Annotated in this window: 47 protein-coding genes and 1 pseudogene (1 of these 48 running past the window's edge); 17 read left to right on the forward strand and 31 right to left on the reverse strand. The window is 71.0% G+C overall.

The window, feature by feature from the left end:
* Positions 1-172: 172 nt before the first annotated feature.
* Positions 173-523, forward strand: a complete 351-nt coding sequence (locus tag ADK67_RS30870; protein WP_063797778.1) for a hypothetical protein — start codon at positions 173-175, stop codon at positions 521-523.
* Between the two features lie 11 nt (positions 524-534).
* On the opposite strand, the gene ADK67_RS51385 is transcribed toward ADK67_RS30870, so the two are convergent.
* The 18 genes and pseudogenes from ADK67_RS51385 to ADK67_RS30955 all read right to left on the reverse strand — a co-directional run bounded on the left by ADK67_RS51385 (position 535) and on the right by ADK67_RS30955 (position 22,544).
* Entirely contained in the window at positions 535-687 is a 153-nt protein-coding gene (locus ADK67_RS51385; RefSeq protein ID WP_157620950.1) for a hypothetical protein, read from the reverse strand.
* Positions 688-912: 225 nt separating this feature from the next.
* Positions 913-2,103 (reverse strand): MBL fold metallo-hydrolase, encoded by a 1,191-nt coding sequence (locus tag ADK67_RS30875; RefSeq protein ID WP_053720070.1) that lies wholly within the window; start codon positions 2,101-2,103, stop codon positions 913-915.
* Between the two features lie 466 nt (positions 2,104-2,569).
* The gene (locus ADK67_RS30880; protein WP_053720071.1) at positions 2,570-2,890 is read right to left on the reverse strand and encodes an STAS domain-containing protein; all 321 of its coding nucleotides are present in this window, start codon (positions 2,888-2,890) and stop codon (positions 2,570-2,572) included.
* Positions 2,887-4,890 (reverse strand): glycogen debranching protein, encoded by a 2,004-nt coding sequence (locus ADK67_RS30885; RefSeq protein ID WP_197289695.1) that lies wholly within the window; start codon positions 4,888-4,890, stop codon positions 2,887-2,889. Before ADK67_RS30885 ends, ADK67_RS30880 begins: the two co-directional genes overlap by 4 nt.
* 46 nt (positions 4,891-4,936) lie before the next feature.
* Positions 4,937-6,754, reverse strand: a complete 1,818-nt coding sequence (locus ADK67_RS30890; protein ID WP_053720073.1) for an AGE family epimerase/isomerase — start codon at positions 6,752-6,754, stop codon at positions 4,937-4,939.
* Positions 6,744-7,409, reverse strand: a complete 666-nt coding sequence (locus ADK67_RS30895) for a DJ-1/PfpI family protein (protein ID WP_053720074.1) — start codon at positions 7,407-7,409, stop codon at positions 6,744-6,746. The genes ADK67_RS30890 and ADK67_RS30895 overlap by 11 nt, the downstream gene beginning before the upstream one ends.
* 11 nt (positions 7,410-7,420) lie before the next feature.
* On the reverse strand, positions 7,421-9,019 hold the full coding sequence (locus tag ADK67_RS30900) for a thiamine pyrophosphate-binding protein (protein ID WP_053720075.1): 1,599 nt from the start codon (positions 9,017-9,019) through the stop codon (positions 7,421-7,423).
* 28 nt (positions 9,020-9,047) lie between these two features.
* Positions 9,048-9,872, reverse strand: a complete 825-nt coding sequence (locus tag ADK67_RS30905; protein WP_053720076.1) for a type 1 glutamine amidotransferase domain-containing protein — start codon at positions 9,870-9,872, stop codon at positions 9,048-9,050.
* A gap of 99 nt (positions 9,873-9,971) precedes the next feature.
* The gene (gene glgB, locus ADK67_RS30910) at positions 9,972-11,804 is read right to left on the reverse strand and encodes a 1,4-alpha-glucan branching protein GlgB (RefSeq protein WP_197289714.1); all 1,833 of its coding nucleotides are present in this window, start codon (positions 11,802-11,804) and stop codon (positions 9,972-9,974) included.
* Between the two features lie 5 nt (positions 11,805-11,809).
* Positions 11,810-13,063: a maltokinase N-terminal cap-like domain-containing protein gene (locus ADK67_RS30915; protein WP_053720078.1), complete on the reverse strand. Its 1,254-nt coding sequence runs from the start codon at positions 13,061-13,063 to the stop codon at positions 11,810-11,812.
* A pseudogene (gene treS, locus ADK67_RS30920) lies at positions 13,060-14,711 on the reverse strand (maltose alpha-D-glucosyltransferase). The gene ADK67_RS30915 and the pseudogene treS overlap by 4 nt, the downstream one beginning before the upstream one ends.
* Positions 14,708-16,753, reverse strand: a complete 2,046-nt coding sequence (locus tag ADK67_RS30925; protein WP_053720079.1) for an alpha-1,4-glucan--maltose-1-phosphate maltosyltransferase — start codon at positions 16,751-16,753, stop codon at positions 14,708-14,710. The pseudogene treS and the gene ADK67_RS30925 overlap by 4 nt, the downstream one beginning before the upstream one ends.
* A 36-nt stretch (positions 16,754-16,789) precedes the next feature.
* The gene (locus ADK67_RS54825; protein ID WP_053720080.1) at positions 16,790-17,470 is read right to left on the reverse strand and encodes an EthD domain-containing protein; all 681 of its coding nucleotides are present in this window, start codon (positions 17,468-17,470) and stop codon (positions 16,790-16,792) included.
* A gap of 17 nt (positions 17,471-17,487) precedes the next feature.
* Positions 17,488-17,796 carry a muconolactone Delta-isomerase gene (locus tag ADK67_RS30935; protein WP_053720081.1) on the reverse strand — a complete coding sequence of 103 codons (309 nt, stop codon included), beginning with the start codon at positions 17,794-17,796 and terminating at the stop codon, positions 17,488-17,490.
* Positions 17,797-17,816: 20 nt separating this feature from the next.
* On the reverse strand, positions 17,817-19,259 hold the full coding sequence (locus tag ADK67_RS30940; RefSeq protein ID WP_053720082.1) for an ankyrin repeat domain-containing protein: 1,443 nt from the start codon (positions 19,257-19,259) through the stop codon (positions 17,817-17,819).
* A 199-nt stretch (positions 19,260-19,458) separates the two neighbouring features.
* Positions 19,459-20,541, reverse strand: a complete 1,083-nt coding sequence (locus ADK67_RS30945) for an aldo/keto reductase (protein ID WP_053720083.1) — start codon at positions 20,539-20,541, stop codon at positions 19,459-19,461.
* A 28-nt stretch (positions 20,542-20,569) separates the two neighbouring features.
* The gene (locus ADK67_RS30950; RefSeq protein ID WP_053720084.1) at positions 20,570-21,055 is read right to left on the reverse strand and encodes a VOC family protein; all 486 of its coding nucleotides are present in this window, start codon (positions 21,053-21,055) and stop codon (positions 20,570-20,572) included.
* A 16-nt stretch (positions 21,056-21,071) separates the two neighbouring features.
* Positions 21,072-22,544 carry an FAD-dependent monooxygenase gene (locus tag ADK67_RS30955; protein ID WP_053720085.1) on the reverse strand — a complete coding sequence of 491 codons (1,473 nt, stop codon included), beginning with the start codon at positions 22,542-22,544 and terminating at the stop codon, positions 21,072-21,074.
* Between the two features lie 249 nt (positions 22,545-22,793).
* On the opposite strand from ADK67_RS30955, the gene ADK67_RS30960 reads away from it, so the two are divergent.
* Positions 22,794-23,237, forward strand: coding sequence for a nuclear transport factor 2 family protein (locus tag ADK67_RS30960; RefSeq protein WP_053720086.1), 444 nt, complete (start codon positions 22,794-22,796; stop codon positions 23,235-23,237).
* A complete protein-coding gene (locus ADK67_RS30965; protein ID WP_053720087.1) occupies positions 23,234-23,644 on the forward strand; it encodes a nuclear transport factor 2 family protein in 411 nt (136 codons plus the stop codon). The genes ADK67_RS30960 and ADK67_RS30965 overlap by 4 nt, the downstream gene beginning before the upstream one ends.
* Positions 23,645-23,716: 72 nt before the next feature.
* Here the strand turns inward: ADK67_RS30965 and ADK67_RS30970 are convergent, their stop codons facing one another.
* On the reverse strand, positions 23,717-25,204 hold the full coding sequence (locus ADK67_RS30970) for an MFS transporter (RefSeq protein WP_053720088.1): 1,488 nt from the start codon (positions 25,202-25,204) through the stop codon (positions 23,717-23,719).
* A gap of 164 nt (positions 25,205-25,368) precedes the next feature.
* Here ADK67_RS30970 and ADK67_RS30975 point away from each other — a divergent pair, with 164 nt between their 5' ends.
* Positions 25,369-26,292 (forward strand): helix-turn-helix transcriptional regulator, encoded by a 924-nt coding sequence (locus ADK67_RS30975; protein ID WP_053720089.1) that lies wholly within the window; start codon positions 25,369-25,371, stop codon positions 26,290-26,292.
* Positions 26,293-26,333: 41 nt separating this feature from the next.
* On the forward strand, positions 26,334-27,074 hold the full coding sequence (locus ADK67_RS30980) for an aldo/keto reductase (RefSeq protein WP_082404075.1): 741 nt from the start codon (positions 26,334-26,336) through the stop codon (positions 27,072-27,074).
* 29 nt (positions 27,075-27,103) lie between these two features.
* Here ADK67_RS30980 and ADK67_RS30985 read toward each other — a convergent pair whose 3' ends face one another.
* Positions 27,104-28,051, reverse strand: a complete 948-nt coding sequence (locus ADK67_RS30985) for an NADP-dependent oxidoreductase (protein ID WP_197289696.1) — start codon at positions 28,049-28,051, stop codon at positions 27,104-27,106.
* A gap of 117 nt (positions 28,052-28,168) precedes the next feature.
* Here ADK67_RS30985 and ADK67_RS30990 point away from each other — a divergent pair, with 117 nt between their 5' ends.
* On the forward strand, positions 28,169-29,050 hold the full coding sequence (locus ADK67_RS30990) for a helix-turn-helix domain-containing protein (RefSeq protein WP_053720092.1): 882 nt from the start codon (positions 28,169-28,171) through the stop codon (positions 29,048-29,050).
* Between the two features lie 187 nt (positions 29,051-29,237).
* Here ADK67_RS30990 and ADK67_RS30995 read toward each other — a convergent pair whose 3' ends face one another.
* Positions 29,238-30,401 carry an IS701 family transposase gene (locus ADK67_RS30995; RefSeq protein ID WP_082404077.1) on the reverse strand — a complete coding sequence of 388 codons (1,164 nt, stop codon included), beginning with the start codon at positions 30,399-30,401 and terminating at the stop codon, positions 29,238-29,240.
* Between the two features lie 103 nt (positions 30,402-30,504).
* The gene (locus ADK67_RS31000) at positions 30,505-31,416 is read right to left on the reverse strand and encodes a hypothetical protein (RefSeq protein ID WP_053720094.1); all 912 of its coding nucleotides are present in this window, start codon (positions 31,414-31,416) and stop codon (positions 30,505-30,507) included.
* A 329-nt stretch (positions 31,417-31,745) separates the two neighbouring features.
* Between ADK67_RS31000 and ADK67_RS31005 the strand changes: the two genes are divergently transcribed.
* The 6 genes from ADK67_RS31005 to ADK67_RS31030 all read left to right on the forward strand — a co-directional run bounded on the left by ADK67_RS31005 (position 31,746) and on the right by ADK67_RS31030 (position 39,728).
* Complete coding sequence (locus ADK67_RS31005) at positions 31,746-33,140, forward strand: ATP-binding protein (RefSeq protein WP_053720095.1); 1,395 nt, start codon at positions 31,746-31,748, stop codon at positions 33,138-33,140.
* A 104-nt stretch (positions 33,141-33,244) separates the two neighbouring features.
* Positions 33,245-34,036, forward strand: a complete 792-nt coding sequence (locus ADK67_RS31010) for a helix-turn-helix transcriptional regulator (protein WP_053720096.1) — start codon at positions 33,245-33,247, stop codon at positions 34,034-34,036.
* Positions 34,037-34,228: 192 nt separating this feature from the next.
* Positions 34,229-37,585, forward strand: a complete 3,357-nt coding sequence (locus ADK67_RS31015) for a type I polyketide synthase (RefSeq protein WP_053720097.1) — start codon at positions 34,229-34,231, stop codon at positions 37,583-37,585.
* A 644-nt stretch (positions 37,586-38,229) separates the two neighbouring features.
* On the forward strand, positions 38,230-38,613 hold the full coding sequence (locus ADK67_RS31020; RefSeq protein WP_157620952.1) for a hypothetical protein: 384 nt from the start codon (positions 38,230-38,232) through the stop codon (positions 38,611-38,613).
* Between the two features lie 419 nt (positions 38,614-39,032).
* Positions 39,033-39,368, forward strand: a complete 336-nt coding sequence (locus ADK67_RS31025) for a DUF6355 family natural product biosynthesis protein (protein ID WP_053720099.1) — start codon at positions 39,033-39,035, stop codon at positions 39,366-39,368.
* A 60-nt stretch (positions 39,369-39,428) separates the two neighbouring features.
* Positions 39,429-39,728 carry a DUF6355 family natural product biosynthesis protein gene (locus ADK67_RS31030; protein ID WP_053720100.1) on the forward strand — a complete coding sequence of 100 codons (300 nt, stop codon included), beginning with the start codon at positions 39,429-39,431 and terminating at the stop codon, positions 39,726-39,728.
* Between the two features lie 126 nt (positions 39,729-39,854).
* Here ADK67_RS31030 and carB read toward each other — a convergent pair whose 3' ends face one another.
* The 9 genes from carB to ADK67_RS31075 all read right to left on the reverse strand — a co-directional run bounded on the left by carB (position 39,855) and on the right by ADK67_RS31075 (position 52,070).
* Complete coding sequence (carB, locus tag ADK67_RS31035) at positions 39,855-42,995, reverse strand: carbamoyl-phosphate synthase large subunit (RefSeq protein WP_053720101.1); 3,141 nt, start codon at positions 42,993-42,995, stop codon at positions 39,855-39,857.
* A gap of 85 nt (positions 42,996-43,080) precedes the next feature.
* Positions 43,081-44,394, reverse strand: a complete 1,314-nt coding sequence (locus ADK67_RS31040; protein WP_053720102.1) for an MFS transporter — start codon at positions 44,392-44,394, stop codon at positions 43,081-43,083.
* A gap of 5 nt (positions 44,395-44,399) precedes the next feature.
* Positions 44,400-45,230, reverse strand: coding sequence for an inositol monophosphatase family protein (locus ADK67_RS31045; RefSeq protein WP_053720103.1), 831 nt, complete (start codon positions 45,228-45,230; stop codon positions 44,400-44,402).
* Entirely contained in the window at positions 45,227-45,685 is a 459-nt protein-coding gene (locus ADK67_RS31050; RefSeq protein WP_053720104.1) for an NUDIX hydrolase, read from the reverse strand. Before ADK67_RS31050 ends, ADK67_RS31045 begins: the two co-directional genes overlap by 4 nt.
* A gap of 32 nt (positions 45,686-45,717) precedes the next feature.
* Positions 45,718-46,869 carry a DegT/DnrJ/EryC1/StrS family aminotransferase gene (locus ADK67_RS31055; RefSeq protein WP_053720105.1) on the reverse strand — a complete coding sequence of 384 codons (1,152 nt, stop codon included), beginning with the start codon at positions 46,867-46,869 and terminating at the stop codon, positions 45,718-45,720.
* 64 nt (positions 46,870-46,933) lie between these two features.
* On the reverse strand, positions 46,934-47,926 hold the full coding sequence (locus ADK67_RS31060) for an NAD-dependent epimerase/dehydratase family protein (RefSeq protein WP_053720106.1): 993 nt from the start codon (positions 47,924-47,926) through the stop codon (positions 46,934-46,936).
* Positions 47,927-48,002: 76 nt separating this feature from the next.
* Positions 48,003-50,348, reverse strand: a complete 2,346-nt coding sequence (gene hypF, locus ADK67_RS31065; protein ID WP_082404107.1) for a carbamoyltransferase HypF — start codon at positions 50,346-50,348, stop codon at positions 48,003-48,005.
* 17 nt (positions 50,349-50,365) lie between these two features.
* Complete coding sequence (hypE, locus tag ADK67_RS31070; RefSeq protein ID WP_053720107.1) at positions 50,366-51,391, reverse strand: hydrogenase expression/formation protein HypE; 1,026 nt, start codon at positions 51,389-51,391, stop codon at positions 50,366-50,368.
* 88 nt (positions 51,392-51,479) lie between these two features.
* The gene (locus ADK67_RS31075; RefSeq protein ID WP_053720108.1) at positions 51,480-52,070 is read right to left on the reverse strand and encodes a cysteine hydrolase; all 591 of its coding nucleotides are present in this window, start codon (positions 52,068-52,070) and stop codon (positions 51,480-51,482) included.
* A gap of 277 nt (positions 52,071-52,347) precedes the next feature.
* Here ADK67_RS31075 and ADK67_RS31080 point away from each other — a divergent pair, with 277 nt between their 5' ends.
* The 5 genes from ADK67_RS31080 to ADK67_RS31100 all read left to right on the forward strand — a co-directional run.
* Complete coding sequence (locus tag ADK67_RS31080; protein ID WP_053720109.1) at positions 52,348-53,316, forward strand: XRE family transcriptional regulator; 969 nt, start codon at positions 52,348-52,350, stop codon at positions 53,314-53,316.
* 792 nt (positions 53,317-54,108) lie between these two features.
* Positions 54,109-55,449 (forward strand): aminotransferase-like domain-containing protein, encoded by a 1,341-nt coding sequence (locus ADK67_RS31085; protein ID WP_053720110.1) that lies wholly within the window; start codon positions 54,109-54,111, stop codon positions 55,447-55,449.
* A complete protein-coding gene (locus ADK67_RS31090) occupies positions 55,446-56,120 on the forward strand; it encodes a DUF2848 domain-containing protein (RefSeq protein WP_053720111.1) in 675 nt (224 codons plus the stop codon). The genes ADK67_RS31085 and ADK67_RS31090 overlap by 4 nt, the downstream gene beginning before the upstream one ends.
* 4 nt (positions 56,121-56,124) lie before the next feature.
* Positions 56,125-56,541 (forward strand): cupin, encoded by a 417-nt coding sequence (locus ADK67_RS31095; protein ID WP_053720112.1) that lies wholly within the window; start codon positions 56,125-56,127, stop codon positions 56,539-56,541.
* Positions 56,534-57,671: the 5' portion of an MFS transporter gene (locus ADK67_RS31100; protein WP_063797782.1), read on the forward strand. The gene runs 164 nt beyond the window's last position; the window shows 1,138 of its 1,302 coding nt (coding positions 1-1,138); the start codon lies at positions 56,534-56,536; its stop codon lies off the right edge, out of view. The genes ADK67_RS31095 and ADK67_RS31100 overlap by 8 nt, the downstream gene beginning before the upstream one ends.

Raw genomic sequence — 57,671 nt, forward strand, 5'->3', positions numbered from 1 at the left:
ACGAAGACCCCAAGCCCTTCGTCTGGACCAAGGACGCGGACGAGATCCTCGAACGCCTCGCCTCATATCTTGATCGAATTCCTGGCGCAGGACACTAGCGGATCGGAAATGGCGCGTACGCGGCAACGAATGAGCCTTGCGGCGCAGCGGATGCACGCCACATGCTGGCACCATGTCCGAACAGGTGAATGTCCTGGCACGTGTGGTCAGGTGGCGGCGTACTGGGGCCCGCACGTTCGCCTTCGCCGCCCGGGTGGACGGCACGTGGTGGGTGCTGAGGCTCAACGACTTCCCTCACCACCCGCTGTACACGCTGTTCGTCGACCGGCACGTGGTCGGCGATGTGGAGGACGTCTCGTCCAGGGCACCGGCCTGGGACCTCGACGCCGCCGAGCGGCCGAGCCTGACCGACGAGCAGCGCGACGAGGTGCTCGCGTTGACGCGCGGGCTCGAACCGTACGGCAGCGAGGTCGGCCGGCCCTGTGAGGGCGACTGGTGCTCCTGCGCCGGGGACAGAATGTGACGACCACTCGGTCAGGGGACGCGCCACAGCGAGATGGCCAGGTCGTTGTGAGAGACAACGGCCAGCACACACCGGTCAGGGCTGAACACCGCCGAACGCGCCCTGCGCTCACCGTGGAGCACGATCAACTCACCGGTGTTCTTCACGTCGGCCGGATCGGACACCCACAGCTGACCAACGACCCAGCGCAGGTCCGCTCCCGTCCACGAAGGACGGTGCAGACGACCCGGTTAGCGGTATTCCCTCGACAGACGGCTGGCAGTGCAGCCGCGACTTCCCGGCGACACCCAGCCGCCGTCCTGCCCGTTTCTCCGGCCGGAGGAGGAACACGGAATAGATCAGCGGCGGCTGGGTGCTCCAAGGCCGCCCCGGGCGGAATCCCGTGCGGTCTACGGACCGCCGAGCGCGCAGGGCTTGATGTCGACCCGCTGGTCCGGGTCGCCCTCGACCGTCGGGTTGATCAGCGCTTCCCCCGCCCTGCGCCACGGCAGTTCCGGCCACCACTGCCGCTGCGCGGCCACCGCTTCCGCGGTCGGCTCGGTCGGCGCTCCGGGCACCAGCGCGAGGTAGTCCTGAGTTCGGCACCGCGCCTCGGCCCGCACCCGCTCGACCGGTTCCGTCCAGCTGTGCGGTGCGAGGTCGAACAACCCCCAGTGCACCGGGATCATCAGCTTCCCGCCGACCAGCGCGTTCGCTTCGACGGCCAGTTCCGGCCCCAGATGGTTGTCCGGCCAGGCAGGGTCGTATTGCCCCGAGCTGATCAGCGTCACGTCGAAGGGGCCGAGGCGTTCCCCGATCTGCTTCAGATCCTGGAAGTACCCGGTGTCGCCCGAATACCACACCCGGTGCTGCGGACCTTGCAGCGCCCATCCCGACCACAGGGCTTCATTGCTGTGCAACGGGTTCCGGCCCGAGTTGTGCCGGGCGGGGGTGGAGGTGAACCGCGTGGAGCCGACGGTCGCGTTCTGCCACCAGTCGAGTTCGCGAATGCGGTCCGCGGTGATGCCCCACCGCTCCAGGTGAGCGCCGATTCCCAGTGGAACCACGAACGTGGTGTCCCGCCACTGCGCCATGGCGCTGATCGTGGGTTGGTCGAGGTGGTCCCAGTGGTCGTGCGAGATGAGCACGACGTCCACCGGCCCGATCTCGGAGAGAGCGGCCGGCGGCCGGTAGAAGGGCTTGATGCCGAGCAAGCTCGACGGCCCGGACTGCTCACCCCAGAACGGGTCGACCAGCACCCGGGATCCGTCGATCTCAATCAGCGACGACGAGTGGCCGAACCAGGTGACGCGCAGTCCTGTCGCCGGCGGGACGTCGAACAGGCGGGTGTCGGTCGGCACGATGTCGAGGGCCTGGCTCGGGCTGCTCGTGTCGCTGCCGGAGAACGACCCGATGGTCGCGTTCCACCCGTCGATCCACAGCGGCTGGGGGACGATGAACTCGCCGTCGTGCCAGTGCGGCGACTGCTCGATCCTCGCCAGCCGGTCGCCGGACGGGAATGCGCCGAACGGCGTGCTGCGCACGTAGATCAGGGCGCTCCCCACCGAAAGCACCAGCACCAGGCCGAGGGCGATCAACACGCGGCGTGTCCAGCGACGTCGGCGGCGCGCCGGAGTGGGCTCGTCCCCGGACTCGGGTGCGTCCGGAAGACCGCTGTCATCACCCGGTTGTGGCATTATCACGTCAGTCCTTCGCGTATTGATGCTGGCGGGCGCGAGTGCGAAGCGGTTGAATCTCGCCGACTCGGAGCCGGCCGGCCCGCAAGCGAGTGCGTTCTTCCGCCCTCCAGTCGGGGCTGTACCTCGATCGGTCGCACCATCAGGTGCGACAAGAACGATTTTCAGGGCGCTCACTCACCACGTCAACGACTTAGGGTGTCCCTGTCAGTAGCTGCTTAACCGGGTATTGAGCAGTGCCACGACGCACGATCACGGCTCTCCGAAGGGGATTCCGCGCGGTGCGCGTGGTCCGCGCACCGCCGAACGTGACCGGCCGAGGTGGGGGCGCGGCGAGGGCGGCACCCGAGCTCCCCGCCGCGCCCCCAGTTCACGCCACCAGGGCGATCGGTGGCGCGCTGACACCCGAGAAGCCCGACAGCTGAATGGTCTCGGCCACCGCGCCCCGGGCGCCCGTGATCTCGATGCGCAAGCCCGGTCCGGCCGTCTGGTGCGCCATCAACAGGCTCCGGATTCCCGCGCTGGGCAGCGCGGTCAGGCGTTCCAGGTCGAACACCAGCCGCCGGACGGGCAGCAGGGCCACCGCGCTGATGAGCTGGTCCAGCGTGAGGACTGCCTCTTGTCCCGCGTACCCAGTCAGGGTCACGGTGGCCTCGTCGTCGTCCATTTCCACCTTCGTGTACAGCGTCATCCCTCTGCTCCTCCTCGCGGGGCCGTGGTGAGCACCAGCACCGAACGCGGCCCCGCCGTGATCCGGTCCTGGTCGACGGGCACCGGGTCCCGGTGCACCTCGCGCGTTGTGGTGTCCAGGAACAGCCGCCACCGCGTGCCCGGCGGCAGGGCGACCTCGGTCGGTTCCCAGTGGGAGTTCGCGATCACCAGCACGACGTCGCCGGGCGCCCGGAACTCCACGGTGAGCAGCAGGCCCTCCGCCTCGTGCCGGACACCGTCGTACGCGTCGTGGCGCAGAGCCGGGTGTTCCCGGCGGAACGCGATCAGCGACCGGGTGAACGCCACCAGGTCCCAGTTGCGCGTCGCCGCCTCCCAGTCCACCCACGACAACTCGTCGTCGTGGCAGTAAGCATTGTTGTTGCCCTGCTGGGTGCGGCCGAACTCGTCGCCCGCGACCAGCATCGGCACACCTCGGCCGAGCAGTAGCAGCGCCAGCGCGTTGCGGGTGAGCCGCCGGCGCAGGGCCAGCACCTCCGGGTCGGAGGTCGGCCCTTCGTGGCCGCAGTTCCACGAGTGGTTGACGTGCTCGCCGTCGCCGTTGTGCTCGCCGTTGCGTTCGTTGTGCTTCTCGTTGTACGAGAACAGGTCGGCGAGGGTGAAACCGTCGTGGGCGGTCACGAAGTTGACCGACGCCAGGGGTCCCCGCCCGTCGTACAGGTCGGGCGACCCGGCCAGGCGCAGCGCCGCCTCCCCGGCCGTGCCCGGGTCGCCCTTGACGAAGCGCCGGACCGCGTCGCGGTACCTGCCGTTCCACTCGGCGAACCGGCCGTACGCCGGGAACGAGCCGACCTGGTACAGGCCCGCCGCGTCCCACGCCTCCGCGATCAGCTTGGTGTCCCGCAGCAGCGGGTCCGCGGCGATCGCGCGCAGCAGCGGTGGATCGGCCAGCGGCGTGCCGTCGCCGTCCCGCGTCAGCGCCGACGCCAGGTCGAACCGGAAACCGTCCACGTGGTACTCGATCACCCAGAACCGCAGGCACTCCAGGACGAACTCGACGACCAGCGGGTGGTTGGCGTTGAGCGTGTTGCCGGTACCGCTGTAGTCCCGGTACCTCCCCTCTTCGTCCAGCAGGTAGAACACCTGGTTGTCGAGGCCGCGCAGCGAGATGGCGGGGCCGTTGTCGTTGCCCTCGGCGGTGTGGTTGAAGACCACGTCCAGCACCACCTCGATCCCGGCCCGATGCAGTGCCTTCACCAGCGACTTCAGCTCCGCGGCGGCGTCCGGGCCGGACGAGTAGCCCGCCTTGGGCGCGAAGAACCCGACCGTGCTGTACCCCCAGTAGTTCCACAGCGCCTGGCCCGCGACCTGGTCGAACCGGTCGTTGGCCAGCTCGTCGAACTCGAAGACCGGCAGCAGTTCGACGCAGTTGACCCCCAGCTCGCGCAGGTAGCCGACCTTCTCGGCGAACCCCGCGTACGTGCCGGGCGCCGCCACCCCGGACGACGGGTGCCGGGTGAAGCCGCGTACGTGCGCCTCATACACGACCAGGTCGCGCGCCGGCAGGTTGAGCGGCCGGTCGCCCTCCCAGTCGAACTCGTCAGCCACCACTCGACCGCGGTACCGGAACCCTTCGAACGGCTGCCGCGGTCCGCCCCACCGCTCGCCACCGCCGCCGATCGCCCGGGCATACGGGTCGGCGACGACGCGCCGCGGGTCGTAGCGGTCGCCGGGGCCGCTCGGACCCCACACCCGGTAGCCGTACTCCAGGTCGCGGTGGTCCAGACCGGGCACCGTCACCGCCCACACGCCGCCGGTCCGGCACTCCGGCGGCAGCGGGAGCTCCGCGAAGGGCTCCGCCTCCCCCATCCGGTACAGCACCAGCGACACCGCCGTCGCCCCGGTGGACCGGACGACGAACGAGATGCCGCCCGGCACCACCCGCGCACCTGGCGGGTGCGGCGGTGCTGGGCGCACCGCCTCGATCAGCTCCGCTTCCATGTCCCCCCCGGGAAGTTCCACCGAACAGCGACACCCCGCACCCGGCGCACGGCCGGCCGCGTGGACCTCACACCGCGACGAGCCTCGCGCGCACCTTCACCGGCGAGGACGTGTCCGGCAGCCGCACGGTCAGCGACTCCGGGTCGAACAGGTCGTACGGACCACCGTCGACCTCCACCGACTGCAACCGCACCGACCCCGGCGGCAGCGCGTCCGGCGCCACCCGTAGCACCCGGTCCGGGAACCCGTCCGGCCGCGGCCGGAACCACAGGTCCAGCGACTCGCCGCGGATCAGCAGCCGTTCGTAGACCTCGGCGAGGAAGCACAGCTCGGCGGCGTGGTACATCGACATCGAGTGGCTGCCCTTGAGCCGTTCGGTGCCCAGCAGGTACGGCGTGCCGTCGGCCAGGACGCTGAAGTACACGCCGCCCTCGTCGTGGTCGAGGAAGAAGGCGTTGTAGAACGCCTCGGACTCGCGGGCGAGCCGCAGGAACTCGCCCTCGCCGGTGTTCCCGGCAAGGATCAGGTACGCCAGCACGCCCTGCTCCTGCTGCCACCACGCCTTGCGGTCGTGCCAGGTGAGCCGGTGGCCGGGCACGCCCGGGCGGTGCGCCCGCTCCACCACGTCGTACCAGCCGCCGCGCCGGGTGTCACCGCCCACCGCGGGCATGGTCTCGCCGATGGCGCGGGCGAGTGCGGTGTAGGCGTCCTTCGGGCGGATGGCGTTCATCCGCATCAGGTTCCACGCGATCTTGAGGTTGTGGCCCACCACCGCGCGGTCCTGCTGCCAGCCCCACTCGCGGTCGTGCGTCCAGTCCGCGTGAAACCGCTCCCGCACGAACGGGCTCGCCTGGTCCGGGAAGTGCCGGACGATCAGATCGAAGCACTCCTCCAGCATGTCCGCGTCCTGCCGGCGCCCGGTGGCGAGGTACAGGTTGAGCAGGTACGCGGGCGCGTGGTCGCCGATCGAGTTCCAGTTCTTGCGGGACCGGTTGGGCCCCAGGGACTCGTGATCGGGCCGCAGGTGCACCGGGTCGATGTGCGAGTAGTAGCCGCCGCGCTCCCCGTCCCGGAAGAACCTGTGGAACAGCCGCACGGTCGCGTCGACGTCGGCCAGGACCTCCGGGTCGCCGGTGATCCGGTAGGTCTGGGTGGGGCCGACCAGCGCGTAGATCTGCTCGTAGGCCGGGATGGACCGGAAGTCGTCGCCGAACTCGGAGGAGAACAGCTTGGTCTCCACGCCGTCGGCGACGTCGAGGCCGTGATACCAGTACACGACGTCGTTCTCCGGGTCGGCGAACCGCAGGTGCTCGCGCAGGTAGCGGGTGCCGCGCTCGGCGACGTCGAGGAAGTCGTCCTCTCCGGTGAGCAGGAACGCCGACGCCATCCCGTACACCAGCCGGGAGATCGTGTCGGTCTCCTGCACGTGCCTGCCGCTCTTGTCGCCGCCCAGCCGCAGGACGGTGCGGTAGTCGACGTAGTCGACCTCGCCCGTGCCGAACTGGGCGACCCGGTAGAAGCGGGCCAGCTCGCGGAGCTGGCCCGCCCACCAGCCCGGCCGGGCGAACGCGTACTCCCCCGCCTCGCGGTCGAGGAACACGATCCGCGTGGCGTCGAAGACGTGCCCGTCGCCGGTCGGCGAGTAGATGCCGTGCGCAAGGACGTGCCGCCCGGGTGTCAGCAGCTCCGCCTTGCGCGAGGTCAGGTCGGTGTGCGGCTCGCCGAGGTTGCGCAGCAGCTCGGCGGAGGCGTGCTCGAAGCCGACCCGCAAGGGGTGGCCGTCGCCGGTGCGCAGGTCGACCAGGCCGCGGTCGGGGTGCGCCTCGACGACGTACCCGGCGACCAGGTCGGAGATCCGGACTTGGGCCAGCGGGTCAGCGGCCATGGCGCACCCCTCCAGTTGGCCGCACGGACGAGCGCCACCACCGGGTGGTGCGGTCCGCCGTGCGGGCGGCCAGCAGGTCGATCACGGTCCGCGCAAACAGGTGGCAGTGGTCGGCGCTGCGCGCGGTGACCAGGTCGCCGCTGACCACCACGTCCTGGTCGACGTACTGCGCGCCCATGTTGCGCACGTCCGCGACCAGGTTGTTGTGGCAGGTCAGCGGGCGGCCCCTGACCACCTCGGGGATCGGTGCGACCAGCCACAGGCCGTGGCAGATGACGCCCTTGAGCACCGACGGCTCGGCGAACGCCCGCCGCAGCAGGTCCACCGCGGGCGCGGTGCCGCCCGGCGACTCGGCGTAGCGCAGCCGGTCCGAGACCATGCCCGAGGGCACGATCAGGGCGTCGTAGCCGCGCAGCCGCTCGTCGTCCACCTGCTCCAAGTCGCCGTCCACCGTGATCGGGAGCTGGTGCTCGTGGCCGGTGAACGTGATGTTCTCCCGGCCCCACAGGCGGGTCAGGAACTCGACCTGCGCGCCCTCCTCGGCGAACCTGAGCCGGTAGTAGTCGATCTCCGGCTCCACGTAGTCGGTCTCCATCAGGATCGCGATGGTGCGCCCGGTGAGGGCGCCGGCCTCCCGCAGGATCGTCGTGGTCATCGCGTCCGCTCCTAGTCCGTCTGCAGGTCGATCAGGAACGGGCCGTCGTGGTCGAGCATCTTGCGCACCGACGGCTCCACCTGCGCCGGCTCCTCCACCCGCAGCGCCTCCACGCCCATGCCCCTGGCCAGGTCCACGAAGGAGATGTCGGGGCGCAGGTCGAAGCCGTCCGGGTGGCGGCGCGACGGCACCCCGCTGTCCCGCCAGTACTGCTCGATGTTCAGGTCCAGCAGCTGATAGCGGTGGTTGTTGCAGATGACGAACTTGGCGGCGACGCCGTGGCGCGCGGCCGTCCACAACGCCTGGATGGTGTACATGCTGCCGCCGTCGCCGGTGACGCCGACGACCGTGGCGTCCGGTCGGGCCATCTTGGCGCCGATGGCGCCGGGGATGCCGATGCCCAGCGAGCCGCCGCGGGTGAGGAAGTAGTTGCCCGGCACGTGCGGCGGCAAGTGGCTGAGCAGGCCCGCCGAGGCGGTCAGCGCCTCGTCGAACAGCACCAGGTCCTCGTCGGTGTGCGCGGCGAGGGCGGCGCTGAAGTGCTCCACCAGCGGGCTGTCCGCGGTGAGCGCCGGCGGTGTCCACGGCGGGACCGGCGCAGGCTCGGCGGGTGCGCCCAGCGCGTCGGCGAGCGCCGCCAGGGTGGCCTTCGGGTCGGCGACCAGGGCGACGTCCACCGGGAAGTTCTTGGCGATCTCGTAGTCGTCGAGGTCGACGTGCACGACCCGGGCGCCCTCGCCGAACGGGCTCTCCAGGGCCGGGAACACCTCGGGGAAGGTGTAGGTGCCCACGACCAGCACCGCGTCGGCGTCGGCCACGACTCGCCCGCTCACCGAGCCGAACATGTGCCCGAGCTGCCCGCGGTAGAGCGGGTGGCGGTTGTCCATGTTCAGCTCGGAGTTGTCCAGGCCCCACACGGGCGCGTTCAGCACCTCGGCGACGCGGGCCAGCTCGCGCTGCGCACCGGACACCGCCACGCCGTCGCCCATGAGCACGACGGGGTTGCGCGCACCGCGCAGCGCCGCCACCGCGCGGTCCAACTCGCCGGGGACGGGCCGGACCGCGCGGCTGGGAATGGTGCTCGGCGCCACCGGCTCGGCGTTGAGCGCGTCGAGCACGTCCATGGGCAGCGCGACGAACACCGGGCCGCGGGGCTCGGTCATCGCCGTCTTCACCGCCCTGCGCAGCACGCGCAGCACCGAGTCCGGATGGGTGACGCGGGTCGCGTGCTTCGTCACCGGCTTGGCCATCGCCACCAGGTCGACGGCCATCTGCGAGTCCATGGCGTCGTAGCGGACGCCCGCCTCGCCGGCGATGACCACCAGCGGCGAGTGGCCGCGCATGGCCTGGTAGAGCATGCCGATCCCGTTGCCGAGACCGACTCCCGTGTGCAGTTGCACGAGGGCGGGCCCGGCCGTGGCACGGGCGTAGCCGTCCGCGATGCCGATGGCTACCGTCTCCTGCAGCGCCAGCACGTAGTCGAAGTCGGAGTCCTGCTCGATGGCGTCCAGCAGACCCTGCTCGACCGTGCCGGGATTGCCGAACATCGTCGTCAGGCCGTCGGCCCGCAATTGTTCGAGAAGGGCGTGCTTGCCCTGCCGTTCGGTCATTGACCTGCCCTCCGCGGGTGTTTTCCGATTACCAGCCGAACCGAATCAGACCGTTTTCCAGGACCTCCACCAGCTTGTCACCGGCGAGGAAGGAGTCCGGAGTCGAGCGGGCCGTGATGAACGGGAAGTCGACGATCACCGAGGTTTCCTTGCCGACGTTGCCGTGGAACTGCCCGTCGGGACCAGTGGCGTCGCGCAGGATGTACTCGAGCGGGTACGGCGGCGGGCCCATGTTGAACTCGACGCCGACGAATCCGGTGCCGTCCTTGTAGTCGTACTCCTTGCAGTGGCCGGTGACGTGCTTGCCCCAGATGATCGACTTGCGGTCGTCCCACTCGCGGGCGAACGCCAGGGCTGCGACGCCGTAGCACTCGCCGACCACCGGCTTGTCGGCCCGGATGAACGCCAGGATCAGCTCGTGCAGCCTGCCGTTGTTGGCCAGGTCGACGATCGGGCCCGAGCCGCCGACGATGACGAGGGCGTCGTACTCGGCGACGTCCTGGGCCAGCGTGGCGATCTCCCGGTAGTACGCCTCCATGGCGCGCAGCGGGTTCGGCGCGCTGTCGTAGGGGCGCTCGGGAATCCAGTCGGCGAGGCTGACCGGGTTGTCCAGGCGTGACGACTCGTCCAGCTCCCGGGCCGCGACCGCGACCTCGGGGGTGGTCACCGACCGGCCCAGCGGCGGGTCGACGTAGCCCGGGTCGAGGCTGGGCGGCAGGGCGACGGGGCGCTTGCCGGTCGGGGTGGCGAACACCGCCGTGTACCCCTGACGGTCGCAGGCCACCAGCGGCCCGAGCAGCTCCTCGCCCCAGTAACCGTATTCGGAAAGGATGAACAGGATCTTCTTGCTCATATTTCCTCCTTGTGCGGCGCCGATCCTCCCGGAACCGACAGGTCAATCTTCGCGGGCATTCGCCCGACAAACAAGGAATCGCGGCTCTTGTGGCGCCAGTCAGCGAGTTGCGAAATTCTCCGTGCATTCGACGTTCTCCGTGCAATGGGCATTTTCCGTGCACTGCGCGGAGAACAGCCACGCCACGGTGGACGCGGGCAGGTCGAGCACGCCGGTGACGTGCTCGCCGGTCAGGTGCGGGCGCTCGCTGTCGAGCAGGGTGGTCCAGGGACCGCCGACGTCCACGCGTTGCGGCACGCCGGAGAAGTTGGCCGCGCACAGCAGCGTGCCGTCCGGGCCGGTGCGGCGGAACGCGAGCACGTTGCGGCCGGGATCGCTGAGGTGCCAGGCGAAGGCACCCCGGTCGTCGTCGGTGGCGTGCAGCGCGGGGGTGCGCCGGTAGACGTGATTGAGCCGGCGCACGAGGTCGAGGACGCCCTGGTGCGGCGGGCTGTCGGCCAACTCCCAGCACAGCGAGCCGTCGCTGTCCCACTCGGGAGGCTGGCCGAACTCGCCGCCCATGAACAGCAACTGCTTGCCCGGGTGCGCCCACGTGTACGCCAGCAGCGCGCGCAGACCCGCGGCGCGTCGCTTGTCGTCGCCGGGCATGCGCTGCCACAGCGAGCCCTTGCCGTGCACCACCTCGTCGTGGGACAGGGGCAGCACGTACCGCTCGTTCCACGCGTAGTCCAAGGGGAGCTCCAGCTCCCCGTGGTGCGCGGCGCGGTGCACCGGGTCATGGCCCAGGTAGCCCAGCACGTCGTGCATCCAGCCGAGGTTCCACTTGAGGTCGAAGCCCAGGCCCTCCGGCGCCGTGACGCCCGGCCAGGCCGTGGACTCCTCGGCGACCACCACCGCGCCGGGCACCTCCCGGTGCACCGCGGCGGTCAGCTCCCGCAGCAGCGCCACGGCCTCCAGGTTCTCGTTGCCGCCGTGCGCGTTCGGCTCCCACTGCCCCGGTCCGCGCGAGTAGTCCAGGTAGAGCATGGAGGACACCGCGTCGACCCGCAGGCCGTCCAGGTGGAACTCGGTCAGCCAGTACAGGGCCGAGGCGATCAGGAAGTTGCGCACCTCCGGCCGGCCGAAGTCGAACACCAGCGTGCCCCAGTCCGGGTGCTCGCCGCGTTGCGGGTCGGGGTGCTCGTACAGCGGGGTGCCGTCGAATCGGGCCAGCGCCCAGTCGTCGCGCGGGAAGTGCGCGGGCACGAAGTCCAGCAGGACGCCGATCCCCTTGCGGTGCAGGTGGTCCACGAAGTAGCGGAAGTCGTCCGGGGTGCCGAACCGGGCCGTGGGCGCGAAGTAGGAACTCACCTGGTAGCCCCACGAGCCGCCGAACGGGTGCTCGGTCACGGGCATCAGCTGGACGTGCGTGAAGCCCAGGTCCGCGACGTGGTCGCCCAGCTCGTGCGCCAGCTCCCGGTAGGTCGGCCGGCTCCCGTCCTCCCTGGCGCGCCACGAGCCGAGATGCACCTCGTAGACGCTCATCGGCTCCTTCGCCCAGTCCCGCCGGGCCTGGGAATCCCCGTCGCGCCAGCGGTACCGCGACCGGAACACCACCGAGGCGTTGGCGGGCGGGCACTGGGTCGCCCGGGCCATCGGGTCGGCCTTCTCCCGCCAGCGGCCGTCGGCGCCGAGCACCGCGAAGCGGTAGCGCTGCCCGGACCGCGCCTCCGGGGCGAACAGCTCCCACACCCCGCCGTCGCGGCGGCGCATCGGGTGCGCGGCGCCGTCCCAGCCGTTGAAGTCGCCGCGCACGCGGACCTCGCGGGCGGCCGGGGCGAGCACGGCGAACGACACGCCTCCCGCCGGCTCGACCCGCGCGCCCAGCACCTCCCAGAGCGCGGGGTGCCGCCCCTCGCCGATGAGCCGCAGGTCGTAGTCGGTCAACGTCACCCCGGTCACCCCATCCTCTCCGCGGCGGCCACGAACCCCTCGATCGCCCGCAGCGGGACGTCCACCCAGTCGGGCCGGTTGCGGGTCTCGTAGCCGACCTCGTAAGCGGCCTTGTCCAACTGGTGGGCGAGCAGCAGCGCGGGGTCCGGCGCGCGGCCGGCGCGCTCGGCGTAGCCCGCCAGGAACTCCCGCTCCGCGGCCCGGACCCAGTCCCGGTCGGGTGTGCGGCTCGCGGCGTAGTCCAGGGAGCGCAGCACCCCCGCGACGTCGCGCAGCGGCGAGTCCCACCGGGCGCGCTCGGGGATCGGTGCACCCGGCTCGCCCTCGAAGTCGATCAGCAGCCACCCGCCGGCCACCGCCAGGACCTGGCCGAGGTGCAGGTCGCCGTGCACGCGCTGCCGGGGCGACCCCGGCAGGGCCGCCCGGCCCGCGCCCACCAACAGGCGCGTCAACCGGTCGACGTGCCTGGCCAGCGCGGGCACCTCGGCGGCGGTCCGGTCCAGGCGGTCGAGCATGCCGTCCACCAGCGCGGACAGGTCGGCACGGGTCAGCGGCGTGCTGCCGAACGCGTCGGCCAGCGCCGCGTGGGTGGCGGCGACCGCCTCGCCGAGCGGGCGCAGCCGGCCGGTGAACCCGGGCGTGCCCGCCAGGTCCCAGCCTGACACCGCGCCCACCGCGTACCCCTGCACCACGGCGAGGGTCGACGTGCCGTCGTCCACCACGCCGTGCAGCGGCGGGACCGTCGGCGTCGGGCCGAGCGCCTGGGACACCGAGACCTCCGGGTTCACCCCGGGGAAGATCCGCCGGAAGAACTTGAGGATGTGCCGGTCGCCGAACACCACCGAGGTGTTCGACTGCTCCCCCGTGATCCGCCGGACCGGTGCAACGGGCACGACGGGCGCGTGGGCGGTGAACCGGACGCCGTCACGCTCGGCGTCGGCCGCGACGAGCGCCAGCACGTGCGCCATCAGGTCCGGCACGTCGGTGGCGTCGACCGCCCACAGGCCGCCGAGGTCGGTGATCGGGTCCGGCGCGGGCTCCGCCAGCAGCCCGAGCGGGAGCTGGTAGCGGTGCGGCTCCGGCTCCCCGACCAGGTGCACGTCCACGAGCACGACCAGGCAGCCGTGCCCGAGGTCGGTGACCCGCGCGAGGTCCACCCGCTCGACCTGCCGCCCCTTGGCGGCGAACCAGCGGCGGCGGGGCAGCCAGTCCACCAGCGCCGCCGCGAGCCTCGTGCGGTCCCAGGCCGAGAACGTCATGACGTCCTCACCAGCGACAGCCAGTAGAATCCGTGCCCGACGACGGTGAGCGCGTGGTCCGGTGACTCCACCACGCCGAAACCCTCCCCGCCGGTCAGCTCGACCAGCTCCTCACCGAGGTGGTCGGACAGGTCCAGCCACACCGCCTGCGGGTGGCGGGACAGGTTGTAGACGCACAGGACAGCGCCAGCACGCTCGGGTTCGACGACGGCATCTCCAGGTACCCGCCCAGCCCGAACGCCGGGTGCCGCCGCCGCACGGCCAGCATCCGCCGCGTCCAGTGCAGCAGCGACGAGGTGTCACGCTGCTGGGTCTCGACGTTGAGCGACTGGTAGCCGTAGATGGAGTCCATGATCACCGGCAGGTAGAGGCGCCCGGGGTCGCAGTCGGAGAACCCGGCGTTGCGGTCGGGGGTCCACTGCATGGGGGTGCGGACGCCGTCGCGGTCACCGAGCCAGATGTTGTCGCCCATGCCGATCTCGTCACCGTAGTAGAGGACGGGCGAGCCGGGTAGCGACAGCAGCATCGCGGTGAACAGCTCCTGCTGGTTGAGCGGCGCCAGCCGTCGTCTGATGCCGATGTTCGCCTTCATCCGCGGATCCTTGGCGTACTCCGCGTACATGTAGTCGCGCTCTTCGTCGGTGACCATCTCCAGCGTGAGCTCGTCGTGGTTGCGCAGGAAGATGCCCCACTGCGCGCCCGACGGGATCTCCGGGGTCTGCGCCAGGATCTCCGTGATGGGGAACCGGTTCTCCCGCCGCACGGCCATGAACAGCCGGGGCATCAGCGGGAAGTGGAAGGCCATGTGGCACTCGTCGCCGCCCACGGCCGGGTCGCCCAGGTACTCCACCACGTCCGACGGCCACTGGTTTGCCTCCGCCAGCAGCACCCGGTCGTGGTACTCCTCGTCCACGACCTTCCGGCAGCGCTTGAGGAACTCGTGCGTCTTCGGCAGGTTCTCGCTGTTGGTGCCCTCCTCCTCGAACAGGTAGGGCACGGCGTCGAGGCGGAAGCCGTCGATGCCCAGGTCCAGCCAGAAGCGCAGGACGTCGAGCATGGCCTCCTGCACGGCCGGGTTCTCGTAGTTCAGGTCGGGTTGGTGGGAGAAGAACCGGTGCCAGTAGAACTGGCCGCGCACCGGGTCGTAGGTCCAGTTCGAGGTCTCGGTGTCGACGAAGATGATGCGCGCGTCGGCGTACTTCCGGTCGTCGTCGTTCCAGACGTAGTAGTCGCCGTACGGGCCGTCCGGGTCGTTGCGCGAAGCCTGGAACCACGAGTGGGCGTCACTGGTGTGGTTGAGCACCAGGTCGGTGATCACCCGGATGCCCCGCCGGTGCGCCTCGTCCAGCAGGTGCACGAAGTCCTGCACCGTGCCGAACTCGGGGAGCACCCGCCGGAAGTCGCTGATGTCGTACCCGCCGTCGCGCAGCGGCGACGCGTAGAACGGCGGCAGCCACAGGCAGTCCACCCCCAGCCACTGGAGGTAGTCCAGCTTGCCAGTGAGCCCTTCGAGGTCTCCGACACCGTTGCCGTCGGAGTCGGCGAAGGCGCGCACCAGCACCTCGTAGAACACCGCGCGCTTGAACCACTCGGGTTCGTCGCGGGCCGGTCTCGCGCTGAGCGGATCGGTGGACGCGGCCGTCGTCATGGGCGCACCTCCTGGGACGCGGTGGCGATGTGCGCCACCGTCTGGTTCGGGTCCAGCCGCACGTAGGTCCGCTCGGACCAGCGGAACACCTGCCCAGTCACCCGGTCGTGCGCGGTGAACCCGTCGGGCAGGCCCAGCTCGTCGAGCCGCCACGTCACGGTGCCCTCCTGCGGGCGGGCGGGGTCGAGCGTCACCACGACCAGGACGACCTCGCCCGGCGCGGTCTTGGAGTAGGCGATCAACGAGTCGTTGTCCACGTCGTGGAACCGCAGCGTGCGCAGCTCACGCAGCGCCGGGTGGGCGCGGCGGATCTCGTTGAGCCGGGCGATCCACGGCTCGAGCGTCCCGTCGCGGCCGAAGTCGCGGTGGACGAGCTGGTACTTCTCCGAGTCCAGGTACTCCTCGCCACCCAGGCGCAGGGGCTGGTGCTCGTAGAGCTCGAAGCCCGAGTACACGCCCCAGGTCGGCGCCACCGTCGCGGCCAGCGCCGCGCGGATCGCGAACATCGCCGGCCGCCCGGACTGGAGGTGCTCCGGCAGGATGTCCGGGGTGTTGACGAACAGGTTCGGACGGGCCTCGTCGGTGTGGGCGACCAGCTCGCGACCGAAGTCGATCAACTCCGCCTTGCCGGTGCGCCAGGTGAAGTAGGTGTAGGACTGGCTGAACCCGCGCCGCGCCAGGCCGTAGAGCCGGGCGGGGTTGGTGAACGCCTCGGCGAGGAACACGACGTCGGGGTGGGTGCGGTGGACCCGGGCGATCAGCCACTCCCAGAAGTCCGGCGGCTTGGTGTGCGGGTTGTCGACCCGGAAGATCCGCACCCCGTGGTCGACCCAGTGCCGCACGACGCGCAGGACCTCCGCGTACAGGCCGGCCGGGTCGTTGTCGAAGTTCAGCGGGTAGATGTCCTCGTAGCGCTTGGGCGGGTTCTCGGCCGTGGCGATCGACCCGTCGGGCCGGTGGGTGAACCACTCGGGGTGCTCGCGCACCCACGGGTGGTCCGGCGAGCACTGGAGGGCGAGGTCGAGCGCCACCTCCAGGCCCAGCTCGCGCGCGCGAGCCACGAAGTCGTCGAAGTCCTCGATGGTGCCCAGGACGGGGTGGACGGCGTCGTGGCCGCCCTCCGACGAGCCGATGGCCCACGGGGAGCCGACGTCACCCGGGTCGCTCACGGGGTTGTTGTTGGGGCCCTTGCGCTTGGTGTGGCCGATCGGATGGATCGGCGGCAGGTAGACCACGTCGAAACCCAGGGCGGCGACGCGGTCCAGCTCCGCCGCCGCGGTGGCGAACGTGCCGTGCAGGGGTAGACCGTCGGGACCCAGACCGCCGGTCGAGCGGGGGAACAGCTCGTACCAGGAGCCGACCAGGGCGCGTTCGCGCTCCACCAGCAGGCGGTGCGGCGCGCTGAGGGTGACCAGCTCGCGGACCGGCTGGGTCGTCATACCGTCGTGCACGGGGGCGGACAGGGCCAGGATCACCCGGTCGACCAGGAGTAAGTCCTTGCGCCGCAACCGCTCGGCGGCTTCGAGCAGCCGCGCGCGGCGAGGATCATCGGTCCGGCCCTCAGCTGGGCCGGTTGGGTTGTCGGGCTGGTCCCGGGGCAGGATGTTCGTCGCGCTGCCGGTGCCGGGTGCTCCGCCGGACGGGCCCGGGCCGGGGTGCGCGACCGCCCGCTCCAGCAGTCGCGCACCCTCCTCCAGGTCGAGGTCCAGTTCGTCGGGCGACACGCCCGCCGCGAGCTTCGCCTCCACCGCCCGCCGCCACGTCGCCCAGGGGTCGCTCCACGCCTCCACGCGGAATGTCCACTCCCCCGGCCGGTCGGGGACGATGGTGGCCTCCCAGCGGTTGTCCGGGCCCGGTTCCATCCGCGTCCGCCGCGACGCCGCGTCCCCCGGACCGGACCACACCACCTCGGCCGCGACCGCCTGGTGCCCCTCCCGCCAGGCGGTCGCCGACACCGGCACGTGCTCGCCCACGACCGCCTTCGCGGGCCGCAGACCCCCGGAGACCGCCGGGCGGACGTCCTCCACCGCGATCCGCTGCATGACTGATTCCTCCTCGACCACGACCTCGGGAACGGACTACCGGGCGTCCGGCCCGATCACCCAGTGCTCCCGGACGACCATCTCGTGCAGGTAGCGCTCCTGGACGATCGAGCGCAGCTCCTCCTCGGCGCGCTGGAACTCCGGCGACGCCAGGGCCGCGGCCAGCGCGTCGGTGTCGTCGAACCACAGCTGGTAGGCGGCGTCGAGGGTGGCCTCACCGATGCCGTACGCGCCGTCCACCACGTGGTTCTGCAGGTAGCCCCGCAGGCCCGGCACCTCGGCCACCAGCTCGGCGTGCCTGCCCAGGCTCTGCTCGCGGAACGCCGCCAGCGGCAGACCCTCGCGGCGCTTGACCAGCCGCACGATCTTCACGCCTTCGGCGCGGGGCGGCTCGACGACCTGGTGGGCGTCGGTGTCCAAGACAAGCGTGCGCCAGAACGCGGCCCACTTCGGCTCGTCCAGCCGCGCGCCTTCCAGGAATTCCGGCGTCTGCAACGACTCGATTTGCTCCTCGGGGCGCAGCCAGATCTCGGCGATGCCGCTCCACAGCGGCTCAGCGCCGTCCCCCGGCAGCGGGAGGCGGGTGTCGATCCTGTACCGCCGGATCTGCGGGATCTTGCTCGCGTACCGGACGGCGTGCTCCTCCAGCCAGTAGCGCTGGAACTCCCCCTCGGTCATGCCGGGCTTGGGGTGGGCGAAGATGAGCTGGTGGATCATGGCTTCCTCCTTCGGCTTCAGACCTGGTAGCGCTTGAGGACGTCCTCGGCGAACCCGAGGTAGTCGCGCAGCGGCCAGACCTCTTCGAACTCCAGGTACTCGCGCATGGGCAGCCGGCCCAGCGCGGTGCGGTCCAGTTCCTCGGCGCTGGGCGCGTCGATGATGCCGATGACGCGCTTCTGCGCGGCGACCTTCCACAGGCCCACGGCGAAACCCGAGTCCAGGGTCTCCTTGGCGTGGGCCGCTTCCTCCTGCTCGATCTCCCAGAGCTCGTCGAGCGTGATGCGGCCCTCGTGGTTCCAGCGCATCTGGACGTAGAACAGCATGGCGTCAGCTCCCGGCGTGGTCAGGCGGCGCGCAGCCGCGCGATGATCGGGTGGTCGGGGTCGAACACGTCCAGGGCGACGTCCAGCGGCGTCTTGCCGTCGTGGCCGACCAGGTCGGTGCGCGCGCCGGCGTCGAGCAGAGTGCGGGCGCACTCGTCGTAGCCGTGCCACAGGGCGTCGTGCAGCGGCGTGTAGCCGTTGGTGGCGCCCTGGAAGTCCAGGTCCACGCCGGGCGCGGTGACCAGCAGCGCGGTGATCTGCCCGTGGCCGTTGTAGACGGCCTTGTGCAGCGGGCACGCGCCAAAGGTCGGCTCGGTGGCGTTGACGTCGGCACCGGCGGCCAGCAGTTCGCGCACGATCTCCAGGTGTCCGTCGCGGGTGGCCACCAGTAGCGGGGTGTGCAGGTCGTTGAAGCCGTTGCGCACCGGGTAGCGGGCGTCGACCTCGGCGCCGTCGGCCAGCAGCCGCCGGACCCGGGCGGTGTCGCCCGCGGCCGTGGCGGTCATCAGCTCCTGCTCGGCGATGCGGCGCTCGTCCTCGCTCTCCCTGCCCTTGAGCAGCTTCTCGGCTTCGAGCAGCTTCTCCTTGCCCAGCGAGTTGACGTTCAGCTCGAACTCGAAGTGCTCCTTCATGGAGAAGCCGTAGTGCGTCGACAGGTTCACGCCCGCGCCCTGGTCGAGCAGGTAGCCCACGACCTCCGGGTGCTTGTACCAGAGGGCGTCCATCAGCGCGGTGTGACCGGTGGTCGGGGCCACCGCGTCGATGAACGCGCCCGCCTCGACCAGCGCGCGCACGGTGGCCGGGTCGCCGTTCTGCACCGCCTTGTGCAGGGCCGTGCAGCCCGCGCGGGTGTCCACGCCGTGGACGTCGGCGCCGCCGTCCAGCAGCGCCGACACGGTGCCCACGCGGCCCAGGCCGGCCGCCACCTGCAACGGAGTCAGCCCGGTGGTCGCCTCGCGGCGGTCGGGGTCGGCGCCGTCGCGCAGCAGGGTGCGGACCCGCTCGTCGTCGCCCGCGCGGACCGCGGCGAGCAGCCGCTGGTCGATGTCGGAGCGGAACAGCGCGATCTCGGGCGCGGAGTCGAAGAACGCGCGCCACTCATGGACCAGCTCGTCCTCGCCGACCTTGAGGAGCATGGTGAACTCGAATTCCACCGCCATCCCGGTGTGCTTGTGACCGATTTTCTGGTAATTGAGCACGAAGGCCCGGTCACCTTCGACCACCAGGTCCCGCTGCTCGAATTCCAGGATTTCGGTGTCGAGCGTGCGCAGCCGGAACGCCTCTACCACGTCGTCCTTGCCGCGCCACGTCCTCAGGTTGGGGATGACGGTGTTGAACTCGTTGCCGGGCAGGTCGAAGACGATGTCCTCACCCAGCGCGGCGAGGACGCCGTCGAGGTTGCCGGACTGGACGTCGGCGAACAGCCTGGTCACGATCTCACGTGTGCGTGCGGTTTCCACCACAGCCGGCTCTCCTTTTATTCGCACGGGCTTGCCTTACCGATAAAACCAGCGAAACGGGCGCCGGACAACGTTTCCGGCACGGACCGCGCACACTTCCAGCCGTGGACTGAATTCCGTGCAGTCGGCGATTTTCTGCAACTGGGCGAACAACAGAACGGACCCGCCGCGGGGTCGCGGGGGTCCGTTCTCCGGGAAGGGCTCAGGCCCAGGGCAGAGGCGAGTAGCGGGTGTCGGCGACACCGCGTTGCACGGTGGTGCGCCGGTCCTGGATGGACTCCCACTGGACGCCGTACATGTCGCGCACGGTGATGTCCTGGCGCAGCAGGTCGTGCGGGTAGCCCAGGTCGAACGCGGCCGACCGCTCCAGGCGCCCGATCTGGTCGTCGGTCAGCACGACGTCGGCGCAGCCGAGGTTGTCCCGCAACTGCTCGACCTTCGTGGCGCCCAGCAGCGGGATCACCACGCCCGGACGGGTCCGCACCCAGGCCAGGGCGACCTGCGCGGGCGTCCAGCCGCCCTCGGCCGCGACCTTGCCGACCTCGACCACCAGGTCGTCACCGCCCGCCATGCTGTGCTCGCGCGGTTGCACGGTCAGCCGGCCCTGCCCGCCGCCGTTGAGGTACTTGCCGGTGAGCCTGCCCTCGGCCAGGGCGCCCCACGCCAGCACCGGGACGTCGAACTGACGCGCCATGGGCAGCAGGTCGCGCTCGGCGGCGCGCTCCAGCAGGTTGTACCGGATCTGGAGGCCCACGAACGGCGACCACCCGCGCAGCTCGGCCAGTGTGTTGGCCTGTGCCACCTCCCACGCGGGCCAGTTGGACGCGCCGACGTGCAGCACCTTGCCCAGCCGCACCTGGTCGTCCAAGGCGCGCATCAGCTCGGGCACGGGCATCAGCGTGTCGTGGGCGTGCACCCACAGCAGGTCGATGCGGTCGGTCCGCAGGCGCCGCAGGCTGGCCTCGATGGACGAGACGAGGTTCTTGCGGCTGTTGCCCGCCGAGTTCACGTCGCCCAGGTCGGTCTGGAGGGTGAACTTGGTGCCGATGACGAACCGGTCGCGGCGACCGCCGCGCAGCATGTCGCCCAGGTACTCCTCGGACGTGCCACCGGTGTAGTGGTCGGCGGTGTCGATGAAGTTGCCGCCCGCCTCCTCGTAGCGGTCGAGGATGCGCGCGCTGGTGTCCTTCGGCGCGCCCCACCCCCAGTCCTCGCCGAAGGTGACCGTGCCGAGCGCGAGTTCAGAGACCCGCAGCCCGCTGCGGCCGAGCACCGTGTAACGCATGGAACCTCCTGGTGTGTTGGGTGGGGATCTACCGCTCGGTCGCGATGACGGGGCTGTACTGCTCGTAGAGCTCGACCAGCTCGCCGGCGGGGCCGCGGACGAAGGCCACGCGGACCAGCATCTCGGGGTCGCCGTTGATCGTGACCGTGGTGGGCTCGCCCGACCAGTCGTCGAAGCCGAACGGCTGCGCGCCCGCGGCCAGGCAGCGCTCGTAGGATTCGTCCACACTGGACACCGCGAGTCCGATGTGGTGCACGGGTCCGGCCGAGGAGTCCTGGCCGGGCACGCCGCCGGGGAACAGCTCCAGGTAGGTCTGTCCCTCCAGCTCGATGTAGACACCGCGACCGCTGTAGACGGTCTTGCCGGTCCCGGTGTAGGTCTTGGTCCACTCGTAGGTGCGCGAGAAGCCCAGGGCCTCGCGGTAGAAGCGAATCGACTCGTCCACGTCCGGGCAGAAGATCGCGACGTGCATCAGGGTCGCGGCGCCGGGCGGGCGGATGGACACGGGGCTCATCTGTCCTCCAGTGGTGTCAGCGGTTCAGCCAGGCGGTCAGCCGCCCGGGGAGGTCGGCGGCCTCGGCGGCGGGTGCGGTCAGGGCGACGTGCCCGTCCGGGCGGACCAGCACGGCGTGTGGCAGGTTCGGGTCGACGGCCACCGCGACCGGCGTGAGACCGCGCTCCGCGGCCTCCTTGACGGCCACGGCGCCGTCCTCGGACGGCAGGACGACCGACCAGCCGATCCCGTCGGCCATGCCGGGCCGCGGCGGCATGCGGTCGCCGACCGCGGGCGGCGGTCCGCCGTCGCCGCCGCCGTAGGTGATGGCGAGCTGGGCCAGGCGCTGGGCGAGCCAGCCGGAGAACTCCGGCAGCTCGCCCAGAACGCCGAGCACCCGGTTGCGCAGGTGGATGCTGTCGGGTTTGCTCATCGTCGAGATGTCGTGCAACTGCGCGGTGAACGACAGCAGGCCCTGCGCCATCGGCCGCCGCTCGCCGTCGTAGGTGTCCAGCAGGGCGGGGCCCGCGGTGCCGTCGAGCACGGCGGCGAGCTTCCAGGCGAGGTTGAGCGCGTCCTGGATGCCCGTGTTCAGGCCCTGCGCGCCGACGGGACTGTGCACGTGGGCGGCGTCGCCGACGAGGAAGAACGGCCCTTTGCCGAACGTCTCGGCCAGCCGGTGCCGCACGCGCCAGATCGACACCATCTCCAGCGACTCGACCTTCGCGCCGGCCGCGGCGGGCCCGCGCGCGTCCAGCATCTCCTGCACGGCGGCCAGGTCGGGCGCCGGTGTGTCGTCCTCGACCAGCGCCACCATCCGGTACAGCCGGCCGGGCAGGTGGGAGATCGCGGCGAGGCCGGCGGGCGAGAAGAAGAAGCTGATCTCGCCCTCCGGGCCGGCCCACTCCATCACGAACTCGATCAGGGCGAAGTTGTGCGGGCGCTCGTGGCCCTCGAAGGCGATGCCGGCGCGCTGCCGGACGACGCTGTGCAGGCCGTCGCAGCCGACGACGTAGCGGGCGCGGATGGCCCTGATCTCGCCCGTGTCGTCGTCGGTGACCATGGCCATCGCGCCGGGGTGCTGCTCCTTGACGTCCACCACGGACCAGCCGCGGTGCACGTGGCCGCCGACCTCGGCGAGCTTGGCGGCCAGGATGCGCTCGGTGGTCTCCTGCGGGATGGCCAAGACGAACGGGTAGGGCGTGTCCAGCTCGTGGAACGGGGTTTCGAGCAGGACGCGGTCGCCGTCGCGGGCCGCGAACGACCGCCCTGGGCGCCCGGCGGCCACCAGCTCGTCGGCCACGCCCACGGCGGACAGCGACTCCAGGGTCCTGGCGTGCAGGGCGGCGGCCCGCGAGTTGGGCGACGGCGCGAGCTGCCGCTCGACCACGACGTGGTCCACGCCCAAGCGGGTCAGCGCCAGCGACAGTGCCAGACCGGTCGGCCCGCCGCCGACAACCAGGACGTCGGTGCTGCTCGGCAAGCCGCGCTTGCCCGGGTCACTGCTCATGGGTCCTCTCCCCGGTGGGAAATTCCGGGTCCGCTCCTCCGAAAATCGGGCGGACGATCGCCGGACCAGTGTCGGAGACCGCCGGGAACGGCGACAAGAACGACTGAACACACCGGCCCGGAAAACCAGGAGCAGCGCCGACTTGACGGAGTCCGGGAACTCGGGCCACACATTCCTCCCGGTTCGCCGGGACCGGGCGCTACATTCGACCCACCTATTGTGCGACCACTTCAGAGGAAGGTGCGCAAAATGAGTACCGAGCTGTCCGGCGAGGATCGCCGGGCGCGCAACGTCGCGACCCTGGAAGCGTATTTCACGCACCTCGCCGCGCTCGACGTCGACTCGTGGATCGAGCTGTGGGCGGAGGGCTGCGTGCAGGTCATGCCGTTCGCCGCAGGCGGTGTCCCGGGCCGTGTCGAAGGCCGTGACCTTGTACGGGAGCTGTATCAGGGCATGGCCAACGGTTACGCGGAGCTGACTTTCGCGGACTTGGAGATCTTACCGCTGGACGACCCGGACAAGGTCCTCGCCCTGTGGCGCCCGCGCGGCCGGATGACCGACGGCCGCGAGTACGCCAACGAGAACGTCGGTTTGTTCGAATTCGACGCCGACGGGCGCATCGCGATGTTCACCGAGTACTTCCACCCGGTGCGCGTGGCCGAGGCGTTCGCTGCGGAAGGAGCCCTGTCGTGAACTCGGAGCGCAATGTCGCCACCATGCGCCGGTACTTCGAACTGCTGAGCCGCAAGGACTTCGACGGCTGGCTCGACCTGTGGGCCGACGACGGCGTGCAGTTCATTCCCTACCACGATGACGTGCTGCCGCCCGAGGTGCGCGGGAAGGCCGAACTCGGGCGGCTGTACCGCGAGATCCACGAGTCGTACTCGCACATGCGGTTCACCAACGTGGAGATCCACGCTGTCCACGGCGCCGACCGCGTGTTCGCCCGCTGGCACCCGGTGGGCCGACTGCTGGCCGGTGGCGAGTACGAGAACGACAGCATCGGCCTGTTCGACTTCGACACCAACGGCAGGATCACCCGCTACACGGAGTGGTTCAGCCCGCTGGGCTTCTCGGACAGCTTCGAGGTGACGCGCTGAGCGCGGGACAAAGGGGCGGCCGGGGTCGATCGACCCCGGCCGCCCCATTTCGGTCACCTCGTCCCGAGGGGGTCAGGACGCGGCGACCTCGTCGCCGGACCGCGGCCCGCCGGCGGTGGTGCCCGCCGGGTCGGACCGCGCCCCGCGCAGGAACAGCACGGCGACCAGCACACCCGCGAGGGTCACGGCGGCCGCGACGAGCAGGCCGGACCGCAGGCCGTCGAGGGCGGCGGCCTCCGGCGAGGCGGCGAACGGCGCGGTGCTCGCGGCCACCACCGCTGCGAGCACCGCGACACCGACCGCGCTGCCCACCTGCTGGGCGGTCTGCGCCAGACCGCTGGCCAGGCCGGTGTGCTCCGAGGGCACGCCGGAGGTCATCGTGCCGATGAACGACACCACCGCGAGCACGTGGCCGAAGCCGAGCGCGGCGCTGGTGACCAGCAGCAGCACCAGGTCGCCGTCCTGCGGCAGCAGCAGCATCGCCGCCGTGCCCAGGCCCTGCACCAGCAGGCCGGTGAGCAAGACCGCCGGGCTGCCCAGACCGCTGATGAACCGCGCCGCCAGGCTGCCCGAGATCATCGCCGCGACGCCCTCGACGATGAACCCGACGCCGGTGGCCAGCGGGCTCCAGTGCAGCACCTCCTGCATGTAGAGGCTGAGCAGCACGGTCGTGCCACCGCACATGCCGAAGGTGATGAACCCGGTCAGGCCGCCCCACTTCACCGTGGGCCGGCGGAGGATCGACAGCGGCGCCAGCGGCGCCTCCTGCCTGCCCTCCACCACGAGGAAACCGGCCAGCAGCACCACCGCGGCGATCAGCGGCACCAGCGCGGGCAGGGAACCCCAGCCGTATTCGCCGACCGTGGAGATGCCGTAGACCAGCGCCAGCAGGCCGGTGGTGGCCAACAGCGCGCCGGGCACGTCCAGCCGCGCCCGACCGCGCTCCTCGTCCTTGTCCAGCAGCGCCACCGCGCCGGCCAGCACGACCACGCCCATGATCACCAGGATCAACATGGTCCACCGCCAGCTCAGCCCGCTGGTGATGACGCCGCCCGCGATGGTGCCCACGACGAACCCGAGCGACAGCAGCGCGCCGCTGACGCCCAGCGCCTTGTCACGCCGAGGCCCCTCCGGAAACGACGCGGTCAGCAGCGCCAGCGCCGTAGCGCCCACCATCGCCGAGCCCACGCCCTGGCCGGCGCGGGCCGCGATGAGCACCCACGGCGCCGTGGCCAGGCCCGCGACGAGCGAGAACGCCGTCACGACCACCAGGCCGAGGATGAACAGCGGTCGCCTGCCCACCAGGTCGGACACTCGCCCGAACAGCAGCAGGAACCCCGCCGTGGGCAGGATGAACGCCGTCATCACCCACTGGAGGTCCGCCGCGTCGCCGAAACCCAGGCCGCGGTCGATGGCGGGCAGGGCGACCGTGACGATCGAGAAGTCGAGCGCGATCATGAACTGCGCCATGCAGAGGGTGATCAGTGTGAGCCAGCCGCGCGGGCCCAGGCCGGCCGTCGCTTCACCCGGCGCGGCCCCGAAGCCGGTTTTCCTGGTCATGATTGGCCATGCCTCCCTGAGCTGTTCCGCTTCGGAACGATCGTGACCGACTCGCGGAGGCGTACCCAGACCTCGGTTCGATGTAGGACCTTCGAGGGTAGAACCCGGGTTCGTAGCACTGGCAGTGTTAGCCGCGAAACCGCGAGCCGCGCGACAATGACCGGATGAATAGGCTCAACGACCTGGGCGAGTTCCTTCGTTCCCGGCGCGCGCAGCTGCGGCCCGAACAGCTCGGGCTGGTGAACCACGGCCGCCGGAGGGTCGCGGGGCTGCGCCGCGAGGAGGTGGCGCAGCTCGCGGGCGTGAGCGTCGCCTACTACACGCGGCTGGAGCAGGGACACACCGACCGTGCGTCCGACGCAGTGCTCGACGCCGTCGCACGCGTGCTCCAGCTGGACGGGGACGCGAATGCCCACCTGCACCGCCTGGCCCGGGGTTCTCGCCGCGACCGGCCCCGCGTGCGGCGGCAGGAGCGGCTACGGCCGTCGATCGCGCTGATGGTGGAGTCGTTCACGGCGGCGAAGGTGCCCGCCCTGGTGATCGGCCGGTCGACCGACGTGCTGGCGTGGAACCGGCTCGCGCACACGTTGCTCGCCGGGCACCTGGACCTGGACGCGCCGAACCACCCCGGGGAGCGGCCGAACATCGCCCGCATGGTGTTCCTCGACCCGCACGTCCGCGAGCTGTACCCCGACTGGAAGGGCAAGTGCCGCGACACCGTGGACGACCTGCGCCTGGTCGCCGGGCGCTACCAGGACGACGCGCGCTTGGCCGAGCTGGTCGGCGAGCTGAGCATGAAGAGCCCGGAGTTCACCGCGCTGTGGAACAACCACGCGGTCAAGGCGTGCGCCTACAGCACGCGCGAATTCCACCACCCGCTGGTGGGCCCGCTGACGCTGGCCAACGAGCTGCTGGTGCTGCCGGACGACGACGGCCAGCGGCTGGCGCTGTTCCACGCCGAGCCCGGTTCGCCGTCGGAGGCTGCGCTGGACCTGTTGGCGGGCCTGATCACGCCCAGCGACCGGGCCCCCGAGCTGTCCTCGTCCGAGGTACCCCCGCCCCGGCAGTCGCTGCACCCAGGTGCGTGAGGGCGTGGAGGAGCTGGCGCCGCGCGCAAGGGCTCAGCTGCATGGGCATGACCGCGTACTACGGCTCGCGCGACGACGTGGAGTCGACGGCGACCCCCGAGGAGAACCGCATCCACAGTGACGCGCCCTACGTCCGCCGGGCGTGCGACGCCTCGTTGCGGCGGCTCGGGGTCGACCACGTCGACCTGTACTACCCGCACCGCGTCGACCTGGACACGCCCGTGGAGGAGACCGTCGGCGCGATGGCCGAGCTGGTGGCGGCAGGCAAGGTGCGGCACCTCGGCCTGTCCGAGGTCAGCGCGGGGTCGCTGCGCCGCACGCACGCCGTCCACCCGATCGCGGCGGTGCAGACCGAGTGGTTGTGGTCTCGGGAGATCGAGCGTGAGGTCCTGCCGACGTGCCGCGAGCTGTGCGTCGGCGTGGTGCCGTACTCCCCGCTGGGCCGCGGTTTCCTCACCGGGCGCTACCGAGCGCCCGGCGGCTTCGAGCCGGACGACTTCCACGCGACCGGCCGATCCCGGCTCGACCGCCACAACATCGGCCACAACCTGGAGCTGGTGCGCGGCCTGGAGGAGCCGGCCCGGGCGTGGCTGCACCACCAAGGGTCCGACGTCGTGCCGATCCCGGACACGAAGCGCCGCCGGTACCTGGAGGAGAACGCCGCCGCGCGCAACGTCCCCCTGGACGCAAGGCAGTTGGCCGCGATCGAGGCGGCCGTGCCGGCCGACGCGGTGGCCGGTGCCCGCTACCGGCCCGATGCGATGACGAACATCGGCGGGTGAGCGGCGGCGCCGGGCACCCGCACCCGTCCTCAGTCGAGGGGCATCAGGACCAGCTTGCCGCGGCTGATCCCCTCGTCCAGCAGCTTGTGCGCCGTCACGGCCTCGCGCAGCGGCAGGACCGAGCCCACGTCCACGGTCAGCTCGCCCCGGTCCACGTGCCCGGCCAGAGTGACCAGCCCGGCGCCGTCCGGCTTCACCACGTGCCGCACCACGCGGACGTCGCGCCGCGCGGCGGCTTCCTCCAGCGCCGTGGGACCGGTCGCGGCGTCCGGCACCCGCGCGTGCACGCCACCGGGCCGCACCAACTCGACCAGCTCGTCCCGCCCGACGCAGTCCAGCACTGCGGTCACCTCGCCGACGGCGCTCGGCACGTCGGTCGTCGTGTAGTCCACCACCTCGTCCGCGCCGAGGCTGCGCAGGAAGTCGTGGTTGACCTCGCGCGCCACGGCCACCACGGTCGCGCCCCTCGCCTTGGCCAGTTGCACGGCCAGGTGCCCGACCCCGCCCGCCGCGCCGTTGACCAGTAGCCGGTCCCCCCGGCCGACGCCGGCGCGGTCGAGGGTCTGCAACGCGGTCAGCCCGCTCAGCGGCAGCGCCGCCGCGTCCACGTGCCGCAACCGCGCCGGCTTGACCGCCAGCTCCGCCGCGGGCGCGCTGACGAACTCCGCGTAGCCCTCGGCGAGCGCCGGGAACCTGGGCATGCCGTAGACCTCGTCACCGGGCCGCAGGTCCTCGACTCCCGCGCCCACCTCGACGACCACACCGGAGACGTCCCATCCCCACGTGTGGGGGCCGCTGCCGAACCAGTCCTCGGCCTTGCCGCCGCGGCACTCCGCGTCCACCGGGTTCACCCCGGCCGCCAGCACCCGCACCAGCACCTCGTCCGGCCCGCACCCCGGGCGCGGGACCTCTGCCGGCTCCAGCACCTCCGGACCGCCGTACCGCCGTCCGACCACCGCTCGCATGGTTTTCCCCATGGCCACGACTGTTCCAGCCCGGGGCGGGGCCACCCAGCCACCTCCTCAACGTAGACCTGTCCTGGGTATTCCTGGCAGGTGCAGGTTCGGCAGGGGTCCCCGAGGCATGCTGGACCCATGGACCACCGATCGGAACTCGGCGAATTCCTCCGGTCGAGGAGAGCGCGGATCAGCCCCGAGGAGGCCGGTGTGCCGCGCTACGGCCGGCGCCGCGTGCCCGGTCTGCGCCGCGAGGAACTCGCGCAACTGGCCGGGATCAGCGTCGGCTACTACGTACGGCTGGAGCAGGGGCACCCTGTCAACACCTCGGACTCGGTGCTGGACTCGCTCGCCCGGGCGCTGCGGCTGACCGCGGACGAGCACGCCCACCTGCGCGGCCTGATCCGGTCGGGCCCGGTGCGACCCACCCGCGCGCGCCCGGACCGGCTGCGGAAGACCGTGCGGTCGGTGGTGTGGTCGCTGGGCCACATGCCCGCGCTGGTGCTGGGCGTGTTCGGCGACGTGCTGGTGTGGAACCGCCTAGCTCACGCCCTGCTCGCCGGGCACCTGCCGTTCGGCGCGCCGGACCGCGCGGCCGACCGCCCGAACTGGGTCCGGCTGTTCTTCCTCGACCCGCACGTGCGGGAGCTGTTCGCCGACTGGTCGGAGAAAGCCCGGGACACCGTGGCGGACCTGCGGTTGATGGCGGGCCGCTACCCGGACGACCCGCGGCTGGCGGAGCTGGTGGGCGAGCTGTCGCTGAAGAGCCCCGAGTTCCGGTCACTGTGGTCGACGCACCCGGTGCGGCGGTGCGCCTTCCACGACCGCCGCTTCCGGCACCCGGTCGTCGGGGAGCTGACCCTGAACGACGAGCTGATGGCGCTGCCCGAGGACGAGGGCCAGCGACTGGTGGTCTTCACCGCCGCGCCTGGTTCCTCGTCCGCCGCCGCGCTGACGCTGCTGGCCGAGCTGGCGGAGTCGGACGCCCGCCACCGACCGGGGTTCGCGGGCACCGGGTAGCTCCGCCCGGTCCGCGGCACCAGGACGGCGGGCGCGGTCGACGGCGGCGCGGTCGGCCACGCTGCCACCGCACCGCCGAACACCGGAACCACACATCACCCGCCGGGCACCACGACTGGGCGCACTACCGGGCACTGCCGCCCCAGAGCACCGGGGCGCCGCGCCGTGGAGCCGGCCACCCCCGCGGCTACGCGAAAGGCCGCTGGCGCAGGTCCTTCTCCTGGTCCGCCCGCCGCCTCCCCAGCAGGTAGGCGTGCGCCAGCGAGGTGAGCGTGACGTGGTGGTGCCAGCCGCGGAACGAGCGGCCCTCGAAGTGGCCCAGCCCCACGTCGTCGTAGAGCCTGCCCATCTCGCGCTCCACCTCGACACCGGCCCTGGTGAGCCGGATAAGGTCGGGCATGGCCGCGTGCACGTTGGTGAGCCACACCTGCACCGGGTAGGGCTCGCCGGGCAGCCACCGGGTCAGCAGGCGGCGCGCCCGGCGCGGCCCAGTCGGCGACGTGCCCGGCCTGGTCGGCACCGACTCCACCACGTACCGCGAAGCCTGCTGCCTGCCGTTCTCCACGGCCCACAGGTTCATCATCGCGCCGGGCCTGCTCACGCCTTGGAACGCGCCCGGTGAACGCTCGCCGACCAGCGACACAGCCGACTCGTAGGGCACCTGGACGAGGTAGCGCATCCGCCGCTCCTCCAGGCCCGTCAGCAACTGCTCCACCTGCATTATGTGCCGCCCGTCGACCATCACCGGCTGCGGGGGCAGGCCCCAGTCGCCGGCCAACTCGTCGACCATGGACAACACGGCCTCCCACCGCTCCCGGCGGCGCTCGCCCTCCGGCACGTGCGCCTTGGCGCGCAGGTCGGCGTCAGAGTCCCAGGAGTGCGGCAGCAGCAGCCGCCAGTCGACCGGGGCCGCCTCGCCCTCACCGACGAGGAACATCGCGAGCCCGAGCTGGCAGTTCAGCAGCTTGCCCGCCGACGGCGCGAACTGCCGCGCGACGCCGACCGAGCTGGAACCGTTCTTGGTGAACACCGCCTCGCCGACCGCCCAGGCGTGCGGCCGGTAGAGGGTGGCCAGGTGCCGGGCCAGGTTGCGGCGGATCGACGCCCACTGCCAGGTGCTCTGGTTGACGAACTGCTGGAGTCCCTGCTCCGCCCGCCAGCCGGCCATCGCCTCCGCCACCCGGCGGATCGACTTGCGACCGGGCAGCGAGACCAGGCCGCGGACGTAGATCTCGCCCCAACGACGCTGGTCCGAACGGGGCAGGGTGTCGAGTAATTCGTGGCAGAACTGCGTCAACGTGTCGACCTCACCGGGCCGCACGGCATGGAAGTTGCGATCGTGCATTGCCATCGGACCTACGATCCCCCAATGTCGTTTTTCTGGTCCCGCCGGATGTGCGAAAATTGCTCGGCCACCTCCCTGGGGCTCTGCGGGAAAGCTTTGGCAATCCGCCTCAGCGACGTTCCTCGAATCTCGTGTGCAGCAGCCTCACGGCCAACGCCGAAGCGGCCGGCGCATAACCCGTGCGTCGGGTCTGAAACTGGGTCCACGCGTCGACGGGATCCCGTTCCACGGGCAGCCCCGCAGCGACCAGCAGGCTCACGGTGTCGTCGAACGCGCGGTCCTCGCGGCCGTGCAGGCTGATGGTGCTGCGGGGCGACTCGGTACCCGTGGCGACAAGCGCCCGACCGATGCAGTCGGTGCCGTTCACCAGGACGGCCGCGGTGTGCGGCGGTGTCCAGTCAGGCGCGATGGCCTCGGCGAGCGCCGCGACGTCCAGCATGGTGACGACCGTCTCCAGCCAGCACCGCGTCCCCGAGGACCGGGTGTAGAGCAGGACGGGCCACGCCCGGTGCGCCCAGTGCAGCTCGGCCAGCCACGTCGACCAGTCGGCGAGGACCCGGTCCAGGTCCTCCCGACCGCCCGTGCCGAGGTAGCCCGCCAGCAGCTCCTCGGCCCCGCGGCCGTCGCCGAACTCGCCGCAGCGCCGCTCCCGCGCGGTGTGCGCCTGGCCGGTGCGGACGACGAGCGCGCCGAACAGCACTACCAGCGCCGTCCGGCCGACGTCCGCCACGTCGGCGGGCGCCGCCACGAGCACGACGCCCACCTGCCACCCCACCTGCCACGTCACCAGCACCGCCAGCAGGCAGACCGGCGCGGTCACGGCGATCGCGCGTTCTCCCGCGCGGTCGCCGACGCGGCGACCGACCCACCCGAACGCGGTGCCCGCCAACCGCACCGCGTGGTGCGCCCACGTCGAGGCGGAGGCCGCCAGCGCCGTCCGCACCGCCGTGAATGACACGACGGCCAGCACGACGGCGCCCAGCACCCACAGCACCGCGTCCACACCCGATGCCAGCTCCACCGGACCAGGCCCTCCTCAACAACCAGACGATCAACCCGCAAGCCATTCCACGCGATCGGATTAAATCAGTACAGCAAGCGTTTATCAGGGAACCCGAAGTACCAGCCTGACGGAAATGCGGTATCGCCCGACGTGGCGCAGCGTGACCGGTTGCGCCATCGGAGTGGAACGGCCTCGACAAAGCGCCGTGCGGCACAGCTAACGGAAAACCGATGTGCTGACGGAGATGACCTCGGACTCTGTCAGTTGAATGCAGCGGCAAAACGCACGGGCCACGATGGGACCTCCGGCGGAACGCGCCGGAATCGTGTGGCTGGAAGGAGAAACCGATGTCCTGGCGCTTCGTCGTGCGCGACGGACTGCTCGACCGCGTCGCCGCGGTGCTCGCCGCACCGCGACCCAGGCCGCTGGTGTTCACCGGCGAGACGGGGATCGGCCGGTCGACGGTGCTGGAGCTGGCCGCGGGGTTGGTGGACGAGAGGACCGACGCCCTCATCCCGCTGCGGGGTGCGCCGGGTCGCCTGGCGACGCTCCGCGAGCACCTGCCAGCCGACGTGCGTGTCCCGCGAGCGGGAAGGTTGGGGGTGGTGGTCGCGGCGCTGGAGCGCCACGCCGACGGGCGCCGTCCCGTGGTGCTGCTGGACGACGCCCACCTTGCCGACCACGCGACCGTGCAGGTCTTGCGCGACCTGCACGTCCGGACGGGCGCGGTGCTGGTGCTGGCGCTGCGCACCGACCGGTTCCCGGGCGCCGACCCGTTGGACTGCCTGCGCTACGAACCGGGTTTCCAACGCGTCGAGGTGCCGCCGATGAACCTGGACGAGGTCACCGCGCTCGCCTCGGACGTGCTCGGCGGCGCGGTGTCGGCCGCCGCGGCGGAGGCGTTGCGCGCGGTCACCGGCGGCAATCCTGCGCTGCTGCGGCGCTATCTCACCGCAGGTGCGTTGCGCGCTGCAGTGAGCCAGGGCGACAGCCCCGGGCTGTCGCTGGGCGACGTGCCGCACGAGGGCGTGGAGCTGGACGAGCACGGCCGGGAACGGCTTCGGGAAGCCGTTCGGGACGCGTGGCGGGAGCTGTCGCTGGACGTGCTGGACCAGGCGTGCCGGCTCGCGCTACTCGCGGGCGAGGAGGCGGCCGTGTCCCTGGTGTGGCCGCAGGTTCTGCTGTTGCGCGGCAACGCCCGGGAGGCGTTGGCGCACGTGCGCGTGACCGGGGCGCCGTCGGAGGCGGGGGCGCTGACGCGGGCGTTCGTGCTGGCGTTCGGACCGGAGGGCACGGACAAGGCGTGCGTGCTGCTGGACGACCTCGCCCGCGCCACCCCCGCGTGGGCGCCCCGGTTGGACGCGGTGCGCGCGTGGCTGCTCGCCGTGGGCGGTGACACCCCGGAGGCCCGCCAGGTGGTGGCGGACCTGGTGCCCGACCGGAGGGCGGCGGTGTTCGCGCAGGCGGCCCTCGCGACCGTCGCCCTGGCCGAGAACCAGCCCTCCCAGGCGGTCTCCGCGCTGCGTCGGGCGTTGACCGGTGCGGAGCGGATGCGCGACGAACTGCCGTGGCTGGCACCGTACCTGACCGCCCTCCTGGTGGACGGCCTGGTCCTCGCGGGCCGCTTGGCGGAGGCCACCGCGACCGCCGCGCAACTTCGGGCACACGCAGGTCATTGGGAAGCCGCGGTTTCGCTCGGGGCCTGCGCAGAAACGGTTTTCCAGCGGGTGAACAGCAGGTGAGCGCAGGATTCGCTGTCAGTGGCGGCAACGCACTAGATTGAGTCGTTGAGCTGGTGTTCCGGGGTCTGGGGGGATTTGTGGGAACGAGGAGAAATAGGCAGGAGTTGGCGCAGTTCCTGCGCCGCTGCCGGGAGCGCACCAGTCCCGGCGACCTCGGCCTGCCCACCGGCTCGCGCCGCCGCACGCCCGGGCTGCGCCGCGAGGAGATCGCCGTGCTCGCCGGCCTCAGCCCCACGTGGTACACGTACCTGGAGCAGGGGCGGGACATCCGGCCTTCGACCGAGGTGCTGGCGAGCCTCGCCAGGGTGCTGCGGCTGAGCGGTGACGAGCGCACATACCTGTACCTGCTCGCCACCGGCAGCCCGCCGTCGGACGAGAAGCCGCGCAGCGACACCTCCGACGACGCCATCGTCCGCTCGGTGGTCGCCGCGATGTGCGACAACGATCTGCCGGTGTACGGGGCCGATGTGCACGGCGACGTGGTCGCGTGGAACGTCGCCGCCACCAAGTGGTACACCGATTTCGGCGCGCTGCCCGAACCGCGCCGCAACATGCTGCTGTGGATGCTGACCGAGCCGGAGGCGCGTGAGCGGTTCGTCAACTGGGAGGACGAGACCCGCGACGTGGTGGGCAGGTTCCGGCGGGCGGCGGCGGCACGAGCGTGGGACTCCCGGTTCGAGGAGCTGATCGCCCTGATGCACGAAGCCAGCCCCGAGTTCCGCGATTGGTGGTCGTCGCACTACGTCACCCGGCAGCGCACCCGGCTGCGCGAGGTGCGCGTCGACGGGGAGCTGCGGGTAACCCAGCTGACGGTGCTGAACCTCGCCGACTCCATGCTTTCCGTCGTGGTGCACCTGCCCGTCGACGGACCGCGGCCCGACGCGCTTATCAGTTAGGCGGCGCGGCTGCTCTGTTCGCCTGGGGGTGATCCTGGCGCTTCCAGATGAAGAACACCAAAGGCGGCGGCGGACTCCGTCAAGTCGGGGTTGTCGCCGCGCCGGCGCTGCCCAAGCCTGAGAGGACCGCGGGAACCGGGGGCAGCGCACCGGCCAGGTGCCGTCGCGTGCCTCCATCGGCTTAGGAGGGGCATGCGCGAGGAGCGGGAAGCCCGGGAACCGGTCGCCGTCATCGGCATCGGCTGCCGACTGCCGGGGGCGCACGGGGCCCGACAACTGTGGGACGTGCTGGAGGCCGGGGTCGACGCGGTCGGCGAGATCCCGGCGGAGCGCTTCGACGTCGACCGGCACCACGACCCCGAACGCGGCAGACAGGGGCGCATCTCGACGCGCCTGGGCGGGTTCCTGGCAGACGTGGACCTGTTCGACGCCGAGTTCTTCGGCGTCTCCGGCCACGAGGCCGTGCGGATCGACCCGCAGCACCGCCTGATGGCCCAGACCGTGTGGGAGGCCGTCGAGGACGCCGGCCTCACCGCCGGAGGTCTCGCCGGCAGCGCGACCGGTGTCTACACGGCGTGTCTGAACGCCGACTACTGGGACATGGTCCGCGCGGCGGGCCTGTCGGACATGCACGCGGTCGCCGGCAACGGGGCGTGGGGCATGCCGGCGGGCAGGCTGTCGCACCTGCTGGACCTGCGCGGACCGAGCCTCGGCGTCGAGGCGACCTGCTCGACGTCGCTGCTGGCGGTGCACCTGGCGTGCCGCGACCTGTGGTCCGGGCACGCGGAGGCGGCGATCGTGGCCGGCGTGAACCTGCTGCTGGCGCCCGACTTCTACTTCCCCTTGTCGGAGGCGGGCATCCTGTCACGCGACGGGAGCAGGCGGTTCGGCGACGCGGGCTCCGATGGGTACGTGCGCAGCGAGGGCGCGGTGGCCGTGGTGCTCAAGCCGCTGGGCGCGGCGCTGCGCGACGGCGACCGCGTGTACGCCACCGTCCTGGGCGGCGCGGTGAACAACAACGGCCGTGCCAGCGAGACGCTGATCACGCCGAGCGTGGACGGGCAGGCGGCGATGCTGCGGGCCGCGCACGCGGACGCCGGGGTGTCCGCCGCCGAGGTGGACTACGTGGAGGCGCACGGCGCCGGCACACCGGTCGGCGACGAGGTGGAGTTGACCGCGCTGAACCGGGTCTTCGGCTCGGCGTCGCGCGAGCGGCCGTGCCTGGTCGGCTCGGTGAAGTCCAACATCGGCCACATCGAGGCGGCAGCCGGGTTGGCGGGACTGGCGAAGACGGCGCTGGCGCTGCACCGCGGCGTCCTGCCGGCCACGCTGCGCGTGCTCGACCCGCACCCCGTGCTGGCCGGGTCGGCGCTGGAGCTGGTGACCGACGCGCGGCCGTGGCCCGCGACCGGGCGGCCGGGCGTGGCCGGGGTCAGCTCGTTCGGGCTGTCGGCGACCAACGTGCACCTAGTGCTGCGCGCCGCACCCCGGCCCGAACCGCGCGAGTCGAAGCCGACGCGGCGCGCGGCGCACCTGGTCCCCGTGTCGGCGCGCAGCGAGGCCGCCGCGCGCGCGTCGGCCGCCGCGTTCGCGGACGTGGTGGAGCGCGCCGGTGACGAGGGCCTCGTGGACGTCGCGTTCAGCGCGGCGACCCGGCGCAGCCACCACGCCCACCGGATCGCGGTGTCCGGTGCGGACGCCGCCGAGGTCGCGGCGGGCCTGCGCGCCGCCGCGCGTGCCCCCGCCGTCCCGGCGCGCGTGCCCAGGGTGGTGTTCGTCTACTCCGGACAGGGCTCGCAGTGGAAGGGCATGGGCCGTGACCTGTACGAGGTCGAGCCCACTTTCCGCCGAGTGTTCACCGCGTGCGCGGAGGCGATCCGGGCCGAGGCGGGCTGGTGGCTGCCCGACCGGTTGGACTCGCTGAAGGGCCCGGCGGAGCTGCAACCCGCGCTGTGGGCGTTCCAGGTGGCGCTCGCCGGCACGTGGCGGGAGTGGGGGCTGGAGCCGGAGGTCGTGATCGGGCACAGCATGGGCGAGATCGCGGCGGCGTGCACGGCCGGTGCGCTGACGCTGCGAGACGGCGCGGCGATCGCGGCCCGGCGCGGCGAGCTGATCGCCCGCCTGCCCGGCCGGGGCGCGATGGTGGCGCTCGGCATCGGAGAGGAGGACGCGCTGCGCGCCGTCGGCGACCGGGCGGACGAGGTCGCGGTCGCGGTGGTGAACGGACCGGACTCGGTGGTGCTGGCCGGTGAACCCGCGGCGCTGGAGGAGGTCGTGGCGCCGTTGCGCGAGGCGGGTGTGTTCTGCCGGTACGTCGACGTCGACTACGCGTCGCACTCCCCGCACATCGATCCGATCTGCGCCGAACTGGTCGAGGCACTGGCCGGGCTGGAGCCACGGCACGCCGTCATCCCGCTGCGCTCCACGGTGTCCGGCGAGCTGGTGCGCGGCCCTGAGCTGGACGGCCGGTACTGGGTGCGCAACCTGCGCGAGCAGGTGCGGTTCGGTCCGGCGGTGACAGCCGTGCTCGCCGAGGGCGGTCCGGTGACGTTCGTGGAGATCAGCCCGCACGCGGTGCTGGGCACGTTGCTCGCCGACCGCGCCCAGGAAGCCGGCGTGGACGGCGTCGCGATCACCTCGGCCGTGCGGGGGGAGCCGGTGCTGGGCACCGTGCTGGCCGGGCTCGGCGCCGCGTACGCGCGGGGCCACGAGGTCCGGTGGGACGTCGTGCAGCCGCCCGGCTCGTTCACCGACCTCCCGCTGTACCCGTGGCAGGGCAGGCGGCACTGGGCTCCCACCCGGCCGGCCGCGGTCGTGCCGACCGACCACGTGCGGACGTTCGACCCGGACCGGACGGCGCCGGAGGCCGAGCTGTTGGTCGGGACGTGCTTGGAGGTGGCGTTGACGGCGGTGATGCGCGTGACCGGCGGGGGCGCCGAGCTGACCGGGCTGCACCACCACGGCACCGCGGCAGCTGGCAGCCCGCTGCGGGTCGTGCTGCACGCTGACGGTGGCGGGTGGCGGTTCACCGCGCGGGCGGAGGAGGCGGGCGAGGACGGTCTGTCGACGTGGACGACCGTGCTCAGCGGGCGCGGGGCGGCCCGCGAGCTGTCCGGGCGGGAATCCCTCGACGGCGCCACGCCGCTGGCGAACGTGGCGGCGGAGCTGGGATCGGCGCTCGGTTCAGCGGCCCTGGCAGGTCCCTTGCCCGATCGGGTGTGGAAGCGCGTCGACGGGGACGTGGTGCGGCTGCTGGCGTCGGACGGCACGGTGGTCGGCGAGCTCCGGGGGGTGCCGGAGGAGGCCGTCCCAGAGCGGCCCGCGACGCTGGACGAGTGGTTCGTCGAGGAGGTGCGCGCGCTGCTGGGGGCCGACCGCGTCGACCGCACCAGGCGCCTGTCCGACCTCGGCATGGACTCGATGCTGGCGGTCAAGCTGATCGCACGCGTCCGCGCCGAGACCGGTGTTCGGTTGGCCACGCGCTCACTGCTCGGCGGCAACACCGTGGACGCGGTGATCGCGCAGCTCACCGGGAGCACCTCGGGATGACGTGGGCCGGCCCGGCGCTCCTGCGGAACGCGCCGGGCCGGTCGGCGTCAGACGAGTTCGCGCCACCGCTGCTCGTTGGTGACCACGGCGACGCTGAGCCGTGAGGCCACCGGTCACTCGATCGGCTCCGACTAGCTTACCGGAGTGTGACCAACGCCCTTCGCATTGCTGCGCCTGCTACGCACGTTCGCCCCGGCGACCGGGCGTTCCTCACGGCACCGCTGCTCTGCTCCGGAAATGCAGTAGTGGGTAGTCGATCGCCGTGCGCAAACTGCGCGGCCTGGTCACCACCGGCGAACGTAAACAGGCCCCACCTGCTGTCGCCGACGGGTAGATCCCATGAGTGGAATGGCCGGAGAGTCTGTTGAGGATCCTGTCCGAGTTTGTCGAGCAGCAGTGACCGTAGGCCTGCCACCTCGTCCGCATGTCGTGCAAATCTCGCCATCACGGCGTTACCCCCAACGGGCCCGTCAGCCCGCGGCCCAGCCGCGCCGTGCGGATCAACGGAACCGTGCGGACGAGGAACCCGAGATGGGTGCCGGTGGTACGGTCGTCGCTTATGGTGGAGTCCTCACGGCGGGCTGGGGCTGGCCCGGTGGCGGCTACGCGACCGCACGGGGCGCGATGAGGGCGATCTGATTACCGTGCTCACTTCAGTCCTGATCCCCGTGGCGGTGGTGATGTGGCTTGCCCTGGCCGCACGCTTCTTCCTGAAGATGCCGGCGAACCGCCGTGTCGTCTCCGCGCTCGTCGCGCTGGCCACACCGGCGGTCGGGGTCGGCGCGGCGTTACTCAAAGGGCTTCCGGCCGAATGGGCGTTCGGGTGCGCGGCCGTCGCCACCGCCATCCCGTGGCTGGCCACGAACTTCAAACCCGAGTTGATGGTCGACGCCGCGCACGAATTCGGCGAGGACGCCACGGAGGAGCAGGAACACGCCTCGCAGAAGTACCAACTGCGGGCGGTGCTGTTGGTGTTCCTGGTCGTGCTCGTGTGGGCGGTCATCTTCTGGGAGGACATCCCGGTATGACCACGGGCCTGCGCCGCGCTGCGCCCATGTCCCGTCGGCGGGACATGGGCGCGATGGTCGACGCGGACTTCGTGCGGGGTCCGGCAGGCGAGTGTCGAATGTAGACGGTCGTGGTGACGACGGCGTTGTCGAAGCACGAGCCGGGTGCGCCCTGCTGACGGGTGCAGGCCGTGTCCGGCGAGCGCGGATCGGAACATCCTGGAGCTGAGTTCCGAACAGGAACCTCTCGGCGCTCGGCTGCACCGCGGGCACGGTGACCAGGCACATGAGCCGTGGACTGGCTCGGTTGCGCGTCCTGCTCACCGACGACCCGGCTGCCGTTATGTGACCGTTATGAAATGCCCTCAGTGCGGACGGGCCTTGCCCTCGTGTTCACAGGTGAGTTTGGAAAACCTGTCGAGGAACTCAAAGGAGTCCTGGTGAAGAACAGCATTAAGGCCGTGGTGGTCGGCCTCTTCGCGATCCTGGGTGTGCTGGTGCCGAACCTCGGTGCCAATGCTGCTCCGGCGGACGCCGTCGTCGTCGCACCGACGGCTGTCAGCACGTCCGTCGACATCGCCGAAGCGCCTCCGTGCGGCTTCTTCGAGAACGCGGTGGATTCCTACTACGGCCACTGCGGCCCGACCTGGGTCAAGATCAGGGTCGACCGCCACAACGGTCAGCCCGGGTACGACCTGTGCGTGCCGCCGTCATCGCTCGTCTACCTCGGTTCGGCCTCCGACATCGCGAACGCCTACTACATCGGTCTGTGCTGATAGGGCGCTGATTAGGGCTTCGCTTTCTGGAAATCTGCTCGAAAATCCAAGGGAGTGCTTGTGAAGAACAGCATGAAGGCCGCAGTGGTCGGCCTCTTCGCCGTTGCCGGCGCGTTGGTGCCGATCGCAGGCGCCAATGCCGCGCCCGCCGGCAGCGGGGTCGGGGCCCAGCAGATCTGCGGTTTCTACGAGAACGCGGTGGAGGCCCGCTACGGTCACTGCGGGCCGACCTGGGTCAAGATCAGGGTCGACCGCCACAACGGTCTGTCCGGGTACGACCTCTGCGTGCCGCCGTGGTCGGACAGCTACCTCGGTTCCGACGACGTCATCGCGAACGCGTTCTACACCGGCCTCTGCTGACCCGCCGTCGGGACAGCTGACGACGCACTGCGGCTCGCGCCACGGAAGGCGCGAGCCGCAGTGCGTTCAAGTGGATCGTCCGACACCACTGAGGTGGGTAGGCGCGCCCGGCGAGTCGGCGCTCGTTCACGACCGCGTGCGCTGACGGCCGCACGGTGTCCCGGGTGGACACCGCAGTCGGGCGTGTTCCTGGAGCGAGGTGACCACCGCGTCGCCGCGGTCCACGGCCTCGATGCCCTGCACGGTGGCGGCCAGGCCTTGGACGGTGGTAACGCACGGGACGCCGGACGCCACCGCGGCGGTGCGGATCTCGGAGCCGTCCCGCCGCCCGGACGAGGTGCTGACGACGAGGTCGACCTCACCGGCCAGGATGCGGTTCACGATGGTCGGCTCGCCGTCGCGGCCGGGTCCGTCACCGTGCGCGCGGACGACCGTGACGTCGACGCCGTGACGGTGCAGGACTTCCGCGGTACCCGCGGTGGCCAGGATCTCGAAACCGGCGTCGGCCAGCGCCTTCACCGGGAAGATCATGCCCCGCTTGTCGCGGTTGGCGACCGACACGAAGGCCCGGCCCTTGGTGGGCAGCGGACCGCCGCCGCGGGCGGCCTGTGCCTTGGCGTAGGCGGCGCCGAAGACCGCGTCGATGCCCATCACCTCGCCGATGGAGCGCATCTCCGGGCCGCGCACGCCGTAGCCCTCGAGAGTGCGGAACCGGTTCCACGGCAGCACACCCTCCTTGACGGCGACGGCGACGGCGGCGTCCGGCGGCAGCGTGCCGCCGTCCCCGTCGGCCCACAGCAGGCCCTCGGCGCGCAGCTCGTCGACGGTGGACCCGAGCATCACCCGGGCAGCGGCCTTGGCCAGCGGCACGCCGGTGGCCTTGGACACGAACGGAAGGGTGCGGCCGGCCCGCGGATTCGCCTCCAGCACGTACAGCACGCCTGACGCGAGCGCGTACCGCACGTTCATCAGCCCGCGCACCCCGATGCCGTCGGCCAGGACACGGGTGGACTCGCGGATCCGGGCGATGTCGGCGCGGCCGAGCGTGATCGGCGGCAGCGCGCACGCCGAGTCGCCGGAGTGGACGCCGGCCTCCTCTATGTGCTCCATGACGCCTCCCAGGTACAGCTCGCGGCCGTCGTAGAGCGCGTCGACATCGATCTCGATCGCGTCATCGAGGAACCGGTCCGCCGGCGCCGGGTGCTCGGCGTTGGTGGCCTGCTCGAACGACGTCGCCGTGCCGCACGTCGGGGCGAGCAGCCCCACCTCGGCCAACAAGGCGCCGAACGCGCCGCGGTTCTCGGCCAGGTCGATGCCCGCCGGGCCGGTGCCGACGATCGGCACCCCGGCGGCCTCCAGGCGCGCGGCCAGGCCCAGCGGCGTCGGCCCGCCCAGCTGCACCAGCACCCCGGCGACTTCGCCGGTGGCCTGCTCGGCGGCCACCACCTCCAGCACGTCCTCGAAGGTGAGCGGCTCGAAGTAGAGGCGGTGGCTGGTGCGCTGGTCGGTGGACACCGCCTGCGGGTTGCAGTTGACCATCACGGTCTCGTAGCCGGCCGCGGCGAGCGCGAAGCTCGCGTGCACGCACGCGTAGTCGAACTCGACGCCTTGGCTGATCCGGTTCGGCCCGCTGCTGAGGATGACCACCTTCGGCGCGGCGGCCGGTGGCGCCTCGGGCTCCTCGCCGTAGGACGAGTACCGGGCAGCCGCACGCCCGTCAACCGCCGTGTACCCGGGTCTGATGCCCAACGACCAGCGCAGTTCGCGGACCTCGTCCTCGGACAGGCCGCGCAGCTCGCCGATCTGCGCGTCGGACAGGCCGTGCCGCTTGGCGAGCACCAGCGTCTCCGGCCGGATCGCGCCGTCCTGGCCGGCGACCACCCGCGCGACGTCCTCGATCCGCCGGACCTGATCCAGGAACCACGGGTCGATGCCGGTCGCGGCGGCCAACTCCTCGACCGCGGCACCGGCCCGGATGGCCTGGTGCACGGTGTTGATGCGGCCGTCGGTGGGCCGCCGGCTCGCCTCGACCAGGGCGTCCTTGTCACCCGACGGCTCGGCCCAGCTGAAGGAGCCGCCGGCCCTGTCCAACGAGCGCAGCGCCTTGTTGAGCGCTTCCGGGAAGGACCGGCCGATCGCCATCGCCTCCCCGACCGACTTCATGTGGGTGGTGAGGCCCGCGTCGGCAGTCGGGAAGTTCTCGAACGCGAACCGCGGCGCCTTCACCACGACGTGGTCCAAGCGCGGTCCGAAGGCGGCCGGAGCCTCCCCGGTGATGGCGTCGGGTATCTCGTCCAGTGTGTAGCCGACGGCCAGCCTGGTGGCGATCTCGGCGATCGGGACGCCGGTCGCCTTGGCGGCGAGCGCGCTGGAGCGGGACACGCGCACGTTCGCCCCGACCACGATCGTGCGGCCGGTGCGCGGGTCGACGGCGAACCGGACGTTGCAGCCGCCGTCGACGCCGACCGCGCGGACCACCGCCATGGCCACGTCGCGCATCCGCCGGTGCTCCCGGTCGGTCAGCGTCATGGCCGGTGCCACGGCGATGGAGTCGCCGGCGTGCACGCCCATCGGGTCCAGGTTCTCGATCGAGCAGACGACGGCCACGTTGTCGTCGCGGTCGCGCAGGAGTTCGAGCTCGAACTCCTTCCAGCCGAGGACCGACTCCTCCAACAGCACCTGCCGGGCCGGGCTGGACACCATGGCCGACAGCTGCCGCTCGTCGTGGGCGAAGCCGGCACCGCCCATCGTGGACGAGGGCCGCACCAAGACCGGGTAGCCGAGTTCCGCCGCCGCGGCGTGGCACTGCTCCAGCGTGTGGCAGGTGGCGCCGCGGACGACGTCGGCGCCCACCCGCCGGACGATCCGCTTGAACTCCTCACGGTTCCCGCCCGCGCGGATCGCGTCGATGTCGGCGCCGATCAGCTCGACGCCGTACCGGGCGAGCACGCCGGACTCGTGCAGGGCGACGGCGTTGTCGAGCGCGGTCCGGCCGCCGAAGGTGGCCAGCAGGGCGTCCGGCCGTTCCTTGGCGATGACCTGCTCGATGGTCTCGGGAGTGACCGGCTCCACGTAGGTGGCGTCGGCGAACTCCGGGTCGGTCATGATGGTCGCCGGGTTGCTGTTGACCAGCACGACCCGCACACCCTCCGCCTTGAGCACACGGCACGCCTGCGTGCCGGTGTAGTCGAGCTCGGCGCCCTGGCCGATGACGATCGGACCGGACCCGATGACCAGCACGGAGTTCACGTCACTGCGCCGCGGCACGGCCCGCACCTCCCATCGCCCGGCAGAACCGCTCGGAGCCGTGCCGTGACCGTCCTTCCGGGACGAGCGGCGCGGGACGGCCGTCTCATGTGCGGGCGGCGGGTGCGTCGTCGGTGGCGGGCCAGCGCCGACCGGCCTCCCAGTAGGACTGGACTTCGTCCAGGGAACGGCCCTTCGTCTCCGGGGCGAGGAAGAACACGAAGAGCCAGGCGGCGACGGTGACGGCCAGGAGGATGAGGTAGGTCGCCAGGCCGCCGACGGTGTTGAGCAGGTCGAGGAAGAACTGGGCGACGACCAGGTTGGTGGTGAGGTTCGTCAGCAGCATCACCGACGCGCCGGCGCCGCGGAGGTGGTCCGGGAAGCCCTCGGCGGCGAAGACCCACACCAGTGCCCCGAAACCGGAGTTGAAGCCGACGACGAAGACCACCAGGCCGAGGAAGCCCACCACCTCCGGCGAGTCGACGGCGAACCCGAGCACCATCAGGGCGTGTCCCAGGCCCATGAGGGTGGTGCCGGCGAGCAGGGCGGGCCGCCTGCCGAACCGGTCGATCGTCAGCGCGCACACGAGCGCCGCGACCGCGCCCGCGAGTTGGACGAAACCGGGCAGCACCAGCAGTCCGAAGGTGTCGGTGTAACCCATGTGCTCGAAGATCCGCGGGCTGAAGAACACCATCGCGTTGATGCCCGTGGCCTGGACGAAGAACCCCAGCGTGATGACGAACAGCGTCAGCGTCCGGTAGCGCGGGCTGAACAGGGCGCGCAGGACGCCCGGCGGACGCGCGGCACCCGCGGTCGGGCCGGTTCTCCGGAGTTGACGCCAGCGATCGGTCTCGGGGAGCCGGGTCAGCCACAGGGCGGTGACCAGGGCGAGGACGCCGGGAACGGCGATCATCAGCCGCCACTGCCCGCTGCCCGCGAGGAAGTAGCCGCCGATGTACCCCAACGCGCACCCGAGGGAAGTCGCCACCTGGTACAGGACGGCGGTGCGTCCGCGAGCGCGTGTCGAGACCGATTCGGCGATGAAGATGGGGGTCGCCACGATGGCGATGCCGATCGCGATGCCCTGCACGAAGCGGCTCGCGTCCAGCCACACGAGGTTGACCGACGTCACGGCCAGGGTGGTGCCCGCCACGTGCAGCAGCGCCAACCCGAGCAGGGTGGTCCGGCGGCCGAGCGCGTTGACGAGCCTGCTGCCCAGCAGCGCGCCGACGATCCACCCGGCCGCCGTGGCGGCGTACAGGGAGCCCTGCTGCGTCGTGGCCAGGGTGAAGTGGTCGGTGACCAGCACCAGCGCGCCTGCCATGGCGGTGGCGTCGTAGCCGCAGGTCAGTCCCATGATCATGGCCAGGATGCCCACTCGGGTGTCCTGGCCGTGCCGGCCGGGGCGGGTGGTGGTCACGCCGATCAGTCCTCCTCGGGTACGGGGACCGCCGTGGCGATCGCGGTGATGAGCGAGGGGTGCGCGGTGGCCGAGGCGAAGCAGACTTCGAAGACCTGATCGCCCTTCTCCAGCGGGCGCGTGAGGTCCAGTGGCCGCCCGTCGAGATCGGTGCAGCGACCGCCGCACTCTTCGAGGACGCACACCGCCGCCGCCACGTCCCAGATCCGGCAACCGCGATGCACGAACGCGCCGTACGCGCCGTCGGCCACCATGCAGATGTCGAAGACGCTGTTGCTCATGCGGACGCCGAGGCAGGCCGTGCCGATGGCGGTGACGAGCCGCCCTTCGGCCGCCATCAGGTCGGCCGGCCCCTTGTCCATCCCGTACGCCACCAGCGAGCGGTCGAGCCCGGTGGTCGGGAGCGGCCCGAGCGGTTGCCCGTCACGGGTGGCCCCGCGGCCGGACTGGGCGACGTACACCGTGCCGAACGCGGGCAGCGCCAAGCCGCCGGCGAGCACGCCGTCCGGGCCGACCGCCGCCATCATCACCCCGTACAGGGGGCTGCCGACGGCGTAGTTGCTCGTGCCGTCCAACGGGTCGACGATCCAGGTGATCCCGTGGTCGCCTGGTGTTCCGCCGCTCTCCTCCTCCAGGATCGCGTGCCGCGGGTAGGCGTCCCTGATCCGCCCGGTCAGCAACGCGCCCAGTGCCAGGTCCGTGTCGGTGACGACCTGGTTCACGTCCGTCGGCTTGACCGTCGCCCGGCCGGAGCCCTGCATCCGGGTGGCCACTTCGGACGCTTCGCGAAGGCAGGAGTCGATGAACGCCGTGTAGTCCGGTTCCGGCGCGGTCACCGCGCCACCTTGGTGTATTCCGCGATGATGGGCCGCTCCGGGGTGATCACGGTGTCCGGGATCTCGTCCAGGCCGAAGAAGCGCCACGCGCTGTTCTCCGCGGTGTCCAGGACTATCGTGGCTTCCCGCGGCAGCCTGGCCACGTAGGCGGCGGTGACGTTGAAGATCTCGTCACCGTTCGGGTAGCGGTAGTAGTACTCGGCGCCGGAGAAGAGCCCGAGCAGGCTCAGGTCGCCGACGTCCAGGCCGGTCTCCTCCTTCACCTCGCGCCGCCCGGTCTCCTCGAACGACTCCCCCGGCTCCATGAGTCCGCCGGGCAGTCCCCAGCCCCCGGTGTCGACCCGCTCCAGGAGCAGGACCCGCCCGGCCGGGTCGGTGACCACGACCGACGTGCCGGGCAGGATCAGCGGCCGGGTCCCGACCAGCTCGCGCAGGTCCGCCACGTAGTTGTTCACGACGCTCTACCACCACTTCCGTGCTCGATCGCTCAACAGGCCGCGTGCAGTTCGCCGATGAGGTCGCAGATCTCGTCCACGAGATGTGCCGGCATGTGCGAGTACAGCGGCAGCGTGATCATGCTCGACGCCAGTTCCTCCGTCACGGACAGGTCCGCGCCGGCCGGCACGTCCCGGTAGGCGGTCTGCTGGTGCAACGCGGGGCTGAAGTACTTCCGGGTGCTGACATTCTCGCGGGCCAGCCGCTCGGCCAGTTGGTCGCGGGTCATCCCGAACCGCGTGCCGTCCACGCGAATGCCCAGGTCCTTGTACGAGCTCGTCGCGCCCGTCGGGACCTCCTGAAACTCCAGGCCCGGCAGGCCGCCCAGGCTAGAGCGGTAGCGTTCCGCCAAGGACTGTCTGATGTGGATCCACCGGGTGAAGCTCTTGAGCGCGTGCACGCCCAGGGCCCCGGAGACCTCGGTCATGCGGCCGTTGAGCCCGATGGAGCGGCTGTCGTAGTCACCCGGGTTGCCGTATTCGCGCGCCATGCGCAGCTTCGCGGCCAGCGCGGCGTCGTTCGTGGTGACCAGCCCGCCCTCTCCGGTGCTGAGGGTCTTGGTCGGGCTGAGGCTGAACACCTCGGCCACGCCCTTGCCACCCACCATGGCGCCGTCGGGATAACGGCTCCCGAAGCCGTGCGCGGCGTCGATGACGAGCGGGATTCCCTTGGTGTCGCACAGTTCCTGCAGCCGATCGGCGTCGCATGGCGCGCCGAACGTGTGCACGGCCATCACCCCCGCCGCCTCCGCGATCAGCGGTGCGACGGCGTCCGGGTCGAGGGTCCAGGTCCGGGGGTGGGAGTCGGCGAACCGGACCCCGTTGCCCGCCCAGTCGATCGCGTGGCCGGAAGCCATGAACGTGAAGCTCGGCACGACGACGTCACCCGTCAGGTCCAGGCAGCGGAGCACGAGCATCAGGCCGGTCGTGCAGTTGCTCACCGCGACCGCGTGGCCGACGCCCAGGTAGGCGCTCGCGGCCTCTTCGAACTCCCGCACGTGCTTGCCGTTGGTGAGCATGCCGGACCGGAGGATCCCCTTGATGGCCGACTCCAGCTCGGCGTCGGCTTCGACGGTCGGGCGGGTCAGGGGCACGAGTTCGGCGAAACGCGGCGGGCGGGCGGTGTTCACGGTGGTGTCGGTCATGGTGTGGGTCCCCCGGTGGATGACGGAACGCGCTCGTTGGACGGAGGCGTCGGGACGGCGCCGGCTACGCCGAGACCGGGTCGTCGCGCTTCGCGACCGCGGTCAGGTAGTTGCTGTACCGAGGGGAGTCGAAGTCCGTGAACCCGCCGTTGAGCATGGCGTCCCGGATGTCCCGCACCGTGTCGACCACCCGGTGACCCAAAGTGAAACCCAACTCTCGCCCGATCGGGTCGAAATTCACCCGGTAGTTGCGCGGATCCGTCTGCTCCTTGCGGATCTCCAGGCGGACACCGGCGATCTCCTCGGCGATGAGTTCCCCGATGGTGTCCATGCGGTAGTTCTCCTCGCCGAAACCGCAGTTGTAGACGACGCCGGGAGCGGCACGCGGGGCATCCCGAAGGACGAGCTGCACGGCCGCCGCCGCATCCTCGACGTGCAGGAACGGCCGCCACTGCGTGCCGCCGTGGACGGTGACACGGCCGCGTGCCACGGCGTCCGCCGTCATGACGTTGACCGCGAGGTCGAACCGCATCCGAGGTGAAAGGCCGTGGATGGTGGCGAATCGCAGCAGACGGGACGAGAGCACGTCCCGGGGCAACGAGAGCAGGTAGTGCTCGGACCTCACCTTGGATTCGGCGTAGACGGACTGCGGCGCCACGGGCGACCACACGTCCACCTCCTTGTCCGCCGTGAGCCCGTAGTTGCTGCACGTGGAAGCGAAGACCAACGACCGCACACCCGCACGCCGGCACGCCTCGACGACCCGTACCGTCCCGAGGTAGTTGACGTCCCAGGCGGTGTCCGGGTCGACCGCGCAGGCCGGATCGCCCACGATCGCCGCCAGGTGCACCACCGCGTCCACTCCGCCGAGCGCCTTGTGCCACGAGCCGACGTCGCGGACGTCGCCGTCGACGTAGGTGACCCGGGGCAGGTCGAGTTCCGGACCGCCGACCAGACCGTTGTCGACCACGACGACCTCTGATCCGGACCGGCAGAGCCGTTGGGTCAGCACCGACCCGATGTACCCGCGCCCACCGGTGATCAGGTACTTCTTCATGGTTCGTTTCTCTCCTCGGTTCTGCGCGTCCCGTGCCGCCCCGGGATTCGGCGAACTCGACGGGCCCAGGACGCGGTCACCGCTCACCGCCCGCCAGCCTGGCGTCGGCCACCACGATCTGGCCGAGCGAAATGCCACCGTCGTTGGTCGGCACCTGCCGGTGGCAGTACGCGTCGAAGCCCGCCGCGCGCAGCTCCACCAGGCAGTTGACCAACAGGAACTCGTTCAGGAAGACGCCGCCGGACAGCACCACCTGCCCGGTGCCCGCCACCCGCAACGCCCGACACCGCTCCACGACGACGTCGACCACGGCCGAGTGGAAACGACGGCTCATCACGGCGGTGTCGAGGCCGGCTGCCAGGTCGGCGGCCAGCGCGCGGACCAGCGGACGGGGGTCGATCTCCGTGACGCCGTCGTGCTCCAGCAGGCCGAAGCGGTATCGCCGGTCGGGTTCCGCCATGGTGAAGTCGCGTTCGAGCAGGCCTTCCAGCTCGATGGGACCGTGCGCTTCGTACTCGGCGTGCGTGGTGATGGCCAGCAAGGCGGCGACACCGTCGAACAGCCGGCCCATGCTGGAGGCGGGTGGCGAGTTGATCCCGCGCCGCGCCATGGTGGCGAAGACGTGCCGCTGTTGTTCGTCCAGGCGTGCCAGGACCGGGAAAGCGGCGAGCGCGGCGGACGTGTCCGCGAGCGCGTCCAGGGCCAGGGCGAAACCGGTCCTGATCGGCTCGGTGACCGCCTTGTCACCGCCCAGCAGCGGCACGGTCCGCAGGTGCGCGACGCGACGGGCGTCGCGGTAGTCGCCCAGCAGGAATTCGCCGCCCCAGGTGGTGCCGTCCAGGCCGTACCCGGCGCCGTCGAAGACGACACCGATCGTCCGGCCGTCCAGCCGGTTGTCGGCCATGCAGGACGCCATGTGCGCGTGGTGGTGCTGGATCTGGACGACGTGCTCGAAGGCGTTGCCCTGCTCCTCGAACGCGAAGCGCGTCGCGCGGAACTGCGGGTGCAGGTCCACGGCGGCGTGCCGCGGCCGGAGCTCGTGCAGCTCGGCGAGGTGTTGGACGGCCGCTCGGTGCGCCACGAACGTCTCGTCGTTCTTGATGTCGCCGATGTGCTGGCTGACGTAGACCCGGGAGCCGCTGCTCAACGCCACCGTGGTCTTCAGCTCGGCGCCGTACGCCACCAGCGGCGCCAGGTCGGTGCCGACTTCCACGGGGTACGGCGCGTAGCCGCGGGACCGGCGGATGAAGCTGACCACCGGCTCGCCGAGTTCGGGGTGCTCGGAGTAGCGGACGATCGAGTCGTCGACCCGGACCTCGATGTCGCGGTCGTGGTAGAGGATCAGGTCGGCGACCTGGTGCAGCTGCGCCAACGCGTCCTCGTTGCGGTGCACGATCGGATAGCCGGAGATGTTCCCGCTGGTCATGACCAACGCGTCCAACCCGGCGTGATCGACCAGGAGGTGGTGCAGCGGCGCGGACGGCAGCATCACGCCGAGGTTGGGGTTGCGTGGCGCGATCTGCTCCGACAGGCCGTCGGACCGCTTGCGCAGCAACACGATCGGGCGAGCCGGGGAGAGCAGCAGGTCCGCCTCGGCGGGACGGACCTCGGCGAAACCGGTGACCGTGTCCAGGTCGCGGGCCATCACCGCGAACGGCTTGGAATCGCGCCGCTTGCGGGTCCGCAGCCGTGCGACGGCCTCGGCGTTGCGGGCGTCCACGGCGAGGTGGAACCCGCCGACGCTCTTGACCGCGACGATCCTGCCCTCGGTGAGCGCGGCCGTGGCCGCGGCGAGCGCCTCCTCCCCTTCGGCCGTCGCGCCGTCGGAGCCGGCCAACAGCAGCCGGGGGCCGCAGTCGGTGCACGCGTTGGGCTGGGCGTGGTAGCGGCGGTCCAGCGGGTCGCCGTACTCGACGGCGCACGGTTGGCACATCGTGAAGACGGCCATGGTGGTCGCGGCCCGGTCGTAGGGCAGTTCCCGGATGATGGAGTAGCGCGGGCCGCAGTTGGTGCAGTTGATGAACGGGTAGCGGTACCGGCGGTCGGTCGGGTCGCGCAGCTCGGCGAGGCAGTCGGCGCACACGTACGAGTCGGCCGGGACGACCGTGGTGCGCAGTCCGCTGTGCAGGCTCTCCCGGATGGTGAACCCTCCCGGCTCCGCCGCGGCGGCGGGCAGTTCCTCCACCCGCACGGCCGTGACCCGGGCCTGCGGTGGCGCGTGCGTGCTCAGGCTCTCGGTGAAGCGGCGCACCTCCTCGGGTCGACCGGCGACCTCGACCAGCACGCCCTCCGGGTCGTTGAGCACCCAGCCGGTCAGGTCGTGCCGCAACGCCAACTTGTAGACGAACGGCCGGTACCCCACGCCCTGGACCACGCCCACCACGCGGATGCGCCGCCGGATTCCCGAATCGCTGTTCGGCACCTCGTCACCTCTCGCGCTCAGCACAGGCGCGGCAGCTCGGAGCCCTGGAGCTCCTCGATCACGGAGTCACGCCCGTCGCCGTCGCGCATCAGGACCACCGGCTCCGCGTCCGCGGTCACCTCGCCGATCGCGACCGCCTCGCGGCCGTACCGGTGCGAGCGGAGCGCCGCCAGCACCTCCTGCTCGGCTTCGGGGGCGACGAACAGGCACAGGCAGCCCTCGTTGGCGGCATGGATCGCGTTGATACCCAGCATGTCCGTGGCCATCACGGTCTCGAACTGGATGGGCAGCCGGTCCTGGTCGACCCTGATCGTGAGCCCGGACGCCTGCGCGTACTCGTGGAGGACGGCGGCCAGACCGCCTCGGGTGACATCGCGGACCGAGTGCACCGCGCCCTCGCCCGTCGACGCCAACAGCTCGTCCAGGAGCCCGTTCAGCGGCGCGCAGTCGCTGAGCACGCGTTGCTCGAAACCGAGGCCCTCCCGGATCGACAGCAGGTGCACGGTGTGGTTGCCGATCGATCCGCTGAGGATCACCCGATCACCGGGTCGGACGTCGCGCATCCGCAGCGGCGCGCGTTCGAAGACGCCGATACCGGCCGTGTTGAGGTAGATCTGGTCGACCTCGCCCTTGCGGACCACCTTGGTGTCGCCGCAGACGATCTGGACGCCCGCTTCGAGGGCCATCTCCCGGATCGAGGTGACCACCTGGAGCAGGCGGGAGATCGGGAGCCCGGTCTCGAGGATCATCCCGAGGGTGAGGTAGAGCGGGCGCGCGCCGACCACCGCGAGGTCGTTGACCGTGCCGCAGACCGCGATCTTGCCGATGTCGCCGTTGCCGAAGAACGGCGGGTCGACCACGAACGAGTCGGTGGTCATCGCGATCCGCCCGGCGGGAATGGACAACATGGCGCTGTCCTCCATTTCGCCGATGTAGACGTCGCCGAGCGTGTCGACGATGAGGGAGACCAGCTCATGGCTGAGCTTGGCCCCGCTGCCGTGGTCGAGAACGACCTCATCAGGGTCGGTGACCGAGCTTGCCATTGAGCGTCCTCCCTTTCTGGGTGCGCGCGCGAAATGACCGTTCGTGGAATCGGCGGGATCGTGGTGATCGGGATCGGACGCCCGGTGGTCATGGCAGGGTCTTGACGACCCTGCGGGGAAGTTCACCCTTGGTGTCAAGGGTTTCCAGGATCTCCGACGAGTCGGCGACCGTGGCGCAGTACCCGCTGAGCCAGGTGAGCGAGCGGTCCCGGTCCGCCGGGTTGTCGGAGACGACGCAGTCGGACGGCACCCACACGTTGTAGCCGCGGAAGAACGCGTCGGCGGCGGTCGTCTGCACGCAGATCTGGGTCTGCAGGCCGGTGACCACGACGGTGTCGACGCCGGCGGCCTGGAGCAGGTCGTGCATCTCGGTCTCGTAGAAGCCGCTGTCCTTGTTCTTCTCCACGACCACGTCACCGTCCGCGAGGAAGGCGGGCAGGATTTCCGCGCCCTCGGTGCCGCGCTGGAGCGGAAGGGTTCCGTCGGCTTTGCGGTTCGCGTTGGGGTCGTCGGGCAGGTTGATCAACTGCAGGTGGTAGACGGTGTGGCCGCGGCGCCGCATCTCGTCCAGGAAAGCGGTGTAGTGGGGCTGCGCGTCGGCGATCACCGCGGTCCGTTCGGGGGTCAGGTAAACCACATCGCCCTGGAGGTCATTGGTGAGGACGGCGATCTTGCCCATGAGTGCTCCTTGTATAGACGAAAAGCCGATGGCGCAATGACGCGCAGTCCGCGGAATGGCACCTCGCGAACCGGTCGGCAGAAACTCGTCGAGAGTAAGGCCGCTCGGAGCGGGTGAACAAGACAAAGCGCTGTTCGGATCCGTTCACCGGGGCGTAACCGCCGTTCGGACCTGTTCGGAACGTAGCCCAGTCCGTTCACGAACACACCCGAACAGCCCAACACCGCCCGCTGGATCGGCGGTCGCCCCAGGTGGACTGGACCACCATGCTGGAGCCATGAGCCACGGAGGGGGCGGCTCAGCAGAGTCGTCGTCGGCAGCACCTCAGCCGACCGAGGCCACCACCGCAGCCGAATTCACCGCGGCACTGCGCGCGTTGCGGATGTGGTCCGGGCTGACCTACCGACAGCTGGAGGGGAAGACGGCGGCGCACCGGGCCCGGCTGCCGCCCAGCACGATCGCGACCACACTCGGCCGCGCCACGTTGCCCAGGGAACACTTCGTCGACACCTTCACCCGCGCCTGCGGCCTCGGCGACGACGAAGTGCTGCTGTGGCTCAAGACCCGCCGCCGCATCGCCGTCCGGGCGACCGATGAGGACGACGACGAGCCGGCCCCGGCCACCGGCACACCGGTCCGGTCGCGTGCCCCGCGATGGCGTCGGGTGGCGAGCCTCGTCGCGGCCACGTTCATCGGCATCGTCGGCACGCTGGCCGTCGACGCCGTGTTCGACCGGTCCGCACCGGCCTCGCCGGCGGCGTTGACGCTGGCGGGACTGACCATCCGCCCGGTGGGCAGCTGGGCACGTATCCACCCCGCGCGGACGCCCGAACTGTGCCTCACCGAGGGCCGGACCGGCCGCCACGCCACCCCCATCGCCGTCCAACAGTCCTGCGCGGACACGACCCTCCCGCACGTGTTCATCGAGCCGCTCGGCGCGAACGTCGTGCAGATCCAGTGGCACCACCCAAGCCACGGCATCCGATGCCTCGCGGTCCTGTCCGACCGGCCGGACCACGACTTCCTCGAACCGGGCGACTGCACCGACGACGACCCTGCCCAGCGGTTTCGGATCGAGCCGACCGGCCCACCGTCCGTGGCGCACGTCCGCATCCACCCCGTCGTCACCGGCTCGTGCCTCGGCCTGCGCGACCGCGCCACCTCCGCCGGCGCCGAAATCGTCCAGTCCCCCTGCTCCACCGCCTCCGACCAGGAGTTCCTGATCGAACCGACCGCACCCCCGTGACCGGGCGGATTTCTCGGCGTCGCCCGGCGAGGCTGGACGCCCTGCCGGCCGACCTGGACGAGGTCCGGGCGAGCCTGAACGACCCGAACGCAGCTCGACGTCCCTTGTGGACAGTGAGGCACGACGCCTGCGGGAGATGGTCCGGTTCGTCCTGGAGGACGGCGGCGGAGTCATGGTGGAGGTCGACCCCGCCCGCACACGACCCGCGTGTCGCGCCACGTCGACCGACTTTCCCTGCCACAGCGACGCCCGGCGCCGCTGTCGACCGGGAGGCCCATTACTCCGAATGGGCTAATGTCTAGTTCGTGGACACAAGGATCAAGGCATCGTTGCTACATTCGGCCCTGGGGTAGGGAGTCGGGTAAGACGCCCGCGGCGCCGAACACGGTGGCCGCGGCTCGGTGCTTGAGGGGTCACGCCGGGCCTGGGACGTCCCGAACCCTTGGGGGGCGCACAACCGCTTGGTCGCCACGGCGGCCGGCGGTCGATAGTGACGCTTCCGAACGGACGACATCACGGTAATCGTGGTGAACGACGCTCGGAGCATGGGGGAAACAATCGTGACGTGCACTTCATCAAGCACCTCGTGTGTGCGACGGCTCAGCCGCGTTTCTTGCTGTTGTCCCGCAAGGCATCGTCGAACTCCGCGACGGGGGCTTCATTCCGTCGTCGCGGAGTCGACGCTCATCTGACTCTCGGACATCACCGCACCACCGGGACGTAAACGCCCTGGTGTCCGAATTCGGACCTCGCGCACAACAGCCGCGGCCGCACGAGCACAAGGACACGAAGATGCTTGCCACCAGCGATATCAACCCGGCCATCACCGATCCGGTCCTGGCCAGCATGAACCTCCTCAACGAGGTCACCCTGCGGTACCCGAGGGCGTTGTCGTTCGGAGCCGGACGGCCCTTCGACGGCCTGCACGACGTCGAGGCCTCCCTGGCCCTGGTCAGGAGTTACGTCGACCGCGAGGCGGCCGCCACGAACCGGAGAGCCGCCGACCTGATGAACCAACTCGGCCAGTACGGGCGGACGAAAGGGCTGATCCACGAACTCGTCGCGGAAATGCTGCGCAACGACGAGGGTATCGAGGTCGATCCCGACAGCATCGTCATCACGTCGGGCGCCCAGGAAGCCATGGCGTTGTGCGTCACGGTCCTCTGCGGCCGGGTCGAGGACGTCGCGCTGGCCGGTGAACCGGGCTACGTGGGATTCGCCGGGATCGCGAAACTTCTCGGCACGCACCTCGAAGGGCTCGTGCTCGACGGGCGGTCGATGACTCCGCGGCTGATCCGGAGTCGGTTGACGAGCCTCTCCGACCGGGGTCGCAGGCCGCGCCTGCTGTACTGCAACCCGGACTTCTCCAACCCGACCGGCCGGCGGATGTCCTTGTCGACGCGACAGGAGCTCCTCCGGATCGCCGAAGACCACGACCTGTTGATCGTGGAGGACTCGACTTACCGGTACTTCTCGTTCGACCAGACCGAACTGCCGTCGTTGAAGAGCCTGGACGAGAACCGCCGGGTCATCTACAGCGGGACCTTCTCGAAGACCCTGTTCCCGGGACTCCGGATCGGCTACCTCGTGGCCGACCAGGCCATGCAGTCGGCCGACGGCCCGTATCCGCTCGCGGACGAGCTGTCGAAGGCGAAGAGCATGTTCACCAACAACACCTCGCCCATCTGCCAGGCGATCGTGGGTGGCTACCTGCTGGAGCACGGGTGCTCGCTGCGGGCGGCGGTCCAGCCGAAGGTCGAGTTCTACCGGCGGAACCGGGATGTCCTGCTGGCGTCGTTCGACCACTGCTTCCCGCGCGGTGAGACGTGGACGGACGGCGTCGACTGGTCCACTCCGGACGGCGGGTTCTTCGCCACGCTCCGCGTGCCGTTCGAAGTCGACCACGACGCACTGAACGAGTCCGCCGCCGAGCACGGCGTCATCTGGATCCCGATGCGCGATTTCTACCTGGGTCCGGGCGGTGAGAGCGAGATCCGGCTCGCCTTCAGCTCGCTGGACCCCGAGCAGATCAGGGAGGGGGTTCGTCGCCTGGCGCTGTTCGTGCGGTCACGGGTCCTCGGCGATCACCCCGGCATGGCGGGGACGCGATCCGGCGCGGTGAGCAGGACATGACGCTCTTCTTCGAAGACCTCCTGCGCGAGAACGCGGTCCTCTCGCTCGTGGTGGCCGGGTGGACCGGTCGTGATGCCGCCGCGGTGCGGCGCCACGTCGAGGAGTTGCGACAGCTCGGCGTCGAACCACCTCGGCGCACACCGTGCTTCTACGAACTGGGTCGGGGCTTGCTGACCACAGCCCCGGAGGTAGACGTCATCGGGTCGCGCAGCAGTGGCGAGGTGGAATTCGTGCTCGTCGCCGTCGGCGGCGCACTCTTCGTCGGCGTGGGCTCGGACCACACCGATCGGGGCGTCGAAGCCCACGACATCGCCACCGCCAAGCAGATGTGCCCCAAGCCGGTGGCACCCGTGCTCTGGCCGTTGGAGTCGATCGGCCACTGGGACGAGCTGGTGCTGCGCTCGTACATCTACGTCGACGGCAGGCGCGTGCTGTACCAACAGGGGTGCGTGGCGGAGATCCAACGCCCCGCTGATCTGATCGATCGGTTCACGAAGGGGCGCCGAGCGCTGCTGCCGGACGGCACGGTGATGTTCTGCGGGACCTTGCCGGTGATCGGGGAGAGCGTGCCCGCGCGGCAGTTCGGGTTCGAACTGGAGGACCCCGTGCGCGACGTCCGGATAGCGCATTCGTACCGGGTTCGGCAGCTTCCACCAAGTGGGATCGGGTGACGCCATGTTCATGGGGAAAGAGCACAACGAGTTCTACGCGGTCGACCTCGAAGGCGACTGGGAAACACCTCCCGGCTATCCCGACGGGATCCAGCAGAAGATCCTGTCCGGGACGCTCGACGAGGACGGCAAGCGCGGGTTCCGGACCCGCCTCCTCCGGTTCGCCCCGGGCACGGTCACGACGCGCCCCTTCGTGCACGACTACTGGGAGGAGATCTACCTGGTCTCGGGAGACCTGACCGTCGGGTGCGACGCGAACGGTGAAGGCGGACAGGAGTTCGGGCCGAACACCTACGCCTGCCGCCCTCCGGCGGCGCACCACGGACCGTTCAAGTCGAACCACGGGTGCTTGCTGATCGAGCTGCACTACTACGAGCCCTGGGGCGCGCTCGGCGACGGCCACGGGACGCGGCATGAGTAGAACCGCGCGGCTGGCGTCGGCCCAGTGGACGATCTTCTGCGTCGTGGCCGTCAGCTACCTCCTCTCGTACTTCCACCGCCTGGCGCCCGCCGCCATCAGCTCGGACCTCACGACGGCGTTCGCGATCAACGGCACGACGCTGGGGTCGCTGGCCGCGGTGTACTTCTACGTGCACAGCCTGATGCAGGTTCCGACCGGGGTCCTCACGGACACGCTGGGGCCGCGGACGATCCTCAGCTTCGGCGCGGGTGTCACCGGCGTCGGGTGCGTCGTGTTCGCGACGGCCTCCGATTGGGAGGTCGCCGCGATCGGCCGGTTGGCCATCGGCCTGGGCACGTCCGTGGCGTTCATCGCGTTCCTGAAGCTGAACGCCGCCTGGTTCCCGGAACGGCGGTTCGCCTCGATAGCCGGTCTCACCATCATGATCGGCAACTTCGGCGCGGTCTTCGGTGCCAGCCCGCTCGCCTGGGTCGTCGAGACGCTGGGGTGGCGCGCGGTCTTCGCCTGGCTCGGTGCGGTCTCGGCCGTCCTCATCGCACTCACTTGGGCGACCGTGCGGAACCGCCCGGAAGACGCGGGTTTCGCCCTTCCGCCCGACTTCGCCCCCGCCATCGTGGGCGCCCAGCCCCACTCCGGTTGGGTGGACGGGCTGAAGGACGTGGTGCGGAACCGGCAGACGTGGCCCGGCTTCTGGATCAACTTCGGCATCTGCGGGACCTTCTTCTGCTTCAGCGGGCTGTGGGCCGTTCCGTACCTCATGGACGTCTACTCCTACAGCCGGGTCGTGGCCTCGAACCACGTCACGCTCCTGCTGCTGGGCGTCGCGCTGGGCGCCCTGTGCGTCGGGAGGGTCTCGGACCGCTTCGGTAACCGCAAGAAGGTGATGCTGGCCTTCGGCGGTGCGTATCTGCTCACATGGGTCCCGCTCGCCATCGAAGTGCGCCTGCCGATGGCCGCGACGCTCGCCCTGTTCTTCGTGATGGGCTTCGCGATCCCCAGCTACACGCTCACGTGGTCGGTGGCCAAGGAGGTCAACAACCCCAGGTTCTCCGGCATCGCCACGAGCGTGGTGAACGTCGGCTGCTTCCTGGGCGCCGGCGTCATGCAGCCGGTGATCGGGTGGATCCTGG

Origin of the sequence: Saccharothrix sp. NRRL B-16348 (assembly GCF_001280085.1) — a bacterium.
Lineage (GTDB): Bacteria > Actinomycetota > Actinomycetes > Mycobacteriales > Pseudonocardiaceae > Actinosynnema.

What these genes read in the sequence shown, in the direction of transcription:
- ADK67_RS54825 (WP_053720080.1), bottom strand. Translation starts at nt 17,470, where the DNA reads ATGATCCACCAGCTCATCTTCGCCCACCCCAAGCCCGGCATGACCGAG.
- ADK67_RS30960 (WP_053720086.1), top strand. Translation starts at nt 22,794, where the DNA reads ATGAGTACCGAGCTGTCCGGCGAGGATCGCCGGGCGCGCAACGTCGCG.
- ADK67_RS30915 (WP_053720078.1), bottom strand. Translation starts at nt 13,063, where the DNA reads ATGACGTTCTCGGCCTGGGACCGCACGAGGCTCGCGGCGGCGCTGGTG.
- ADK67_RS31075 (WP_053720108.1), bottom strand. Translation starts at nt 52,070, where the DNA reads ATGGGCAAGATCGCCGTCCTCACCAATGACCTCCAGGGCGATGTGGTT.
- ADK67_RS31085 (WP_053720110.1), top strand. Translation starts at nt 54,109, where the DNA reads ATGCTTGCCACCAGCGATATCAACCCGGCCATCACCGATCCGGTCCTG.
- ADK67_RS31055 (WP_053720105.1), bottom strand. Translation starts at nt 46,869, where the DNA reads ATGACCGACACCACCGTGAACACCGCCCGCCCGCCGCGTTTCGCCGAA.
- ADK67_RS31005 (WP_053720095.1), top strand. Translation starts at nt 31,746, where the DNA reads ATGTCCTGGCGCTTCGTCGTGCGCGACGGACTGCTCGACCGCGTCGCC.
- ADK67_RS30970 (WP_053720088.1), bottom strand. Translation starts at nt 25,204, where the DNA reads ATGACCAGGAAAACCGGCTTCGGGGCCGCGCCGGGTGAAGCGACGGCC.
- ADK67_RS30895 (WP_053720074.1), bottom strand. Translation starts at nt 7,409, where the DNA reads ATGACCACGACGATCCTGCGGGAGGCCGGCGCCCTCACCGGGCGCACC.
- ADK67_RS30950 (WP_053720084.1), bottom strand. Translation starts at nt 21,055, where the DNA reads ATGAGCCCCGTGTCCATCCGCCCGCCCGGCGCCGCGACCCTGATGCAC.
- ADK67_RS30945 (WP_053720083.1), bottom strand. Translation starts at nt 20,541, where the DNA reads ATGCGTTACACGGTGCTCGGCCGCAGCGGGCTGCGGGTCTCTGAACTC.
- ADK67_RS30905 (WP_053720076.1), bottom strand. Translation starts at nt 9,872, where the DNA reads ATGAGCAAGAAGATCCTGTTCATCCTTTCCGAATACGGTTACTGGGGC.
- ADK67_RS30870 (WP_063797778.1), top strand. Translation starts at nt 173, where the DNA reads ATGTCCGAACAGGTGAATGTCCTGGCACGTGTGGTCAGGTGGCGGCGT.
- ADK67_RS30890 (WP_053720073.1), bottom strand. Translation starts at nt 6,754, where the DNA reads ATGGCCGCTGACCCGCTGGCCCAAGTCCGGATCTCCGACCTGGTCGCC.
- ADK67_RS30900 (WP_053720075.1), bottom strand. Translation starts at nt 9,019, where the DNA reads ATGACCGAACGGCAGGGCAAGCACGCCCTTCTCGAACAATTGCGGGCC.
- ADK67_RS30980 (WP_082404075.1), top strand. Translation starts at nt 26,334, where the DNA reads ATGGGCATGACCGCGTACTACGGCTCGCGCGACGACGTGGAGTCGACG.
- ADK67_RS31080 (WP_053720109.1), top strand. Translation starts at nt 52,348, where the DNA reads ATGAGCCACGGAGGGGGCGGCTCAGCAGAGTCGTCGTCGGCAGCACCT.
- ADK67_RS31015 (WP_053720097.1), top strand. Translation starts at nt 34,229, where the DNA reads ATGCGCGAGGAGCGGGAAGCCCGGGAACCGGTCGCCGTCATCGGCATC.
- ADK67_RS30995 (WP_082404077.1), bottom strand. Translation starts at nt 30,401, where the DNA reads ATGGCAATGCACGATCGCAACTTCCATGCCGTGCGGCCCGGTGAGGTC.
- ADK67_RS31090 (WP_053720111.1), top strand. Translation starts at nt 55,446, where the DNA reads ATGACGCTCTTCTTCGAAGACCTCCTGCGCGAGAACGCGGTCCTCTCG.
- ADK67_RS30990 (WP_053720092.1), top strand. Translation starts at nt 28,169, where the DNA reads ATGGACCACCGATCGGAACTCGGCGAATTCCTCCGGTCGAGGAGAGCG.
- ADK67_RS30925 (WP_053720079.1), bottom strand. Translation starts at nt 16,753, where the DNA reads ATGCAGCGGATCGCGGTGGAGGACGTCCGCCCGGCGGTCTCCGGGGGT.
- ADK67_RS30880 (WP_053720071.1), bottom strand. Translation starts at nt 2,890, where the DNA reads ATGACGCTGTACACGAAGGTGGAAATGGACGACGACGAGGCCACCGTG.
- ADK67_RS30955 (WP_053720085.1), bottom strand. Translation starts at nt 22,544, where the DNA reads ATGAGCAGTGACCCGGGCAAGCGCGGCTTGCCGAGCAGCACCGACGTC.
- ADK67_RS31060 (WP_053720106.1), bottom strand. Translation starts at nt 47,926, where the DNA reads ATGAAGAAGTACCTGATCACCGGTGGGCGCGGGTACATCGGGTCGGTG.
- hypE (WP_053720107.1), bottom strand. Translation starts at nt 51,391, where the DNA reads ATGGCAAGCTCGGTCACCGACCCTGATGAGGTCGTTCTCGACCACGGC.
- ADK67_RS31095 (WP_053720112.1), top strand. Translation starts at nt 56,125, where the DNA reads ATGTTCATGGGGAAAGAGCACAACGAGTTCTACGCGGTCGACCTCGAA.
- ADK67_RS30985 (WP_197289696.1), bottom strand. Translation starts at nt 28,051, where the DNA reads ATGGGGAAAACCATGCGAGCGGTGGTCGGACGGCGGTACGGCGGTCCG.
- ADK67_RS30935 (WP_053720081.1), bottom strand. Translation starts at nt 17,796, where the DNA reads ATGCTGTTCTACGTCCAGATGCGCTGGAACCACGAGGGCCGCATCACG.
- ADK67_RS30975 (WP_053720089.1), top strand. Translation starts at nt 25,369, where the DNA reads ATGAATAGGCTCAACGACCTGGGCGAGTTCCTTCGTTCCCGGCGCGCG.